Consider the following 56,961-nt stretch of genomic DNA (forward strand, 5'->3'; position numbering starts at 1 on the left):
TGCGGACAATGTTGCGATTGGCATCCAGACCAACAAAGTTGCCAGCAACTTTGAGGGCATCGAGATTATCGACGCCGGTGGTTACACCGGAGTCACCATCGTCGGCAGCGGCAGCGGCAACAGCGCCTATTGGGACCTCATGGACTTTAGCAACACGACACTGGTCGGCATCACGGCCATCGACGGTGGCGGCGGTAACGATACCATCATTGGATCGGCTGCTGACGACACCATCATTGGTGGGGACGGGTATGACGTTCTCAATGGAGGTGAAGGCGATGACATGCTAACGGGCGGTGCGCACGGGGATGCCTTTGTCTTCGATGTTGATTGGGGCAACGACACTATCGCAGACTTTACCGACGCTGATGTCTTGGATTTGTCGTCTCTAGGCATTAGCTATGACGACATTAACATCGTTCAAAGCGGCAGCGATGTTCTAATTTCTGACGTGAATGGAAATAGTATTGTGCTGCTGGGGATTGATGTTTCTACTATCGACAATACAGACTTCTCGTTCTAATTCACCAATCATTACGGGAGCATTGTCAGAATAGAATTGCTTGAACCTATAAGGCGCTAAAAAGCCCGAAGACATCATTACCTTCGGGCCTCTATTCACTGAAGTTTGGCAGAAAACTGAGATAATCCGTCATTTGCGGCACATAAAATGAGATTATCCGACAGGGCCGCTTTTGCACACGAGAGCAGACCTTCAAGTTTCGCTCTCAAACGTCCCAAATTCGCCAGTAGCGGACGTAAGCTCAGATTAACTTTTTTATATTATTCGTTTATATGGTTAGATAGCTCTATTGCTGCGACGCCAAGGACGATAGATGCAGGCCGACCAAACACAGATGTTGGAAATGATGGAATCCTGGATGGCAGATATGTGCCAGAGTCAGGAAACCTGGCTTGCGCAATCTGGGCAAGGCGGTGGCCGGATTTTGAAGGCTCCCTTGGATCCGGACCGGGGCACCGGCGACGTCAGTTTGGTGACATCCCAACAGGGTTTTCTGGTTGTTCGAATGGAAGGCACGGTTCGTGACGCGCTGCAGTATAATATGCGCGGCAACGGCTGGACCCGTTTTCATTTCCGGACTGACGCAGAAACCAGCCTGTCTTTTGACAGTCTTGGCAAAGTGAAACAGGCGGGTCCGCTGTGCCAGATTTTTCATCACCCAAGTGATCTGGAAAACGAAGAGTCAATCGAGGCAGGTTCTAAGCTCGACTGGATAACGGTCTTTATTCCGCCGGAAAAACTAGGCCTCGATTACGGGTTTGACGATGCTGCGGTGACAGAGCCTGTGCGCGAACTGGCGCGGGGGTGTGACGATCTTTTCCTGAAGAACTGGCGCTTAAGGCCCTCGATGCAGGCCATCTTCGATCAAATACACAATTTCCCTGTCACGCCGCAGATGGAACGCACCTTTACAGAAGCCAAGGCCATTGAGCTGATTTGCCGCATGGCCAAGCTGGTGACACAGCGTGATCTTTCCGACCTGCCACCAATGGTGAAGGAAAAGGATATTCCGCGGCTTGAGCTTGCCCGAGACATTCTGTTGGCCAATTATTGCAACCCACCCTCCGTGGAGGGGTTGGCTCGTGCCGTGGGCGTTAACCGCAATAAACTAAGCTACGGTTTCAAATACCTGTATGACGCTACCATTTCCGAGTTCTGCAACGAATTGAAGCTTCAGGCGGCATTGCAGATGCTGGAAGATGGAACCCAGTCCATCAGTGAGATTGCCTACACACTTGGATACGGTCAGGTGGCAGCGTTTTCCACAGCGTTTCGGCGTCGCTTCAATGCCAGTCCACGTGACGTTCGCACCTCTTTTATCGGCTAAAACATATGTTTGTGATGCGCGCGAAACTTTCTGTGACGCGCTCAAAAGACAACAGTCGCTGTTCGCCCATACCCTCAAAAGATGTTGGCCCATTGCGGGTGTCTTATGGAGGGTAATATGCTGGGAATTTCTCAAAAGAATGATGCTGGTGGCATCGCTTCCCAAATGAAATTCATGCTGATGGCGTCGGTTGCAGGTGCGGGTTTGATGCCTGGTGCAGCCGCGCAGGACGAGGCTGCCGCAGATGACAGTGACATGTGGGCGCTTGAAGAAATCGTGGTAACGGCGAGGCACCGCAAGGAAAGTTTGCAGAACCTGAGTGTTTCCATCTCTGCTGTAACCGGGGAGACCCTGGAGCGCTCAGGTGTTGGTAACGCCAGAGACATCGAGCATATGGTGCCGAACCTTGTATTCGGGAATACTGGTACGGACGGCGAGACATTTGTTGGTATGCGAGGCGTCGGAGATTTTTCCCGTAACATCGGCTTTGATACCCGCGTGGGTGTGTATCTGGACGGCGTGTATGTTGGCCAGTCGCTGGCGATCAACCAGGCGATGGCGGATGTCCAGCATGTGGAAGTGCTACGTGGCCCGCAAGGCACCTTGTTTGGCAAAAACACCTCAAGCGGTGTGATCAATGTGGTGTCGCGCGATCCGGGGTACGAGTTTGAAGGCAGCATCAAAGCCGAGACCGGGAACTTTGGTATGTACCAGGGCACGGCGATTTTGAATGTGCCGATCTCGGACGGCAAGGCGGCAGCACGGATCGTACTGACAGGTAAGCACCGTGACGGCTATGTGAAGAACCTTTACAATGATAAAGACCTACTGTCTGAAGACTATTATGGTGGCCGGGTAAAACTCCTTGTGGAACCGTCCGAAAAGCTGACGCTTAAGTTCTCCGGGGATTTCAACGCCAGCCGCCCCAACATCCTGTTTCTGGAACCCAGCGCACCTAACGGATTTGGCGGTTATGTGGGCGCACCAGAGGTGCGTGAAGTGACCCAGGATGTCGACCTGAAGGACGAATTGGACGGCTACGGCATGTCAATGCAGGCGGATTACCAATTCGATAGTGGCATGGTCCTGACATCGATCACAGGTTATCGCCATGCCGAGCGGTTGACAGTTTCGGATGAAGACGCATCACCGCTCGACTTCATCGATGCGGATCATTTCGAAGACAGCTTCAATCATTTCAGCCAGGAACTGCGCCTCGCATCCGCGCCCCATGAGAAGTTTGATTATGTGCTGGGTGCCTATTATTTCCATCAGGCGTCGGATTCACTCCGCAGTGTGGCATCAGGCACAGATTTCTTAGGCGAGATGAACATCGCGTCCACCACAACGGATGTGAATACGGATGTCTTTGCCTTGTTTGCGAACGGCAATATCTATCTGAACGAAGATTGGTCGATCAATGCCGGGCTGCGTTGGAACAGTGAAAAGAAAGACGTTGTCTTTGATCAGAACGCAACAGCGCTCTTCCCTGCTGTGGGCGTGATTGATGACCGTAAAGATGATGATATCAACTATACCATCAGCCTGAATTGGCAGGCGACCAACGATGTGAAGCTATATGCCACCCATGCCCATGGTACCAAAGGCGGCGGCTGGAACGTTGATTTTGTCGCGAGTGATGATATCGCCTTTGAGGGCGAAAAAGTAGACACCTTTGAGTTTGGCATGAAGTCTGAGCTGGCTGGCGGGCGGGTGCGCCTGAATGCAGCAGCGTTTGTGTCAAAGTTTGACAGCCTGCAGGTGTTCCAGTTTGTCTTCGATGAAGGCAGCGGCACCACGAACCTCAGCCTGACGAACGCAGGTAAAGCCACAGCCAAGGGTTTCGAATTTGATCTTCAAGCAATGCCTGCAGAGGGGCTGGAGATATTTGCGTCCGTTGGGTATGCCGATACCACATTTGATGAGTTCAAGAATGGTGGTGGCCTTGATGTCCACTATGACGGCAACCGCCTACCACGTGCGCCCAAATGGACCACCAGTGTCGCCGCCCAATATACCGGGCAGATCAACGAAGATCTCGACTGGATCATTCGGGCGGAACATACTTATCGTAGCGCTCAGTATTTCAACCCAAGTAACGATGCAACCACATTGGGTGACGGCTACGGCCTCCTGAATGCGCGCATCGGGGTTGTGTCTAATAGTGGCGGCTGGGAAATCTTCGCCTGGGGCAAGAACCTGACCAACGAGCTTTATGAAATGAACCGTGGGGTCAGCTTCCTGGGTATTCCTTTCGACCTGTATGGTGCGCCGCGCACCTATGGTGTGTCTCTCGGTTACCGCTTCTAGTCGGTTGGGGGAAAGACCATGGCGTATGCACATGAGCGTGACATGGTGGGGTATGGCGAAACGCCGCCCCACCCACAGTGGCCGAATGGCGCGAGGGTCGCTGTCAGTTTTGTCCTCAACTATGAAGAAGGTGGCGAGTATGCCTTCGACAACGGGGACAATATCTCCGAAACCTATCTGGCCGAAATTGTAGGCCTGCAGCCTCAGCCCGGATGTCGTTTTGTTGCCTCCGAATCCATTTATGACTTTGGTAGCCGTGTTGGCGGGTGGCGCATCAAGCGCCTGTTTGACGAACGAAAAATGCCGATGACCGTCTATGCCGTTGGTCAGGCCGTAGAGAAAAACCCGGACTTCATTAGGGCCATGCATGATAGTGGGCATGAAATTGCCTCCCACCACTATCGCTGGATCGACTATAGTGCCATGGCGATAGACGACGAGCGCGCCCACCTCAAAAAGGCTATTTCCGCCATCGAAAAGGTGACGGGTGAGCGCCCCGTGGGCATCTACGGCGGTCGCACCAGCCTGAATACCCGGCGCCTGGTGGCTGAAGACGGCGGGTTTCTCTATGAATCAGACGCCTATAATGACGAGCTGCCCTATTGGGAACATGTTGACGGGCATGATCAATTGATCGTTCCCTACATGCTCGACAACAATGATTTCAAATATGCCACGCTGCCAAGCTGGGGTGGGCCTGAAGCCTTTTTCGACCACAACAAAGCCACCTTCGACATGCTCTACCGAGAAGGGACAACAGCACCCAAGATGATGTCAGTGGGGCTCCACTGCCGATTGTCCGGGCGGCCAGGGCGGGCAGAGATATTGGCTCGTTTTCTCGATTATGTGGCCAGTCATGACAATGTGTGGGTTTGTACACGGCGTCAGATCGCAGAACACTGGCATCAGAATTTCCCCACCGTGTCCTCGTAAGACGCGGCTTGCCTCGCCCTTTTCCATCCCAGGGCGGGGCACTTTTTCAAGGAGGATGTCCATGAAAATTCATCCGGAAGCCAAGAAACAGGAAGCCAAATATACGGCAATCCGGCGTCATATTCATGCGCACCCAGAACTTGGTTTTGAAGAAGTCCGGACCTCTGAACTGGTGGCTGACGAATTGATGGCTCTTGGCTTGGATGTTGTGCGCGGCATCGGCAAGACCGGCGTGGTCGGAAGCCTGAAAAGAGGCACGTCGGATCGCGCCATCATGCTGCGGGCGGATATGGATGCCCTGCCGATCCAGGAGGCCAATTCATTCGAGCATCGGTCCAAAACAGATGGATGTTTTCATGGTTGTGGGCATGACGGCCATACCGCCACACTTCTTGCCGGAGCGGATTTGATCGCTAATCATACCGACTTTGACGGCACTGTTCACTTTGTATTCCAGCCTGCGGAAGAAGGGCTGGGGGGCGCGATGGCCATGATCGACGACGGCCTGTTTGGCCGGTTCGATGCGTCGGCTGTTTATGCCATGCATAACTGGCCCTTGATGCCGCTTGGGCAGTTTGCCACCAGGTCCGGGCCATTTCTGGCATCGTCCGACACCTTTGATATCCGTGTTCAGGGCAAAGGGGGGCACGCAGCCTTTCCCGAGCTGTGCAAAAACCCACTTTTGGCGGCGACTGCATTTGTGACAGCTGCAACAGAAACATTTGGCCTCGACACCGAAAATGCATTGCTTACTTTCACCAGCCTGAAAGTAGGCGGCGCCAACAATGTGATTGCAGATACAGCTCGGATTTTGGGCGGCGTTCGGTGCTTTGATGAAGAAATGCGACATCAGATTGAAGAAGGTCTGAAGCATAACGGGACATTCTGTGGCGATCGTTTCGGGCAAGCCATAGATGTTCACTATAACCGTATGTTTCCAGTGTTGGAGAATACAGCGTCTGAGACCGAACTCGCCTGTAAAGCGGCACGGCAGGTCGTCGGCAGTGCGTTGGTGAACAGCCATTTCGACAGGGTCCGCGGGTCAGAGGATTTCGCCTTCATGCTGAAGCATAAGCCAGGCTGTTACATTTTGCTCGGCGGTGGGCAGGGGGCGGATGCGCCCATGTGTCATCATCCTGAATATGACTTCAATGATGAGATGATCGCGATTGGCGCCAGTTATTGGGCTGCCCTTGTGGGGCTTTGTCTGTCGACCTGATAGCGGGTCAGGTTTCGAGGCATGGGGGAGCATGTTATTCACAAGAGGTGGAACCATGCGCAATATGATTAGTTGGTCGATACAGTATTTGCGGATCGCCGTCGCCGGGTTATTGATGTGTACGACTGCTCCAAGCGCTGCTTATGACCCAGTGCCGGATGTCTCAACTGAATGCGCTGCGGAATGTCTTCGCGTTGGGCTTGCAGACCGTGTCTGGCCTGAAAGCGAGACCCTGTCCAGGGAAATAGCCCGGATGTTCTTTGCAGATATCGGTGAACCATTTCAGGTTGTCCGTCAACCAACGCGCAGGGTGCAGCGTACCATGTTCGAAGGCGACCTGGATGTCCTGCTCTTTCATGAAGGCGAGGTTGACTATCCGCTTCTTCTTTCCCGCAATCGTGTGTTTGATGCCCATATGGCAGTCGTCGCTCAAAAAGGGGACAACCGGTTGTCGGGGCTTGGACATCACATCGCGGACATGACCGCAGTTGTTCTGTTTGGTGACCGGTTTATGGAGTTGCTTCCGGCCAGGCCCAGGGTCGTGGTGATGGTAGGGTCGCTTGAGCAGGCGTTTCAAATGCTCAACCACGGGCGTGTTGATATTCTTGTTGAATATGGTGTCGGAAGAAGAAACCAGCTGTCTATGCCGCACTACGACGCTAGGCTGCATGATATCGCAGGTCAGGGCGGTATCCTGTTTATTCGACCTGTTTTTAAGGCGACACCAAAGGGGCGCAAACTTCGAGACCAATTTGATCTGTGGCTATACGGAATGCATCGGTCAGGTAGCCTAAGACGCCTTTATGAGGCCAATGGTGCTGTTGCTGCTTACCCTGCTGAGTTTGCAAAGCCGAAGTGATAGCGTCAGCAAAGGGTCATAAGCCGATATTCAGAAGTTGAATGGACGGTGTCTGCTTTTGTCCCAAGAGCTGCCGAAATGCTCGATGGTGGAATTTCTCAAAATACGTGGGAATCTATCTCATTTTGTGTGAGAATAGATTTTGGAAATGGCGGGTTTCCGCGGTCGAATTTCTCATTTATTCTGAGAGCGGACACCTTTTGTGCATTCTCAGAGAAAGCTGGAAATTTCTCAGAAATAGCTGGAAATGGACCGGGCAGAGTTCACGAGAACTCGTCCGGTCTTTTCTGTATTGCGGACCTTGATAGGTTACATAACTAAGGCCAACTATTCGCCAGGAGCGGACTTCTTTGTTGTTTTGCTAGATGCGACATTGCAGGTATTTGCCGTGCCGGTCGTACCGCCTTTCCCAACAGCCAACTTTGACTTGAAGTGCAGTAGGTGTCCGTTAAGACATAACTAAAAATCATAAATTAATGAAAAATGATCATATCTTGTAATGATTTTTGAGTGCTGCCTATAATTTTCTCCGGAGAGACGCACTGAGACGCGGAAGGGCTCAGGCAAGGAGGAAAGCAAGTGACTAGGAAAGTGAAGTGGAAGCGAAACCCATGGGGGATTTCGCGTGCAATGAATAGTGTGTCAGCAGTGGCTGTTATGGCTGGGGTGGCCGCAGGCTCTGCGTATGCGCAGGACAACCAGGGTAACGATGAAGATGCGGATCAGTCGGCTTTTCAATTTGAAGAAATCGTAACGGTTGGTACCCGTTCGCAGGGGCGCTCGGCGCTCAGTTCGCCGGCGCCGATCGATGTAATTTCCGGCAGGGATTTCGAAAGCCAGGCCGACAATGACATCAGCAACCTGCTGAGGACGGTGGTGCCGTCGTATAATGTCAGCGCACAGCCGATCAGTGATGCATCGACTTTTGTGCGCCCGGCAAGTCTGCGGGGCCTGGCCGCAGACCATACGCTGGTGCTCTTGAACAACAAGCGTCGCCACCGGTCTGCCGTGATCAATTTTTATACGGCAGGCGAATCCAACGGTGCCCAAGGGCCGGATATTTCCGTATTTCCAACCATCGCCTTGAAACAGGTGGAAGTATTGCGCGACGGGGCCGCGGCACAATATGGCTCTGACGCAATCGCTGGCGTGATCAACTTCCGTCTCAAGGACGACAGCCAAGCGGGATCACTGGAGGCCAAATATGGTGGCACCTATGAAGGTGATGGCGAAAACTTCCTGGTTTCCGCAAACAAGGGGTTTGGTTTGGGCTCAGACGGCTTCATCAACATCAGCGCATCCTATGGTGAAAGCGATCCAACGGACCGGTCTGTCCAGACGGATGCCGCGGCTGAAGCTGCAGCGCTCGGCTTCCCCGGTGTACCGAACCCGGCACAGGTTTGGGGCACACCGCACGTCCACTATGATTTTAAATCTGTTGTGAATTTAGGCGTGAACATCAGCGACACCACACGCTTTTATGCCTTTGGCAATTATGCCAAGAAGAAAGCGACGAACGGCCTTTACCACCGTCCCGTGCTCAGCCGCGATGGCGTTTACACATTCGGTGCCAATGCAGCGATCATTGATCTTGACGGTGATGGCGGCGAAACATGCCCGACTGTGGCGGCCAATGACCTGGCTGGCCTGCAGGGCCTGTCTGCCAACTGCTGGTCCCTTTTCAAAGAGTATCCAGGCGGCTTCACACCGTCGCTTACCGGGACGGTCGTTGACTATTCTGCCGTGGCTGGTTTTGAGGGCGAGCTGGCAAGTGGGCTGACATACGACATCAGCGCAAGCTATGGCCGCAACAAGACAAGCTTTGTTGTCGATTCCTATAATGCGTCCTATGGCCCTGATTCCGCTACGGAAATGAGCGCAGGTGCTTTCATTCAAAACGAACAGAACCTGAATGCAGACTTCACATACCCTGTGGCTGTTGACGGGTTGGCCGATGATCTGTTGGTTGCCTTTGGTTTTGAGTATCGCCGTGAAGAGTTTGAATCCGTTGCCGGGCACCTGCATTCTTATTCGGTTGGCCCATACGGCGAACTTGGCTTTGGTGGTTCATCGCAGGGTTATGCAGGGGTGAACGCCGCGGCAGCCGGTAGCGCGTCACGGTCCAACATCGCGGCCTATGTTGACCTAGAAGCCGATATCACCGACAGCCTTCTGTTGACCGGTGCGTTGCGCTGGGAAGATTTTGACGGCTTCGGCTCGACAACAAATGCCAAGGTTTCGGCGCGCTGGGACATCACGGACAATGTTGGGCTGAGGGGCTCGTTTTCCACAGGCTTCCGGGCGCCGACACCGGGGCAATCGAATGTACGCAATATCAGTTCCCTTCTGGATGCGGGTAACATTACCCTCAGCGGCATTGTCCCGCCGACTGATCCTTTGGCGGTCAGCGTTGGCGGTTCTGAGCTTGAACCAGAGACATCAACCAGCTTTACCGTGGGGACTGTCATGTCCCTTGGGGAAATTGACCTGACAGTTGACTATTTCGACATCACGATTGAAGACCGTATCTCATTGTCGCCTTTCTTCGATGTCGATAGCCCGGATTTCGCGAACCTGCGGTACTATTTCAACGACTTCAAAACCAACACGAATGGGATTGATGTTGTTGCGACCTATTCGGTTGATATGGGCGAAGGCACGACGTCCTTCTCGCTCGCGGGCAACTGGACAAGCACCAAAGTGAAGGACTCTGCAAGCCTCGATCCACTGCGTATCCGGACAATCGAGGACGGCACACCAGCCATCCGTGGCAACTTTACGGTCAACCACGTGAACGACAAATGGCGTGCGCTTGCGCGGGCCAATCATTTTGGCTCCTATTATAACGGCCATATTTCCTTCACGGATATGGTGCCGGGTGCAGAGGTCACGTTTGACCTGGAGGTCGGGTATAACCTGACTGACAAGCTGGAGCTGGTTGTTGGTGCAAGCAATCTCTTCAACAACTTCCCGGACGAAGTACCGGACGAAGGCCTGCCGATGACAACGCTTCTGGGGACAGACGCGCTGTTTGACACAAAAGGCGCCTGGGGTGCCAAGTATCCGGAGTTTTCCCCGATGGGCATCAATGGCGGGACCTATTATGTCCGCTTGAGATATGTGTTTGAGTAAGGCGCATGGTGTGGGGTGAAAGGCCCGAACAGCTTTTTACCTCATGCAATAGTCCTCCCCGCAAATCCCCTGCCAGTGTTTCGGCAGGGGATTTTTCTGTCCGGTCAGTTGCGGGTAAAGTAGGCGCCTGGGGGGCGCGAAAGTCCCACCCGAAAAGCCTTGGGGTGCGGCAGTTAAAGTTGGTTTATGGTCTGGGCTACAGACTTTTCCAGCTTTTCAACCATTTCATCGATCTGGTTTTCTTCGATGATATAGGGCGGGGCCAGGATAACATGGTCGCCGTTCAGTCCGTCGATTGTGCCGCCGTTCGGGTAACACATCAGGCCGTGTGTCATGGCCGTTTTCTGAAGCTTTGCCCAAAGCTGTTTTTCTGCTGGGAAAGGCGATTTGGTTTCCCGGTCTGATACGAACTCCAGGGCCTGCATCAGGCCGCGCCCCCGGATGTCACCCACATGGGGGTGTTGGCTGAAACTGTCTTCAAGGCGGCTCTGTAGGTAGGCGCCTTGCTTGCGCACATTGGCGATCAGGTCTCTGTCCGAAATTTCTTGTTGCACTGCCAGACCTGCCGCGCAGTTGAGCGGATGGTTCATATAGGTATGACCGTTGGCAATGTAGCCGCGGCCCCCTTTGATGACATCAATAACCCTTTCTGAGATCAGCAGGGCGCTGATGGGCTGGTAGCCGCCGCCCAGTCCCTTGGCCATGACCAGCAGGTCGGGAACGACGCCGTCTTGTTCGCAGGCATGCCGTGTGCCCGTGCGGCCCATGCCGCAAAAGACCTCATCAAGGATCAGCAGTACATGATACTGGTCGCAAATCTCGCGGATACGCTTGAAATAGTCCTCATCCGCCGCGACGCAGCCATTGGTCGCGCCCACCACAGGTTCAGCGATAAAGGCCGCAACATTTTCCTGCCCAAGCTCAAGGATCTTGGTTTCAAGCTCGTTCGCGACACGCAGGCTGTAGGCCTCTGGCGTCTCATCGGCGTGGCGTTCCCGATAGGCATAATGCGGCGCGATCAGGTGGGTGGGGGCGAACATCGGATTATAGAGCTGCCGCCGTCCCGCATGCCCGCCAACATTCAGCGTGCCCAAGGTCATGCCGTGATAGCTTTGCCGGCGGGCGATCATGATCGAGCGTGAGGGTTCGCCCCGGTCTACATGATATTGCCGGGCAATCTTGAGCGCCCCTTCCACCTGCTCAGACCCGCCACACCCGAAAGTGGCGAACCTGAGGTCGCCCGGCGCGTCCTTCGCGAGCACGGCAGCGAGTTCCTCTGATGGGTCGTTTGTGTAGAAAACCGAACTGGCGAAACAGAGTTTTGACGCTTGTTCGCGGATCGCATCGATGACGCGGGCGTTACTATGCCCCAGGCACGACACGCCGGCACCGGACGACCCGTCCAGATATTTGTTGCCCTCAGTGTCATAAACATAAATGCCATCACCCCGTACCGCTTTGCGGTAGACGTCTTTCAAAGACCTGTGTGCTACATTGGTCATGCTTGTCTCTTCACTCGTTGCTGCAGGCGCGCATTGCGGGCCATGGTACTCAAAAAATCTTAATCGATCATCACCCTGCTCAGCGTGGGCGAATGCTGCACCAGCGGCTGATGAACAGCGCATATGTCCTGAGCGTCTGGCGGATGGATTCGATATCCACGCATTCATCAACGCCGTGGATGCGCTGGGCCACTGGCCCATAACAGGTGCCAGCCGTCTTGTTGTAGAAATGGAAGGCCCGCAAATCAGTGGTGCAGGTGGCGTAGAAACGCTCGGGTTCCGTGTTCGTCAGGGCGTGGTGGCAATGGGACAAAAGCTTGATGCCATCGTCCTTCAGGTCCACCAGATGTCCTTCCGACCGGAAACCGTGGAACCGGAGTTTGGGTTTCTTGTCCGCAAAAGCTGCAAGCTTGCGCGTGGCGCCTTCAACGCAGTCGCTGACCATTTGCATGATCTCCGACGCAGCCATGCCGGGCGGGAAGCCGATGCGGGCTTCCATTTCAGCATAGGACGGTACGCTAGAGGCCCAGTTGCCGCCGCTGAATTTGCCGATATTCAAGTTGAAAGGATGGTCAAACTGGTCATAGGGCGGCGTGCGGTATTTCTCATTCAGCTCGTCTTCAAGGTCCTGCAGGAAGGGGATCAGAAGCTGAAGTTTCCGAATGGCATTGTCGCCGACTGACGTGTCCAGGACATGCACGGGAGTGCCTTCAATCGCCAGCTTGAACCACAGCACGCCGACCTGCCCGGCGTAAATCTGGGGGCCGAATGGTTCGGGGATCAGGACAAAGTCGCCGTCATAGCCGCGCTCAAGACATGCCAGTGCGCCATTGCCGGTGCATTCTTCTTCCACCACAGCCTGAATGGTCAGCGGCGAGGTGATGTCCACACCGGCATGGTCAAGCGCATGCACAGCATAAATCATGGCGGCTACGCCAGACTGCATGTCGCCAGCCCCGCGGCCATATAACCAGCCGTCTTTTTCCCATGGTTCGTTCGGCGGGCGGGACCACATACCAAAAGGCGTTGCGTCCACCACATCCAGGTGGCCGTTCAGTACCAGTGTTTTGCCATCCGCGCCGGGGTTAATGGGGGAGACCAGATTATATTTCTTGTCGTAGCCCCATTCAACCGGCGCAAAAAGCGGGTGCTTGCCCAGCCGTTTTTCATCGATGGGGACGTGGTGCACCGGCAGATTGAGGTCTTTCATCTGGCGCTCTACAACGTCGAGCACCCCTTCTTCCTGATTGAGCACGCCATATTGCTTGACCATATCCTTGGTGAAATCAACCACGCGCGGGAAAATGGCGTCGCAGCTTTCAAGGATTTTTTTCTCAATCGGGTTGATCATCAGAATTCCCCTAGTGTTTCAGCCAGTATGAGGCTGGCGTCTGTGGCCTGAACCACTTCTTCGATGGTGAGCCCGGCGGCGATTTCCCGAAGGATCAAGCCGTCCGTTGTTACATCCATGACAGCCATGTCGGTGATAATGCGGGAGACGCATCTTTCCGCAGTCAGGGGCAGGGTGCATTCTTTCAGGATTTTGGAATTGCCGTATTTGTCCTGATGGGTACACAGGATCAGGATATTTCTGGTTTTCTGGGCCAGTTCCATGGCCCCCCCAATGCCGGGCGAAAACTTGCCAGGGATTTTCCAGTTGGCCAGATTGCCTTTCTGGTCCACTTCAAAAGCGCCCATGACCGACATGTCCAGCTTCGACCGGCGAACCATGGCAAATGATACGGCGCTATCGAAAAAGGCGCTGCCCGGCCGGGTGGTGATATAGGTGCCGCCGGCATCAATCAGCGCGGGACTGGCTGTTTCCAGTGTGGCCTTGGCACCAGCGCCCAGGATGCCGTTCTCGGAATGGATCATGACATCTCGTTCTGGCGGCAGGTAATTCACCAGCATGGTGGGCAGGCCGATACCCAGGTTGATGGTTTGGCCGTCGTGGATTTCCTGAGCGGCGCGCTTGAGGATGCGATCAAGACTCATAGCGTCCCTCCATCAGGCCATATTCCGTACCGTCGGCGTCAATCCGTACTACGGCTGTCAGAAAAGCTGACGGCGTATGGACGGTTTCGGGCACCAAGGTTCCGGGGGTAACAAGGTTGGGTGTTTCCGCGATTGTCTTTTCAGCGGCCATTGCCATCAGCGGACAGAAATTCATGGCGGTGGCACGGTACACCAGGTTGCCGAAATGGTCGGCCTGATGGGCGTGGACCAGTGCGAAGTCTGCATACAGGGCGCTTTCCACTTTGACCGTCCGGCACTGCCATTCGATCACATCCTCTGCATTGGTGATTTCACTGTGGAGGCCGATATCGGTAAGAAAGCCGAAGCTACCGGCGCCAGCGGTGCGGATTTTTTCAGCCAGGATGCCTTGCGGGAAAAAGCTGACCTGAAGCGAACCGTCATTCATCAGCTGAATGATCTTCTTGTTCAGTCCGATATGGGTGGTGATCAGCTTTTTTACCTGCCCGGCTTCAACCAGTTTGCTGATGCCAAGGCCTTGCTCGTTGGCGTCATTCTTGATCAGCGTCAGGCCTTTCTGGCCTTGCCGCAGCAGTTCCTCAATCAGGGTAAACGGGGTGCCGGGGGAGCCGAAGCCCCCAACCATGATACTGGCACCGTCCGGGATCATGGCGATCGCCTTCTCGAGTGTGGTTTCCTTGTGCATTCTTCAGAGAACTCTCGTGGTTTGTGCTTCCCAGCCTATTCGGCAGGGGCGGTTGAATAGGTGCGCTTGGACGCGATATCGCCTTCGCGGAACATGAATTTATTGCTGAACGCCAGCACAATGGTGACCGCGGGCACAATCAGGCCAAAGAAGGTGTAGGGCAGGTAATCAAGTGTGGCGACACCAAGGACCGAGGCATAATAGACCCCGCCCAGCCCCCACGGCACCAGCGGCGAGGTGGCTGTGGCCGAATCCTCGCTGACGCGCGAACACACCTGCGGCAGAAGTTTCTGAGCCTTGTAGACAGGCACCAGCATCCGTGCCGGGATAATCAGCGCCATATATTGGCTGGCAGCCAGAAGGTTCACCGCGAACGAGGACAGGACATGGGTGACAACAAGGCCACCGGTGTTGTGCACCAGGTGGCGAATTTTGGTCAGGATGACATCCAGCATCTTGGTCTTTTCCATCACGCCTCCCATGGAAAGCGCGATAAAGCCCAGCGAGATGGTCCACATCATATTCTGCAGTCCGCCGCCAGACAGGATCTTGTCCACGTCCGGCACACCCACATTGGATGTGAAGCCGAAGTTCATGAAGGTGATCATGTCATCAAGCGAAAAGCCTTGCAGCCCGATGGCCAGCATCATGCCCACAAGCGATGCGATAATCATGACCGCCAGGCCGCTCATGCGTTTCATGATTAGCACAACCACCAGAATGGGCGGCAGCAGCGTGATCGGGTTCAGCGAGAAAGCCCCCTCGATACCGTCAAGGATGGCCTGTACCTGCGCGTCATCAACGGCGCCGGCATGGTCGAACATGAAGCCCATGACAAAATAGATTGCAAGGGTGATAAGGATCGCCGGGCCGGTGCTGTAGATCATGCTTTTGATATGGTCGAAAAGCTCTGCCTGTGCCACCGCCGACGCCAGATTGGTGGAATCCGAAAGGGGCGACATTTTATCGCCGAAAATGGACCCGGAAATGACCGCACCAGCGGTGATCTCTGGCGGGATGCCAAGCCCCAGGCCGATCCCCATGAAGCCCACACCAAAGGTGGCAGCGGTAGTCCAGCTGCTGCCGGTGGATAGCGATCCGATCGAACAGATCAAACAGGCTGAGAAAAGGAAGTAATCCGGCGTTAGCAGCTTTATGCCGTAGTAAATCAGCGCAGGGATGGTACCTGCCGCGGTCCAGCTGGCAATCAGGACCCCAACCATCATCAGGATCATCATGGGCAACATGGCGATATTGCAGCCATACAGGATGGCCTCCTGCACATCATGCCATTTGTAACCGTTCAGCATCGCCACGATTGAGGCAAAGGCTGTGACGATGATCAGTGTGATCTGGGTTGAGCCGGTATTGCCCAGAATGAAGACCTGCGTGGAAATTGCGATCAACAGGAAAAGCATGACGCTGATAGCGCCTGTGATACCTACGCCTTTCTTCTTTTCAAAGTCAGTCATCTTGCCTCCCTGGCGCACCATGAATTGCCGCGCTGCCAGCATCAGTGGCTGGCGGCACAATTCCCTTCAGGATCAAATATACACTTGAGGCACGGTTTATAACAATATATGATCGGAATTTATCAAATTATGAGATTTAGTTATGGCTGATCTGAACCTCAGTTCGCTGAAATCCCTGACCATTTTCAAGACATTGTATGAGGCTGGCTCGGCCACCAAGGCGGCGAAGGTTCTTGGCATTACCCAGTCCGGCGTAAGCCGTTCGCTTGCGATGCTTGAAGAAAATCTGGGCCTTTCCCTTTTCATTCGTGACAAGAATCGGCTTGTTGCAAAGCCTGAAGCTGACGAGCTCTACCAAGCTATCCTGGGGCTGATGTTCAACCTTGACGAACTGAAGCATAGTATATTGGCGCTCAGGGAATTTGGTGTATCGCGTATACGGGTCGCTTCTATCCCTGGATTGGGTTTTGGTTTTGTCCCAAGGTTGATTGCGGCGATGCTGCGTGAAAACCCCAAGCTCAATGTTTATTTCGACATAATGTCAACGCAGGAGGTGGTGCGCGCCGTTGAGGCCGGACAATTTGATGTGGGGTTTGTGACCCTGCCGGTTTCCAGCGAACAACTGCAAACAGATGAGGTGGTACACATCGACGCCGTTTGTGTCATGCCGAAAGATCATCCGTTGGCGTCGCAAGACCATGTCAGGGTTGAAGACCTAAGTGGCCAACATATGATTTTTGCCAATCAACCCAATATCGCTGCCGATCAGGTATTGAAGCTTGTTGAAGAAAGGCAGGTTAAGCTGGCGGGCAAGACCGAGGCCAACATCGCCAGCATATGCGCCTTGGTTGAAAGCGGTGTTGGAATAAGCGTGCTGAATTCGATCACTGTATCCGACAGTATCAGGGAAGGCATGACAATGCGGCCATTCGTACCTCGTATAGGCTACTCGTTCGGTATGATCTATCAGAAACGCTGGAAAGACGGCAAGGTTGTCAGCCTGGTTCATGACAATCTGGAAACCTGAGCCTTGACATGTGTGGAATGTCCGCTTTGGGTCAGATTTGGTAGTTGGTTTCCCTACCTATTTAATGTCTGCAGCTGCCCGTTGGAGCGGATGTTGATGGCGGGAAGTGCTTGCTCGAAAGGTGGCCCCATATCCGGTAATAGGGTCGTTGGAATTCTGACCCGAGGCAAGGTGTCGGGAGTTTTCTAATACCCGGTCGGGGATTTCTCTACAAAACATGTCTGGATAGGTACCTCCAAAAGCAACAAAGGCAGCTAGCTCCTCGCTAACTGCCTTTTTCTGCGAAACTTTGTCTCACTTTATGTGTCACCCTACAACATGTAGGGTGACGCAATTAATGAGACTGGCTTCTGCGGATTTCTGCCTTTTTCAGAATCCGAATGACACATAAAGTGAGACTGAGTGACGCATAAACTGAGATAATCCGTCATTTGCGACACATAAAGTGAGATTATCCGACAGGGCCGCTTTTTTACCCGAGAGCAGACCTTAAGTTTTCCCGGTCATACGTCCCTAATTCGCCAAAAGCTGCCGCTATGATACTGCCATTCAGCAAGTGGTTTGCTGAATCCCGTGACAGCCCGTCGCCATTATGTTTTCTATATTCCAACTAATAATGCTGACCGAAAATCCGTCAACACACTGGAAAATTGTGGCACCGCTCAAGCAACTGACACTTATCATCGGCGTAATCTTCTGGGGACTGCCTGCGCAGGCAGCTTGCAGTGACGGCGCAACCCTGCGGTTGCAGCTGGAAGTGACAGGCGAGAAAAAATACAAGCCGATCGAAGCATTGCTCCGAGGCGTGTCCCGACTTGCCGAAAAAGCGGGAGACTGTTTTCGCTCATCCAGACGGTTGGACGGCACGCTGCGATCTGACATTGACCGTTTCCAGCGTGTGTTGCGCTCTGAAGGATTCTATGGCGCCAGGGTTGTGCACAGTTCGGCCTTGCAAGGTGACACGCTGCTGGTTTCCATATCTGTGGACCCCGGGTATCAATATGAATTTGGCGACGTGCAGGTTGTTAACTGGAATGATGACGGTGAGCGGTCCGACATGTCCGCGCTTGGCGTTACTTCCATCGAGCAGCGGATTGGTTCTGGCGAGCCTGCCCGAGCCAGCAAGGTTGTCGAGGCGGAAAAGCACTTGCTGGCTGAGCTGAGCAACAGCGGTTATCCGTATGCAAGGCTTCTGGAGCGCGACGTTGTGGTGGATCACGCCACGCGAATGGTTTCCGTTACCTTCAATATGGTCGCCGGCGAACAGCGTCAGCTTGCCTTGCCGTCGTTTAGCGGTCTGCAGGAGGTGCGGGAATCCTACCTTGAAAAACTTGTCCCATGGAAGAACGGGCAGCTATTCAAAGAGTCGTTGCTTGAAGACTATAGAAACAGGCTGTTGGCCACGGGACTGTTTCGCGCGGTTCACATATTGGTGCCGCAAAAAGGTGATGATGCCGAAGTGCGGCCGCTGGTGCAGGTCGAGGAAGCTTTGCACAGACGGATTGAACTGGCGGGAGGCTACGCCGCCGGGGAAGGCTTTGAGGCAGAGGCCAGTTGGACACACCGCAATTTTTGGGGCGCGGGTGAAAGCCTCAAACTTTCCCTGCTGGCGGGCGAGGCCGAACAGCAGCTTGGCGGGACCTTTCGCAAACCCAACTGGCGGCGATATGAGCAGTCGATGCTGCTTCGCGGCACGATTGGGCATGAAAACAAGCCAGCCTATAGTGCAGATACAATCGATGTGTATGCGGGGCTTGAACGCAGGCTTGGGCGATCTATCAGCGGATCGGTTGGCGCCGAGGTCGAACTGGCAAGGCTTGACAAGCCGCTGGGCAAGGTGACCGAGAGCATTTTTTCCGTGCCGGTCGGCCTGAAGTTCGACGGGTCGAATTCCATCCTGGACCCGACCCGAGGCTTTCGAGCGACTTTGACCGCACAGCCAACCCTGTCTTCGCGCGCAGAGGATACCTATTTCCTGGCAACGGAGCTTCGGGCCGCTGCCTACTGGCACTTGCCCGCCTTTGACCAAGTGACATGGGCGGCCAGGGTGCGGCTGGGCAGTATCTGGGGCGCGTCTCTCGACCGTGTACCCGACACAGAGCGCTTCTATGCGGGTGGCGGCGGATCGGTAAGGGGCTTCGGCTATCAGGCCCTCGGCCAGCTGGATAGCGAGGGCGCACCTGTTGGTGGGCTCTCGGTTGCTGAGGTGGGGCTGGAGGCGCGCGTGCGCCTGAGCGAGACCATCAGTGTGGTTCCCTTTCTGGATGGCGGTATGGTGTATGATGACAATACGCCCGCGTTCAATGGGTGGCGGTGGGGCGCAGGACTGGGCCTCAGGTACCACACGGCTGTTGCGCCCATCAGGGTAGACCTTGCCACTCCGCTTGATCGGCGCCCCGGTGAAAGCTCTGTCGCCGTCTATATCAGCATCGGACAAAGCTTTTGAACCAGTCAAAAAACATTGATGGCGTCGTGCAAAGGCGCAAGTGGACGCGCCGCCTGCTGCGGCTGGGCCGGTGGCTTGCTGTTCTTGCCGTGCTTTTGGTGTTGGCTGCGACCACCTTTGGCTTCTGGATGAGTGGCAACGCCGGAAAAGCGTGGCTGAAGGAAAAAGCCGAAGCGTCGCTGTCAACCCCTGACCGGTCGGTGTCCATAGGGCGCCTTTCGGGTGATGTTTTCTCTGAAATCGGGGTCCATGATATTGCCGTTGCAGACCGGCAAGGCCCGTGGCTGCGGCTGCGGCAAGTTGATGTCAAATGGAAGCCTGCCGACTTGCTCGGGGGACGTCTCACCATAGACAATGCCCGTGTGCAGGGCGGTAGTCTCATGCGCCTGCCTGCAGCAAACGAGAAACAAGGTGACGCCAGCTTGCCTGACTTGCCGGTTGCCCTGGCACTTGCCAGTTTTGAGGGCGATCTTGCATTTGATGGGCAGCAATATGACATCCGGGTCAAGGAGCTGCGGCTGAGCAGCGCCCTATTGCAAGGTGAACTGGAGGTCCGTACCAGTGCGGGGTCTGATTACTTGCAGTTGGCTGGCCAGTGGACCGGGCGCGACGGCCCATTTTCTTTTGAGGCGTCCCTATCGGCGGGCGCGAACGGTTTGATCCCGGCCCTTATTCCGCTGCACTATGCCGGGGCGACGGAGGCTTCACTTAAGGGGGAGGGCACGTTTGACGAGTGGGCCGCAAACCTGAACTTGACGGCGTCAGATCAGGTGCAGCTGCAGGCAGATGGTCGTGGCGAAAACGGGGTATGGACAGCGCGGCTGCGGCAAGACCGAAACCTGCTGCTGGACGGCGTTGCTGGATCGCTTCTTGGCGGCGACGTTGAGGCCAGTTTGACCATGACGCCTTTGGCAGGCCAGTCCTGGCCATTTCAGCTAAAGGTACAGGCGACAGACTTGGCCGCGGCACTGGACGGCCGGCTCGAGACGACAGACGGACTTGCCATTTTGGGAGGCCGCTTCGATGGACGCATAGCTCAGGTTGAGGCCGGAAGTGACCGGGCGAGCAACCTCACCGCAGAAGGCTCGCTTCAATATACCAAGGGAGCCTTTGAAGCGTCTTATGGCTTGGAAGTTGGTTCGGCCGCCTTTGACGACATGAAGGCCGAAAACCTGAGGGCCAAGGGGTCCGTTCAGGGAGTAGGGGGCAACTGGCGCGGCCGAGTGACCGCCTTGACCGGGCAATTGGGCTGGCGGAATCTTGAAGAAGAAATCGCGAGCGGGGCCGCAGACTGGGCCTTTGATAGCCAGTCCAGTCGATGGGCAGTGGATATTCCAGCCCTGACAACAAAGTCTGAAAATCGTCTCAGCGCAAATGCCGGGGGTGATGCCAGCGGCGTGGAAACAGCAAGTGTGACACTCAGTGCAGCGTCTGCAACGTTGGCGACTTGGGCGCCGATCAATCCCGACGGTGGGCGCCTTGATGCACGGGCTTCGCTGGTTCGGCGGGCAAATGGCCTTTACGACCTTGAGGGCGAGGCAAAGGGCGCGGAAATTGGCTTCACGGACACCTACACGGACAGACTTTTCGGCACAGCGCCAACGATCAGCCTTCAGGCCGGTGTGTCTGCCAACGGCACCACTGAAATTTCCCAGGCCGTCCTCAAAGGCCCAGGAATTGTCGCGCACACTGAAGGCCAGGTTTCATCGGCGGCCCTGGATATGTCCTATGATGCCGTCATAAGCGCGCTGCCCAGGCAGCTCACATCGGCGGTTGCAATGGACGGCACCGTCACCGTCAGGGGCACCGTTCAGGGCAGTCCCGGCATGCCACGCATTTCTTTCCGCACGGGGCTTGATGAACTCGCAGGATATGGCGTCGCGCTGAGCAATGTTGGTCTTGAAATGGCGCTCACCAAAAGTGCTAAAGACGATGAAGGATGGCTGGGAAATGGCGGTTTGGCCGGGCGGAGCAAGATGGGTATCGCTTCGGCAGATATCGACGTGTCGGTAGCGCCTGAAGGGCAGGTAGACCTTGACGCAATACTGAAACATCCGGGCCTCACAGGTGCTGTGTCGCTGAGCCGTACGCAGGCCGGAGATGTTCAGGCCAGCCTTGAGGCCAGGGCGGTGCCCGGTGAGTATGACGGCCTGCGTGTTGCGGGTCAGGCGTCTCTGGTTGCTCAATACCGGGCGACATCTGGCGCGGCTGACGCCGATATCCGGGTGAATGGACGCGACATCCTTGTGGCAGTAGGCGGCAGGCTGCCATTTGAGGCTGGCGCCGTGGACGCGTATATGCGGGTACCGCTTGCCGGCACGACAGCCAAGCCACTTCTGAATGCCGAGGTTACAGATGTACGGAGCGCTCAGTATCAGGTGAATTCCTTGTCTGTTACCGCTGACAACGAGAGTTTGGACCGTTTCCACCTGGAAGGGGTTGGCTGGGCGGTTCATCCTTTCTCTCTCGCCTTCGATATCTCAAGTGCTCCGGGCAGGATGGAACTGATCGGAAGCGCCGAGTATGGCGGCTACCAGATCGGCATACAGGAACCCGCGACACTCGAGTTTGGCAAGGCGACCAATTTGGCTGCGCCCAGCATTTCGGTAAACGAAGGCACTGTCTCGCTGACTGTGCAGCTGTCGGCCAACAGTTTGATCACCGATGCAACGCTGGAAAACCTGGATCTGGGGCTGGTGAACCTGATCCGGCCAGGCCTGTTGCAGGAAGGAACAGCATCCGGGCAATTGAAGGCGGGCTGGCAGCGCGGTCGCACGGAAAGCCTGAAGGCGTCACTCGACCTTCGGGATATGCTTTTCTTGCCCGAGGGGTTTGTAACGCTGCAGGAGAGCACGCGCTACGCCGCCCATGTGTTGGTGCAGACCAAAGCCTCCATTCTGGAAATGAAGGGTGAATTTTCTGACCCCAATGGGGCCATAGGCAGCATTACGGGGATGCTCCCATACCGGTTCGATGCCGACGCGCGGTCCTTCGAATTGCGCGAAAACGCACCATTGACTGCAGTGGTGACCTGGACAGGCGAAGTGGAGCCGCTTTGGCGACTGTCGGGACGGGGCGATCACCTTCTGGACGGTGAAGCGACCGGTGAGCTCAAGGTTGAAGGAACGCTGAATGAACCCGTATTTTCGGGTGGCCTTGAGCTTTCTGGCGGGCGCTATGAGTATCTGCCCATGGGGTTGGTGGCCTCGATTGATGAACTGTCCATCATTGGTTCGGGAGACCAGGTGAAGCTCGCATCTCTGCGCGCTTCAGACTTTGAGAATGGCCGATTATCAGCGCAGGGAGCCTTTGAGCTATCCTCCCGCCTGTCCTTTCCCGGCAGCTTGTCCCTGAAGATGGAAGACTTTCAGGTGGCCCGTCTGGACATGTTGCGCGGCAAGGTCTCTGCAGGGTGTTGTCAGATTAAAACTGCTTGAACAGAAATTCTGGCCACGATAGGCAGCGCGGCATGAAAAATCCTTTCCGCTATTTCAAATACTCGCCCGACGTCATTCGCCTCGCAGTCATGCTTTACGTCCGTTTTCCCCTGTCGCTCAGGCAAGTCGAAGATTTGCTTCATGAACGCGGCATTGATGTTAGCCATGAAACTATCCGCTATTGGTGGAACCGATTTGGGCCTCTGTTTGCTTCTGCCGTCAGGAAAAAGCGCCTGCAGTCACCAAACCATTCCAACTGGCGTTGGCATCTGGATGAGGTATTTGTGAAGGTGGACGGCGAGCGGCGGTATCTTTGGCGCGCAGTTGATCATGAGGGGGAAGTATTAGACGCAATTGTCACCCAAAAACGAGACAAGAAGGCCGCCTTAAAGCTTTTGAAGCGGTTGATGAAGCGTTTTGGTAAACCCAAGAAGATTGTGACGGATCGCCTACGATCATACTCGGCAGCCTTGAAAGCCGTGGGCTGTGAAGATCGTCAGGAGGTCGGCCGTTGGCGGAACAACAGAGCCGAAAACAGTCATCAGCCGTTCAGACGAAAAGAACGAAGCATGCAAGGTTTCAAGGACCCTGCCACGCTACAGAAGTTCACCGCCATTCACGGCCAAATTTATAATCACTTCAACGCACAAAGGCATCTCACATCACGACAGAACTTCAGAGATTTTCGTGCTGAAGCCCTGACCTCATGGAGGCAATTTGCCCTCTAGCGATCTGCCTGAAAGGGCCTCGTCTGTGCTGCAAAGTTACTCTGACAATGCCCATGAATTGCATGATTTAACCCTAAACTTGCCCCAGTGACCTGAAACGAAAGCGTTCTCTATACTGACTTGGTGTCATGCCGGTGTAGCGCTTAAAAATGGTGCGGAAGAAGATCGGATCTTCATATCCTACTTGTCTACCGATAGCCTCAATCTGTGTTGTGCCAGCTTCCAGAAGGCGTCTGGCTGCTGCAAGCCTTAGTTTCTGGAGGTAGGTTTTTGGGGTTTCTCCGAAAGTGCTCTGGAACCGGCGGTAAAAAGTGCGTTCAGACATACCAAATCGCTTGGCAACTTCATCAAAGACAACTGTATCTGTGAAATTGGTATGAAGCCACCCCTGTACGTCCTTCATTGCCTGGTCTGTTGTTTCGGGCATTGCAAAAATTGGTGGAGGGATTTCGTTGCGCATTCTTGGCGTTTCGGTGACGAACCATCGTGCGCACTCCAACATAATATTTTCGCCAAAAATTCGGTTCACAAGATAAAGTGACAAATCAAGAGAAGCCGTGCCGCCGCAGCAGGTGAAGATATTCTCCTGCTCCACCACCATATCATCTGCTCGCCAATTCACTTCCGGCCATTTTTTGCTATAGTGGTCGTAGAGGCTCCAATGGATGGCTGAGGTCTTGCCTTCCAGAAGACCTGATTGTGCAACAAGCCCCTGCGCTGGGCACACTGCGGCGACCATTGCGCCTGCTTTGTACCACCTGGTGAGGTGCGACCCGATGCACGCATGTGCTTCGAGTGACGTATCTACATCGATATCCATCCCGGTGAGGAAGACCATTCGGGGGGAATCAATCGAAGCAACTTTGTGGGTTGGTTGAGCACTGAAGACGCCAGTCTTAACCATTGGTCCATCATCTGGCGTGATAATGGCAAGGTCCATTTGGGGGACATTTTTTTGGGCCATAGCGGCCCGGCTTGCGGCGTAGGAAAAGACCTCAAACGGTAAAGTAAGCGTGGAACAACTTCCGCCATTGAAGCCTACAAAAACCAACTGTTCAGACATGTACTTTTCTCCATTTCATGGCAAAAATACACAAGATTGGCAGAAGTGTACATTAACAATGCCAGATTTGCCATCTGGGAATCAATGCCAAGTGATGACATCTTTCAGGCCATCGGGTCGTACGAGGAGCCCGCACAGCATAAAAAGGAAGAAAAATGTTGAAGAAATTCGTAATTGAACGTGACATCAAAGGCGTGGGATCTTTCCCGCAAAGTGAACTGGGTGGTGCATCGCGAACCTCTAACGAGGCCTTGGCAAAGCTGAAGGGCATTCAGTGGCAACACTCTTATCGCACTGCAGACAAAACCTTTTGTATCTATCTGGCAGAGAGCGAAGACCTGATCCGTCAGCATGCTGAAATCTCCGGTTTTCCGGCCAACCAAATCACGGAAGTGGTAGATGTGTTTGATCCGTCTACCGAGAAGCACTGTCCGCTCGTGGCCGCGAAAGCCAACAGCTAAGTAAACTGCACGCAATACTGTTTGTTCGGCGCTTCCAGCGCCCAACCTTGTAGGAAAGCCGCCAACTTCACGGCGATTTTACAGGGAACAGTACTGCTGTGCCTAAAAAAGAAGAAGACTATGAAAAAGCTAATCAATGCACTTGCTCTAGCGCTGATGACCGGCCCTATTGCACAGGCGACGGACGCTGAAGTAACCGCGTCCCGTCAGGCCTCAGCTCGCTTTGCCGACATCAATGTTGCTAAAGCTGAAGGATATACACAGCTGTTTGAGTGCACAGTGAATCCCAAGGCCCCTTCTAAAGGGACCATGGGGGTGCATTTCATCAACGGTGACTTTGCCAGCGACGGCGAGCTTGATATCTCCAAACCGGAAGTCCTGATGTATGAGCCACAGCCTGATGGTAGCATGCAGCTGGTAGCCCTCGAATATGTTGTTTTCGAGAACAAATGGAATGGGGCAGAAACGCCGACTTTCATGGGGCAGGAAATGAAGCGGAAAACCGCGGTTGGAACGCACCCGGTTGATCCCTTTTATGAAGTCCATGTTTGGCATTGGCGTCATAATCCGGATGGAATCTTTGCAGATTGGAACCGGCAGGTAAGCTGCGCGCACGATACAACTGCTCAGCAGTAGGAATTCCCGTTCATCTACTCCTAATTTAAGAACGGAATAAGGTGGGCCTCTCTGAGGTCCACCTACCCTGTAAAATGAACAAAAAAAATTTCCATAAATGGCTTAGCCGCACCCACAAATGGCTTGGTGTGCTCATTGGTTTGCAGGTGCTTATCTGGAGCGTCAGCGGGCTAGTGATCGCAATTACGCCTCGTAGCGTTGTTGAAGGGGCGCCTGTTTTACACAGAACTCACCCTGTCAGCGCTGTGTCTCCTGCTGTCTTAAGTGAGGTTGTTTCTCAGTACCGGCCGATATTCCTGCAGCTTCGTCAGCTCGGGAAAAGGACCATTTTGAGCGCTGTTTTTAGCGATGGCCATAGGGAAAGGTATGATGCTTCCACAGGTGCGCAGCTCGGTCCAGTTTCAGAACCATATGTGCGGACCGTGGCTGCAGATTATCTAGCAGATGATGCAACCATTACAGCTGTCCGATTCAGGAATGATCGCCCTTTTGGGTATCCTGGTCCATTACCTGTTTGGGAAGTATGGAGCAGCAGCGAGTCAACGCCCACGCTCTACGCCAATGCAGAAACTGGCGAGATCCTATTTTATGCAACGGCGCGTACTCAAATCTACGAATTTTTTAAGCGCCTGCACATGATGGACTACACGGATCGGCAAATGAATAATCGCCTGGTCGTTATTTGCAGTGCGGTCGCCTCACTGTTCTGTGTCACTGGCTTGGCACTTCTGCCGTACCGCATTAGGCGAGGGAAAGGCAGGAAGCTTCGTCGAGCTAAACAAGCCACCACGCTGGCAGGCGGTGTCAGAATAAAACAACTTGCGCTGAAATTCTGGCCACGATAGCTAGCGCGGCATGAAAAATCCGTTCCGCTATTTCAAATACTCACCCGATGTCATTCGCCTTGCCGTGATGCTTTATGTCCGCTTTATGTGTCGCTCAGTCTCACTTTATGCGTCAATTGTCTCACTTTATGTGTCAGCCGACACTTAGGGCTTCACTCAGTTGGAATTGCAGAGATCGACACTGACGACCCAGAGAAGTTCCGCATTCATCAAAAGCCGGAGCTTGCTGCCCAGCCAGACCGCCAGGCGCATACTGTCAAAGAAATAATGAGGCAAGGCATCCCGGATCTGGTGGAATTCTGACCTGCGGGAAGGTGTCGGGAGTTTTCTAATGCCTGGTTGGGAATTTCTCCAGAAATCATGTTCGGGTAAGCACCTCCAGAAACACAAAAGGCAGCTAGCTCCTCGCTAACTGCCTTTTTTCTGCGAAACCTTGTCTCACTTTATGTGTCACTCAGTCTCACTTTATGCGTCAATTGTCTCACTTTATGTGTCAGCCGACAAGCGCGCTAGATATCCAGGTTTGCGACGGAGAGGGCATTGTCCTGGATGAAGTTGCGGCGTTCCTCGACCACGTCGCCCATCAGCTTGGAGAAGATCTCGTCTGCTGTGTCGGCTTGGCTGACCTTCACCTGCAATAGCGAGCGCACGTCCGGGTCGAGCGTGGTTTCCCACAGCTGTTCTGGGTTCATCTCCCCCAGGCCCTTATAGCGCTGGATCGACAGGCCCTTACGGCCATAGGCGATGATCATGGCCAGCATCTCAAGCGGCGTGCCCACGCTCTGGCTTTCTTCCTTGCGCGTGACTGTGATCGGCTGCTGGAACAGGTCCCGCACCTCGCCCATGCGCTTGTGAAGGCTGCGCGCTTCCTGGCTTTCGATAAAGTGGGCGTCGATCTTGTGCGTGTCGATCACGCCGCGCACCTCGTGGGCGAAGCTGTAGCCACCGTCGTCTGCTGCGGTGCCGGACCAGCCGTTTTCCTCTTCGGTGGTCGCCAGCACATTCAGGCGCTCAGCGATCCGGTCGGCCATGGCTTGCCGCGCGGGCTGGTCTTCCAGCAGTTTCTCATCAAAACCACCCAGAAGGCCCATGGTTTCAATCAGCGTCGCGTTATAGCGCTGCGGCACGTTGGACATGATGGTCTTGATGGCGCGTGCCTCATTGGCCAGATGCTCGATCTCGCCACCAGCATGCTGGGTGCCATTGGAATCAATGATCATCACATCGGATTTGCCTTGGCCGATCAGATAGTCATCCAGCGCCCGGTCATCCTTCAGATAGACCTCTGACCTGCCGCGGCCAACTTTATAGAGCGGTGGCTGCGCGATATAGAGGTGCCCGCGTTCCACCACTTCCGGCATCTGACGGTAGAAGAAGGTCAGGAGCAGTGTCCGGATGTGGGCGCCGTCGACGTCGGCATCGGTCATGATGATGATTTTATGGTACCGAAGCTTGTCGGCGTTGAAGTCCTCGCGGCCGATACCGGTGCCAAGCGCGGTGATCAGCGTGCCGATCTCGTTCGACGCCAGCATGCGGTCAAACCGCGCGCGCTCCACATTGAGGATTTTACCACGCAAGGGGAGAATCGCCTGATTCTTCCGATTCCGTCCCTGCTTCGCCGAACCACCTGCCGAATCGCCCTCCACGATGAAGAGTTCGGAAAGGGCCGGGTCGCGTTCCTGACAGTCGGCCAGCTTGCCGGGCAGACTGGCGATATCGAGCGCGCCCTTGCGGCGTGTCAGCTCGCGCGCCTTCCGTGCCGCTTCGCGCGCGGTGGCGGCGTCGATGATCTTCTGGACAACGGCGCGGGCTTCATTGGGGTGCTCGCCGAACCATTCGGTCAGCTTGTCGTTCACCAGGCCCTCAACGGCAGGGCGAACCTCGGATGACACCAGTTTATCCTTGGTTTGGCTGGAAAATTTCGGGTCCGGAACTTTTACCGACACCACGGCCGTCAGGCCTTCGCGGCTGTCGTCGCCCGCGAGGGAGACCTTGGCTTTCTTGGCCAGGCCGCTGTCGTTGACATAGTTGTTGATCGTGCGGGTCAGCGACGCACGGAAGGCCGCCAGGTGGGTGCCGCCATCGCGCTGCGGGATGTTGTTGGTGAAGCACAGCACATTTTCATGATAGCTGTCGTTCCACTGCAGCGAAATCTCCGCCGTGATGCCGTCCTTCTCGCCCATGATGGTGATGGGCTCGCCAATCTGGCTGGATTTGTTGCGGTCCAGATACTTTACGAACGCAGTGATGCCGCCTTCATAGAACAGATCCACTTCCTTGACGTCCGCATGGCGGTTGTCGCGAATGAGGATATGCACGCCCGAGTTCAGGAACGCCAGCTCGCGGTAGCGGTGCTCAAGGCGCTCGAAATCGAACTCGATGAATTTGAAGGTGTCCAGCGACGGCATGAAGGTCACGCTGGTGCCTTTCTTGCCGCCGGCATCGCCCACTACCACCAGGTCGTCGATCGGCTCGCCTTTTTCAAAGCGCATGGAATGTTCCTTGCCGTTGCGCCAGATGCGAAGCTCAAGCCAGTCGGACAGCGCGTTCACAACAGACACGCCCACACCGTGCAGGCCGCCCGATACCTTGTAGCTGTTCTGGTCGAACTTTCCGCCCGCGTGCAGCTGGGTCATGATCACCTGGGCGGCCGACACACCTTCTTCCTCGTGGATGTCAGTGGGGATGCCGCGGCCGTTGTCGGTGACGGTGCAGCTGCCGTCCGGGTTGAGCGTCATGGTCACCAGGTCACAGTGGCCCGCGAGCGCCTCATCGATGGCGTTATCGGAAACCTCGAACACCATGTGGTGGAGGCCGGAGCCGTCCTCGGTGTCGCCGATATACATGCCCGGGCGCTTCCGCACGGCATCCAAGCCCTTCAGGACCTTAATGGAATCCGCGCCATATTCAGCTGCTGCAGCGTTTTCAGCCATTGCTTCTGGTGTATCGGTCATGTCTTCACTCATACCCTCAGATCCGGTTATCCTTGTGTGTGCAGCGGCTGGATCTTACCGTCCCGCACATCGAAAAATTCTGCCCGGCCTTCAAGCCCGATGAAGAGCTCCCGGTCGGTGCCTGTCAGCCAGCATTGGCTGCCAAGGCTTGAAAGCGCACTAAAAAGCGCTTCTCGGCGGTCCTCGTCCAGGTGCGCAGCCACTTCATCGAGCAGCATCAACGGCGCCTGGCCCTTCTGGGCCGCCTGCAGTCTTGCGTTGGCCAGCACGAGCGCAATCAAAAGCGCCTTCTGCTCGCCAGTGGAACACAGTTCGCCGCGCATGCCTTTGGGCGCATGGGTGACGATCAGGTCCGTCTTGTGTACCCCTTCCGACGCGCGGCCGCTTCTGGCGTCGCGTGCCCTCAGGCTCACCAATTTGTCGCGGTAGGCGCTCTCTGCCTCTACCGCAGCCATCCCGTCAGCGATCTGCTCCTCCAGCCATCCATCGATGGCGAGAAGCGCCTTGGGGAAGGGGCTTTCGTCTGCCGCCTCCAGCTGGCCTGCCAGCTGCCCGGCGAAATCCAGCCTTGCAATGGCCACCGCAACTGCGTGTTCGGCCATTCTGGTCTCCAGCGCCGAGATCCAGGCCATGTCTGCGCCCATGCCCTTCTCACCCAGCAGGCGGTTGCGCTCGCGCATCACCCGCTCATAGGCGCCGACCTGACGGCTGTGGTCCGGGTACAGCCCCAGGACCATACGGTCGAGAAACCGGCGCCGCGCCGATGGGCCTTCAATGAAAAGGCGGTCCATCTGTGGCGTCAGCCAGGTGACCGACCAGCGGTCGCCCAGCGTGTTGGTGCTGGAGATCGCTTCCCCGTCAATCTTCACCAGGCGGCGGGTCGCCCCTTCGCCCTTTGTGCCTTCAAGCCCCGTGCCGACGCGGATATCCTCGCCGTCCAGCATCAGGGTCGCAGCCACTGCCCAGGGGCCTGTGGCTTCCTGTCTGGCGACCTCTTCAAGCGGCGCACGCCTGAGGCCCCGACCAGGCGCCAGATAGCTCAGGGCCTCCAGCACATTTGTTTTGCCGGCCCCGTTGGGGCCCGCCAGCACCACCAGGGGATGGTCCCCCGTGGGCGTGATCTTGGTGCGGCTATAGGACCGGAAGTCCGTCAGCGTCAGGGAGGAGACATAGACACCATGGCTTTGGGGCGCGGGGCTCATGCCGCCTGCGCCCGCTGCCTGGGCTGGTTCAGCCATGGCTGAACCCCGCCGATTTATAGTGTGCCCTAATGGCTATCATGTCTTCAACCAATCCCAAGCTTTCCCGGCACCAATCCGACCGCAAGCCGCCTTGCCAACCAGGTCTAGACCCGCATCGGCATCAGGACATAAAGCGCGCCTTCGTCGATCATGTCCTTGAGCACCGTTGGCGCCGATGGGTCCGCCAGGAACACCTGTACGGTATCGCCTTCGATCTGTGCCAGGATGTCCAAGAGGTAGCGGCTGTTGAAGCCGATCTCGAGCGCGTCGGAACCGTAGGAGGCCGCCAGCTCTTCCGTCGCTGTGCCGCTGTCCGGGCTGTTGACCGACAGCGTCAGCTGGTCAGGTGCGATGGAGAGCTTCACCGAGCGCGTCTTGTCGGAGCTGATGGTGGATACCCGGTCAGTCGCTTCCGCGAACAGGCGGCAATCCATCTCGAGCATCTTGTCGTTGCCTTCGGGGATCACGCGGCTGTAGTCCGGGAAGGTGCCATCGATCAGCTTCGAGGTGATCACGGCGCCATCAAAGGCGAAGCGGATCTTGGTGTCCGACAGGGACACATTCACGTTGCCCTCGAATTCGTCGATCAGCTTCCTTACTTCACCAACCGTCTTGCGCGGGATGATGATGCCCGGCATGCCGGCTGCGCCCTCTGGCACGTCCTGCTCAACCTGTGCCAGGCGGTGACCGTCTGTGGCGACTGCACGCAGGCGCTGGCCGTCTTCACTGTTGGCAACATGCAGGTAAATACCATTGAGGTAATAGCGGGTTTCTTCGGTCGAGATGGCGAAGCGGGCCTTGTCAATGAGGCGCTTCAGCTCTTCGGCCGCCAGATCGAAACGATGCGGCATGTCGCCGTCGTTCATGACCGGGAAATCTTCCTTGTCGAGGCACGCCAGCGTGAAGCGGGACCGGCCGGCTTTGACCACCAGGCGCTCGCCTTCTTCCAGTGTCAGCTCAACCTCACTGCCGTCCGGCAGCTTGCGCACGATGTCGAACAGCGTGTGGGCCGGGATCGTGGTGGAGCCAGGTTGCTGAACGCTCGCGGATACGCGCTCAATGATCGCGATATCCAGGTCGGTCGCTGTCATTGAGACCATGTCGCCTTCAGCTTCGACCATCACGTTCGACAGGATAGGGATCGTGTTGCGGCGCTCTACCACCGACTGTACGTGCCCCAGCGTTTTCAAAAGTGAATTCCGTTCGATGGTGACTTTCATGGAAATATTCTTCTTGCCTAACATTATTAGCCCCACCTTGCGGCTGGGGCGCCCCCTCTCATCCGGGTCTGGCTGGTGAAATCGAGTCGGTGCCCCCGTGCCGGAATTTAGCGATTAAAATCCGGGTCAGGGACGGGTGATTTCAACACCCTGCTGGATGAGGATTTGTGTCTAAGGGAACAATAGCGATTTTCGCCCTTAAACCAAACGAAAAAGCGCCAAAAAGGCGCTTTTTTTTGTGGTTTGGAATCGAAGGAAAACTGCCGAGTCGCAGCCACCAGAATCGGACCTGATTTGAGCGCCTGAAACAGGCCCCGGAATCAGCCTTCAAGAAGCCGGGTCAGACGCGAAATATCGTCGTCCAGCTGGCTGTCGTCGCGGCGCAGGTCTTCGATCTTCCTTACAGCGTGCATCACCGTTGTGTGGTCGCGCCCGCCGAAGCGTCGGCCGATCTCCGGCAAGCTGCGGCTGGTCAGCTGTTTCGACAGATACATGGCCACCTGGCGCGGGCGCGCAATGTTGCGGGCGCGGCGCTCGGACAGCATCTCAGCGAGGCGGAGATTGAAATAGTCAGCCACAGCACGCTGGATCTCGTCGATCGTCAGCTTGCGGTCATTGGCGCGGATCAGGTCCTGCAGCACGTCGCGGGTCATGTCCATGGTGATGGGGCGGCCCACAAGGGTGGCATAAGCCATCACGCGGTTGAGCGCACCCTCAAGCTCGCGCACGTTCGATGTGATGCGGCGGGCGAGGAATTCGAGAACCTCGGCGGGCACGATAACACTCTCTGCCTGCTCGGCCTTCGACTGCAGGATGCCCAGGCGCAGTTCATAGTCGGTCGGGTGGATGTCGGCCACCAGGCCCCATCCCAGCCGGCTGATAATGCGTTCCTGGATGCCTTCAAGGTCGGTCGGGGACCGGTCGGCGGTGATCACCACCTGACAGCGATTGTCGACGAGCGCGTTGAAGGTATGGAAAAATTCTTCCTGGGTGCTTTCCTTGTTGGCGATGAACTGAACGTCGTCCACCATCAGAAGGTCCAGGGCGCGGAATTTCTGCTTGAAGGCGTGGGTGTCCTTGAAGCGGAGCGCAGCGATAAATTCGAACATGAATTTCTCAGCTGAGATATAGGCCACACGCTTTGTCGGTTTCTGGCGCTTCATTTCCCAGGCGATGGCATGCATCAGGTGGGTTTTACCCAGGCCTACGCCGCCATGCAGAAACAGCGGGTTGAAGGTAACCTCATCGGTTTCGGCAATGCGTTTGGCGGCGGCGTACGCCAGCTCGTTCGATTTGCCGACAACGAAGCTGTCGAAAGTGTATTTCGGATCAAGAGCCGCGCTCTCGTCGGCGCCAGTGGACGGGTCCACCTCAATGGGACTTGCCGGCGCTCGCTCAACAGGTTTGGCGTTCGCGGCGGCCTGGCGTGCGGCCAGGCGGATTGACAGACCCTTGATGCGCGGGTCCTCGGCGAGGAAGAAATCCTTCAGCCGCGGCGCATAGTGACGTGTGATCCAGTCGCGGACGAATTTGGTCGGCGCCGTCAGCTCAACGGTGCCGCTGTCGACACCCTGATAGCCCAGCTGCCCTAGCCAGGTGGTGTAGGCGTGTTGACCGAACTCATGCTTGAATTTGTCGCAAACCTTTGGCCATGGCGACGCGTCAAAGTTTGCGTCCATAGCGGATGCAGCCCCCCTTGAAGCCCCCATTTTATTACTCTCCCTTTCAGCCATTGGGCGACCTAACCCCTTACAAACTTCGGCACTATGCCCAACGCCTGGACCTTCTTAGTGATAATTTTCACAATAAACCTGTCGCTGACACAACTGCTCCTGCCTCTCCAGCAAAGCGCCAGTCAGGTCCATGGTCCCGATCTGTTATTTTCAAATGCGACGACGTGATCCCAGCCCCCGTTGAGATCCCTGGCAGGTCTCTCCGGTTATAGGGCCTGAACCACATTCGGGCGGTTCCCAAAAATGGGATGGTTGGTCGCCCGGCTGGCCCGCCGCGTAAGACTGGAAGATACATCTGGGGGGTAGCCCCAGCAACTGAATCTATCGCTTGACACAAAGATTCTTCACAGCCCTATGGCGTGAATCAGAGCCGCATACAATATCTTGATTTCGGTAAAAATGGGCTGAATGGTGTGCCCTTTTTGTTCCCGCCCGGCTCTGCAAAAATGAAAAAAGCCACGCCGGAATGGCATGGCTTAGATCGGTATCTTGTCCCGGCAGGCAGCGAATCGGGTTCGCGCCAGCGGCGTCTTGCTTACGCGAGTGCTTTAACGCGAGCGGACAGACGGGAAACTTTGCGGGAAGCCGTTTTCTTGTGGATAACGCCTTTCGTCACACCGCGCATGATTTCTGGCTGAGCGGCCTTCAGGGCCTCACCAGCAGCAGACTTGTCGCCGGAAGCAATTGCTTCTTCAACCTTACGTACGAACGTACGGATACGGCTTACGCGGGATTTGTTGATCAAGCGACGACGCTCGTTCTGACGAATGCGTTTCTTGGCTTGTGCAGAATTTGCCATTTCTTCTACCTTTTTCGGACCGCGCTTCAATAACCGTCCAGCGCTTCAGTCCTTGCTTTCTTTGTTCAATCGGGGCCGCCCGCCTTCATGGCTGCGTCCACCAGTTAATTCGAGGTCGGGTCTATATACCCGATATTGGCCCCAGTCAATAGGCTAGGCCCAGTTTTCTCGCTGATTTCCGCCTTAGCAGTTTTTAAACTGCGGCTGGCGTTTCTCGATGAAGGCACTCATGCCCTCTTTCTGGTCTTCCGTCGCAAACAGCGAATGGAAGGCCCGGCGTTCAAACAGAAGCCCTTCCGCAAGCGTTGTCTCCAGCGCCCGGTTGGTGGCTTCCTTGGCCAGTGCCACGCTTGGCGCGGACAGGTCGGCAATGCTGGATGCCACTTCCATGGCGCCGTCCAGCATGTCTTCGGTTGGCAGCACGCGGCTCACGAGGCCGGAACGCTCCGCTTCAGCCGAATCCATCATGCGGCCAGTCAGCATCATGTCCATGGCCTTGGATTTGCCGACAAGACGCGTCAGGCGCTGGGAACCACCGATTCCCGGAATAACGCCCAGCTTGATTTCAGGTTGGCCGAACTTGGCGCTTTCGGCGGCAATGATGAAATCGCACGCCATGGCAATTTCACAGCCGCCACCAAGGGCATAACCGCTTACCGCTGCGATCACAGGTTTGCGCACACGGGCAAACACGCTGTTGATCTCAGCGAACATATCTTTCTTGAGAACGTCAGCGAACGAGAGGCCGGACATCTCTTTGATGTCGGCGCCTGCCGCGAACGCTTTTTCACTGCCGGTGACAACAATGGCGCCTATGTCGGCGTCCGCGTCCAACGCGAGCAGTGCCTCACCCAGTTCCTCAAGCAGTTTGCTGTTCAGTGCATTGAGGGCATCAGGACGATTGAGTGTAATCAGTCCCACGCCTTCTTGCTTGTCCAGCAGAATGGTTTCGAAAGTCATCTTTCAGCCTTCTATTGCTCTGATCTGTGGCTGAGACTCCTAATGCCCTGAGCTTCATTTGAAAAGCCCTTTGTGGCCAGTGGGCCGGGGCGCCCCGGTTTGCGTCAGCTTTGTGGCTCCAGGCGCAGCACCAGACGGGGGGTATCGTCTTCGCCGTCAGTTCCTTTGAAGGTAAGGCGATTCTCCTCGCGCCAACAGTGCATTGCGGTGGTTGGGCTGTCGCAGGCCCAGCCAAGGGCCATCAGCGATTCCCTATAGGAATCCATGGCTTTGGCGGCGGTGTCGTTCAAAAGGAACGTGGCTTCCGCAACAGTGCCGCCCGGCGTGTCAAACACCACCGGTTCGCCCTCAAGGGCGCGAATCACCGAAAGAAACGGCACATCCGGGAAGCCGTCGATGAAGTTTTCTTCGGCACGCGCGCCAAGGCCCACAAACAGGATCATAATCGGAAGCAATAAACGCATGGTCTGGCGGTTTCCCTTCATCGCTGGCAACTCGGGCAATAGAATGTGGAACGATTCGATTGCACGATCCGGGCGACCGTACCACCACATCCGGGCTTTGAACACTCTTCTCCTTCCCGGCCATAGGCCTGGAAGCTGTGCTGGAAATAGCCAAGCTCGCCGTCTACCTGGGCATAGTCCTTCAGGGTTGATCCCCCTGCTTCAATCGCCGCCGTCAGCACCTCGCGGATGATTGGGAACAGGCGTTCGGCGCGCTTGCCCGCGACACTGTCGGCGGTGCGCTTGGGGCTGATGCCCGCGCGCCAAAGCGCCTCGCACACATAGATGTTTCCCAGCCCTGCCACCAGCTTCTGGTCCAGAAGCGCGGCCTTGATGCTGCTTTTCCGACCCTTGAGGCCGGCATTCAGCACATCCAGGTTGAACTGGTTCCCCAGCGGTTCCGGCCCGATGGATTTCAACAGCGGATGTTCGTCCATATCGTCAAGGCTGGTGAAGGTGATGATGCCGAAGCGTCGGGTGTCGTTATATATAATATGGTCGCCGCGGTCGGTGACGATCACCACATGGTCGTGCTTGCCCACCGTGGGTGCAGGCGCGCCTGCTTGGGTGATGGTCACACGACCCGACATCCCCAGGTGCAGGATCACCACAAGGCCGTCGGCGCATTCCATCAGGATATATTTGGACCGTCGTGTGAGCCGCTCGATCCGGTTGCCCGTAAGACGCACTGCGAAATCAACCGGGATCGGCAGGCGGAGGTCCGGCCTGTTGGCCACAGCACTTTTGATGACGGCGCCTTCCAGAACCGGCACAAGGCCGCGCCTGACGGTTTCAACTTCGGGAAGTTCGGGCATTTATTTTCCTACAGGCAAAATCTGATAAAGAAACCCGGCATATACGATGGGCGCACCAATGACACAGGCCCACTGGAAGGCCATTGACATAACCCGACTGCGGATGATTGCAGAATTCATAATGTGAAGGTCGGCAGCGGCTGTTTCTGCGGTAGCACACAGATCATCCTCGATCGCATGAATCTCGTTCTTTAACTGAGTGCAATAAAAGCCCGTAGCTAAGGACAGGCCACCATAGAACACGACAAGAAGGCCAGCGCCCAAAAGCGAAATATCGTCTCTGATGAAGTTCACTGCACCGAAAACAGCGAAAGTTACCGTCAGCCAAAATTTCATGGTCGACATATAGGCGTCACTTGTCTGGTTTCGAATGTCCAACAGTTCGTATGCGGTCATTCGGGGCCTCCTTTAAATTTCTAATGGAGCTCTCTTTTACTATCGCAGGGCATATTGTCGCGTTTGTCCTTATACTCTAAACGAGGCTGGCGCATGGCCGCCGCGTGGGCTATGGTCCGCCAAAATGACAGGGCAAGCCACCATAATGTCAAGCAGCAAAGACGATAAGATGAGCGAAACACACACCCAGGCGCCGACCGAGAGCGAGGCCACCACCCATTTCGGCTTCCAGACCGTGGCGGAAGACAAGAAGGCCGATATGGTCAAGGGCGTGTTCAATTCCGTGGCCAAGCGCTATGACATCATGAATGACGTGATGAGCATGGGCATCCACCGGCTGTGGAAAGATTCGCTTATCAATACCGTCAATCCACGGCCCGGCATGCACCTTCTGGACCTTGCGGGCGGCACCGGCGATATCGCTTTCCGATTCCTTGAGGCGTCCAGGGGCGGCACCGTAACCGTGTGCGATATCAATGCCGAAATGCTGGCGGTGGGCAAGGAACGCGCTGAAAAGGCGGGATACGCGGGCCGCGCGGAATTCGTCTGCGGTGACGCCATGAAGCTGCCGTTCGCCAGCCGGTCGGTCGATGCCTACACCATCTCCTTCGGTATCCGGAATGTCACACGCATCCATGAAGCGCTTGAGGAAGCCTACCGCGTGCTGAAGCCCGGCGGCACCTTCTATTGCCTTGAGTTTAGTCCCGAGGTCGTGCCCGTGCTGCAAGAGGCCTACGACACATACAGCTTCAATGTCATCCCGACGATGGGTGAGTTCATCACCAAAGACCGGGACAGCTACCAATATTTTGTGGAATCCATTCGCCGGTTCCCCACGCCCCAGAAGTTTGAAGGAATGATCAGGGAAGCAGGCTTTGCGCGCGTGAAATATCGCACCATGTCGGCTGGCATCGTGGCGATCCACCAGGGCACCCGGATTTAAGCGGCAAACAAAGGGCAGGCGCGTGCGCACAATCGGATATCTTTTCCAGCTTTATATGTTGGCCGTGGGGCTTCGCCGCTTCGGGGCCATCCGGGCGCTGGCGAACATTGACCTTGTGCCCGCGTGGGCGCCGCGTCTGCTGCGTCTGTTCACCTTTTATGTGCCGCACAAATTTGGCCTGCCAGCGTCTGACGGCGAACGGCTTGCGCTTGCGCTTGCCAGTATGGGCCCGGCCTATATCAAGCTTGGCCAGACACTGGCAACCCGGCCTGACCTTGTAGGTCGACCTCTCGCCGAGGGCCTGACCACATTGCAGGACCGCCTGCCGCCTTTCAAGTTCGCCAAGGCCCGCGCCACCATTGAGGCCGAGTTTGGCGGGGTGCTTGAGGATCATTTTCAGGCGTTCGAGGAAGTGCCGGTCGCGGCGGCATCCATCGCGCAGGTCCATAAGGCTGTCACGGAAAAGGGTGTGCCGGTGGCGGTGAAGGTCCTCAGGCCCGATATCGAATCGCGCTTTGTCCGTGACCTGAAGCTGTTTGACTGGCTGGCCGCCCTTGCCGAACGCAATGTCAAGGAAGCCCGGCGCCTGCGCCTTTCGAAGATCGTCGACAAGGTCAAGGAAACGTCCCTGCGCGAGATGGACCTCAGGCTTGAGGCGGCAGCCGCGGCAGAGCTCGCAGAAAACATGCGCGGTGAAAGCGGCTACCGCCTGCCGCGCATTGAGTGGGACCATACGGCCCGGCGCGTGATGACGCTGGAGTGGGTGGACGGCATCCGCCTTGCCGACCGTGCAGCGCTTGAAGCCGCGGGGCATGACCTTGAGGCCCTGGGCCAGAAGGTTGTGCAGGTGTTCCTGACGCAAGCGCTTCGGGACGGCTTCTTCCACGCGGACCTCCATCAGGGCAACCTGATCGTCGAGCCCTCGGGCACCATCGCCGCCATCGATTTCGGCATCATGGGGCGTCTGTCGAAGCGCGAGCGCCAGTTCCTTGCGGAAATCCTCTATGGTTTCATCCGGCGGGATTATATCCGCGTGGCGCAGGTGCATTTTGACGCGGGCTATGTGCCGAAGAACCAGAGCCTTGAAGAGTTCGCGCAGGCCCTGAGGGCCATTGCAGATCCAATCATGGACCTGCCGGTGGAAGAGATTTCCGCCGGGCAATTGCTGGCGCAGCTGTTCGCCACCACCGAGCGTTTCGCCATGCAGACACAGCCGCAGCTTCTTCTCCTGCAGCGCACCATGGTGATGGCTGAAGGCATGGCGCTGCATCTCTATCCAACCGCCAATATGTGGCAGATTTCAGAGCCCGTGATCGAGGCCTGGATCCGGGCCAACCTGTCGCCCGAGGCACGCCTCGCGGACATGGTGGCTAACCTGCCGCGTTTCCTTGAGCGCCTGCCTTACCGCATTGAAAAGTGGCTGTCGGAGGAAAACGAGGAACCGGTTGCGGACGATGACTGGGAAGCCGCGCCTGCGCCCGCGCCAAAAGTCGGCCTGTGGCCTTTCGCGCTCGGCCTCATAACCGGCGCCGCCATTATCAAAATTTTGATGCTATAAATACTAATTTCAGGGCAGGCTCTTCTCACATTTCGGACACTCCTTAGGTGCCCAAAACATGTTGGAGTAGGGTATATTTTTTTCGAACAGGACTATAGTTCTGATGATCAGGTTCTTGCTGCAGAACGGGCACCTGAACAATGTGAGCGACCAGATGAACAGGCTTGCCTCGACTATGAGCAGCCCGAAAATCAGATAGGTTTGGGTCTCGTCACTCAGGTCAAATATATACCCTAGAGAAATGAGTATAAGCCCGCCTGCTAAAAGCATGCAGACAACGGCTCCCAGCCTGATCCAATGGTTTTTGTTTGTTTCACTAGCCATGAAGCGGCCTTCCTACCGAGAAGTTGTTTTGGTGCTTGGTGTATGAAGTAGGCCTGAACTTTCTTCCGGATCAACCGCGATCATGCGGCGCTTGCGCCAATCCTCAAATTGGCGGACACTGTCCCTTCCATAACAGGGGAGGGATTTATGGATAACCTGCTTTCGAAGTTTGACCCGTTCGCGGCCCCCTTGGGCCGCCTGTTCCTGTCTATCATTTTTATTGGTGCCGGTTTTGCCAAAGTCGCCAGCGGCGGCGCTGGCATGGTGGAATATATGGAAGCGGCTGGTGTGCCGGGCTTCCTGTTCTGGCCTGCGGCTATCTTTGAGCTGCTTGCCGGTATCGCCATTCTGGTGGGTTTCAAGACGCGCCTTGTGGCGTTCCTGCTGGCGGGCTTCTGCCTCATCACCGCGGTGATGTTCCACGCCGATTTCGCTGACCAGATGCAGCAGACCATGTTCCTGAAGAATCTGGCCATGGCGGGCGCGTTCCTTATCCTCATGCGCTTCGGTGGCGGGGAATTCGCGCTCGACAATCGCGCAGCATCCGGCGACAGCTAATTAAGTGTAGGGCAACTCACCCTTTTGGGCTGCCCTATAAATTCTTTAACGCTTTCGGTCTATCATTCCTCAGAAGGGGTAAGGGATAGTTGATTGCATGATTTTCGCACGGCTTTTTGCCATTTGTTTCTTCATTCTGGCGTTGCCATCAAAAGCTGCTCTCAGTTCTGACCGAGAGTTCCAGTTTCTGGCGGAAGCATTGCCGCCCTATTCTTTTCGGGATGGCCCGGAGATCAGAGGCATCTCGGTTGACATTCTGGTGGAAATGTTTGCGCGTGCAGACATGCCCTACAGGCGACGCGACATCGCTATTGTGCCTTGGGCACGGGGATATGCCCAGGCCCAGGCCCGCCCCAACACCGTCCTTTTTTCGACTGTCAGGACACCGGAACGGGAAAAGCATTTTCTTTGGGTTGGGCCCATTGCGGCCACACAAACCGTTATATGGGCGCGCCGGGAAGATAATATTACGATAGACAACCCATCAGACCTGAACCGGTACCACATTGGTGTTTCCCAGGACACGGTTGGCCATGAATGGCTTAAGGAAAAGGGTGTCTCGCCGGGCTCTATGACATCGATCGTGCATGAAAACAGGGGGGCTCTGTTGCTGTCGCGCGGGAGAATTCATCTTTGGGTCGCTGATGCGACCATGGCCCGGTGGGAAATCCGGAAGCAGAAGCTCGCGGCGTCCAAGTTCGAGATCGTACATGTTCTGCTGGAAGACAGCCTCTATTATGCCTTTCATCCAGAAAGCGACAATCAGGTGATCCATGATTTGCAGGCTGCGCTGGACAGCATGAAAGCAGACGGCACCTATAGCGGAATTATGTCGCGTTACCTCCATGCAGGGATCCTGCCCTGATCACCGGTTTTACACTCTCTCCTTGAGGCCCGCCCTGTTCCCGCCTATATGTCGGGGACCGGTTTTTTGAAAGGGTCCTGCATGCTCAAGGGCAAACGCATACTTCTGATCATCGGCGGCGGGGTCGCGGCCTATAAGGCGCTTGATCTGGCGCGCCGCCTGATGGAACGCGGCGCCTCCGTGCGCGGGGTGCTGACGTCGGGCGGGCAGGAGTTTATCACGCCGCTCAGTGTCGCAAGCCTCACCGGCGACGAATGCTATACGGACCTCTTCTCCCTCAAGGACGAAGCGGAGATGGGCCATATCCGCCTCAGTCGCGAGGCAGATCTGATTTTGATCGCGCCTGCGACCGCAGACCTGATGAGCAAGATGGCCAACGGCATCGCCAATGACCTGGCGTCGACCATCTTACTCGCGACCGACAAGCCTGTGATGATTGCACCCGCCATGAATGCCCAGATGTGGGACCACCCAGCCACAAAACGGAACCTTGAGACCCTGCGGGGCGACGGAGTCCATATCGTGCAGCCGGGCGACGGCATGCTGGCCTGCGGCGAAGTGGGGCCGGGGCGGCTTGCTGAAGTCATGGATATGGTGGCTGCGGTCGAGGACTTCTTCGGCGGCGACAACCTGCTGCTGTCGGGCAAGCGCGCGGTGGTGACCGCTGGGCCAACCCATGAGCCCATCGATCCCGTGCGCTATATTGCCAACCGGTCCAGTGGCCGACAGGGCTTTGAAGTGGCGGCGGCGCTTTCGCGTCTGGGTGCTGATGTGACGCTGGTGGCCGGACCTTGTGCGCAGGAAACACCGGCCGGCGTGACCCGAGTGGATGTGGAGACTGCGCGTGAGATGCAGGCCGCGGTGGACGCCGCGCTGCCCGCAGACATCGCCGTATGTGTGGCTGCGGTCGCGGACTGGCATGTGAAGAACGGCGGCGCCCAGAAGCTGAAGAAATCGAAGGACGGCACGCCCACGTTTGAGTTTGGCGAAAACCCGGACATCCTGAAGGGGCTTTCCGGCCTGAAAAAGGGCCGCCCAGCGCTGGTGGTGGGCTTCGCGGCAGAAACCGAGAATGTGGTTCAGCACGCAACAGAGAAACGCGCGCGCAAGGGCTGCGACTTGATCGTGGCCAATGACGTGTCGGCCCAGACCGGCATCATGGGCGGCGACTATAACGAAATTCATCTGATCAGCGCCGCGGGCGCGGAGAGCTGGCCGAAAATGGAAAAAAGCGCGGTGGCGGACAAGCTCGCGCTCAAGATTGCAGAAGTGTTGAAGGGATAAAGCGTGATGCGCGACAATAAAGTGGTGATCGAGGTCAAACGGCTTGAGCACGGCGCAGGCCTCAACCTGCCAAAGTATGAGACAGAGCAATCCGCCGGGATGGACCTGTATGCAGCCCTTGGCGAGGGCGAAAGCATCACCCTGGGCGCGCTGGACCGCGCCATGATCCCGACCGGCCTTGCCATGGCGCTGCCCGCGGGTTTTGAAGCGCAGGTGCGCCCGCGCTCCGGCCTCGCCGCCAAGAACGGGGTGACGGTCCTCAACACGCCCGGCACCATCGACGCCGACTATCGCGGCGAAGTGAAGGTGATTTTGGTGAATCTCTCGAACGAGCCTTTCACCGTTGAGCGCGGCATGCGCATCGCCCAGATGATCATCAGTCCCGTCACCCAGGGCACCTGGGCCGAAGTTGAAGAGCTGGATGAGACCGCGCGCGGCGCTGGCGGTTTTGGCTCCACTGGCGTGAAGTAACTGGTGGCACGGTTCCTTAAATGGTTCTGTGCTGCGGTTGGGCTGAATCTCGTTTTAGCCGCTGTGGCAATGATGGTTGTCAAGTTGATAGGTCAATCAGCAGCAGGTTGGGGCTTTGTAGTCTTAATGCTGGTACCTCCAGCCTTGTCAGTTGTCATCATTGGCCAGAAGCATCAGGCTGCAGCCTTCAGTAGCGTGTTGGTGGCCTTTCCTCTGAACATCTATGCCACCTTCGTAGCGAATTGCGCGATCTTTGGTCGATGTTTGTGATGAATGGAAATGCGGAGTCATATGATGTTCGTCATCTTTGATCTGGACGGCACGCTGGCGGATGTGGATCACCGCCGCCATCTGGTGAATGGGCCGAAGCCCGACTGGCCGTCCTTTTACCGGTCGTGCGTTTCTGACACCCCCAAGCATGAGGTGATTGGCGCCTTGAAAGCGCACCTGAAAGCAGGGCACCGGGTCGAGATATGGTCCGGCCGGTCTGATGAGGTGCGGGCCCACACCCACGACTGGCTCGAGGAGCACGGCATCGACCCCCGCCTGCTCACCCGCATGCGTGACGCGCGGGATTTCACGCCGGATCATATCCTGAAGCGCAATTGGCTCATGGCATGTGACGCGCGCCCGGATGCGGTGTATGATGACCGCAACAAGGTGGTGGACATGTGGCGTGCGGAAGGCATTCCGTGTTTCCAGGTGGCGCCGGGCGATTTTTAGGCCGGTCTCAAGAGGGGGTCTTCATGAAAGCAGGTGTGATTATTCTGATTGTGCTCGCTGCGCTGATCGGCGTGGGCATCTACACTGTGACGAACCAGCAGGAACCGGCGGCGTCCGAACGCCTGCCTGACAATCTGCGCAGCTTGCTGCAGGAAGAAATGCGCCTGCTGAATACGGGCGTACAGTCGATCGACGCAGCCCTCAAAGCGGGTGATGAGGCGACGGTGGCCTCTGTCGCTAGACAGATGCACGACAGTTTCATCCTCAGGCAAAAGCTGACACCCGGCGATATCCGGCGGCTGAAATTTGTGATGGGAGCAGATTTTGTCCTGACCGATAAGGCGTTCCATGGCACAGCACTTGAGCTTTCCCAGGCCGCACAAGCAGGCGACGCTGAGCGCCAGACAGCGATATTCCAATCCTTGAAGGCGGCGTGTGTGAGCTGTCATGAGCGCTACGCGCCAGCGAGCGTCGCAGAACTTGTGACACCCTGACGCAGCGCGCGGAAAAAGCAATTTTTGCCATCGTTGCGGCACGATCTGGTGCTATAGCAGGATGGCAATCAAGTTGAAGCGGAAATGAGGCACTCTATGAAACGCAAAATTGCGGCACTGATTTTCCTGGGGGCGGGCTTGGCAGTTACCGGCGGGGCCGTCTTGTCAAATAGTGGGCCAGAGGACGCGCCAGCGCTTGAACTGTCTGACCATATGCGCGGGTTCCTGAAGGATGAGATGCTTCAGCTGGCAGTCGCTGGACGAGGCATCGAGAAGGCCTTGGCCGCTGAAGACCATGCCAGCGTCCAGGAATTTGCGTCCCACATGGACAAGGCCTTCATCATGCAGCAGGAAGTCACCACCATGGACCTGCGCGAGCTTGAGCTGGTGCTGGGCGAGGAATTTGTCGAACGCGACAAGGAATTTCACGCCATGGCCCGCGCGCTTGAGGCGGCGGCCAAAGCCGAGGATATTGTGGGCGAACGCAAGATTTTCGGTGACATGCTGCGCGCCTGCGCCGCCTGCCACCAGGATTATGCCCCCGAAGCGCCGGTGTTAGAGTAGACCTTTATGGATTTCACAGACGACCAGCTGGAGCGCTATGCGCGCCATATCATTCTGCAGGATGTCGGCGGCGCCGGGCAGATTGCACTTCTGAACGCCAAGGTTCTTGTGGTGGGTGCGGGCGGCCTTGGGGCGCCGGTGCTCCTGTATCTCGCGGCGGCGGGCGTTGGCACGATCGGTATCGTGGATGACGACGCTGTTGAGCTTTCGAACCTGCAACGCCAGGTGATCCACACCACGCCTGACGTGGGCAAACCCAAGGTGGAAAGCGCGGCAGAAAAGATCGCGGCGCTTAACCCGGACGTGACGGTGAATGTTATCCCAGAACGACTGACGATGGCCAACGCGGCGACCATCATCACGGACTATGACATCGTCGCTGACGGCACGGACAATTTCAAAACCCGGCATCTGATCAGCGACACCTGCGTGGCGCTGGAGAAGACGCTGGTGTCGGGCGCACTGTCTTCCTATGAGGGGCAGATCGCCACTTTCAAGCCGCACGCGGGCAAGGGCCTGCCGTGTTACCGCTGTTTCCTGCCGCACACACCGCCCGCCAATGAAGCGCGCACCTGCGCGGACTTCGGCATTCTGGGCGCGGTGGCGGGTATGGTGGGCACCATGCAGGCGCTGGAGGTGTTGAAGGAAATCACCGGTGTGGGTGACAGCCTGGCGGGCAAGATGCTGATGATGGATGCGCGCGACATGGCCGTGCGCAAGATCAACCTGCCGCAAGACCCGAACTGTCCGGCATGCGCGAGAGGGAAAAACTGATGGCGAAGGCGCAGGCAACACGAAAACCCATGACACTGATGGTGATCAGCCCTGACGCCGAGCGCATCCATATGGCGCTGATGATGGGCGCGACCGCCAGCGCCATGGGACGGCCTGTAACCTTCTTTTTCTCCAAATCAGCGACGCCGTTCCTGACCGAAGGTGGTTGGGCGCAGCTGAAGACGCAGGCTGGTGTGTCGGGGCCGGCGATGGACACAGCGCTTGAAGACAAGGGCGTGGCCGACAGCGGCATCCTGATGGACGGCCTCGCGGCACTTGATGCCCGCTTCCTGGTGTGCGAAGCCGCCTTGCGCGAACACGACCTTGATGTGACGTCGCTTATCACCCGTCCAGCGGTGGAGATCGCAGGCCTCGCCGAGATTATTGAAAAAGGCCAGGGTGGCGACTGGCTGACCTTCTAATTCCCTGACATCTATAGTGGCCAGTTTGTAGGCCCTATTGTCTTTTGTTTGTTACCATGGTACATAGATAACATTATTGAGCGAGGAAATGGCAATGACAACCAAGATTGAGCGTGTGCAAACTGGCGTGCGCATGGAAAAGCGGCTGGTCAAGGTGCTGAAAGGCACAGCGGAATATCTGGATCTGTCGCTGGGGGATCTTCTCGAGGGCATCGTATTGCATGCCTTTGACGGCAAGACGCCACCGTTTTCCGAAGAAACACGCGCCAAGATTGCCACCCTTATGAAGGTCTATGACTGTGACCTGAATGCCAGCCACAGCCATAGACTGACGGAATAAGCCTGAGCCCCGACAGAAAGGACGACATCATGACCGACCAAGATTTCATGGCTGCGTTCGAGGACACGAGCCTGAACGCAAACCTGTTTAACCATGAAGCGCACATCCGAATGGGCTGGATATATGCGACACGCTATCCGCTCGCGGATGCCATCGACCGATTCGCGCGTGCCCTGAAGGCCTACACAGAGGCGCTGGGCTGCGCCGACAAATATCATGAAACCATCACCTGGTTTTACATGCTGCTGATCGCGGAGCGGCAGGCGGAAACGCAGGCAACCAGCTTCGATGCATTCCTTGCCGCCAATCCTGACTTGGTGGCAACGCCGTCCATCCTGACGCGCTATTATTCCCAGGATACCCTTGCGAGCGCCCGCGCGCGCCAGCATTATATCCTGCCGGACCGGGGGACACGCCAGGAGGCTGCATGACCGATGATGAGCTGATTGAGGCTTTTGAAAGCCACCGGCTGACGCGCGAAGCTTTCACCCATGAAGCCCATCTACGAGTCGGCTGGATTTACTTGCAGCGCCTGCCGCTTGGCGAAGCGTGCGATACCATGGCGCGGGAGCTGCTGGCATGGGATATCGCCCATGGGCTTGGGGATCGCTATCACGAGACAGTCACCTGGGCTTTCATGTTTATCATCCATGAAAAACAGCTGGCGTGCGGCGCCAAAACCTTCGACGCGTTTCTGGAAGCCAACCCCGACCTGATGCGCAAAAGCCCGCCTTTTCTGGCGGGCTATTACAAGGATGCGACGCTCGAAAGCGAGTTGGCGCGCAAGAACTTCCTGCTGCCGGATGTGGGGCGTTAGGCCAGCGCAGCCTTCACCGCTGCGGCGCAGTGCACCTCAGTGGTGTCGATAAGCGGTACCGCCGTATGCCCGGGTTTCACCAGAAGGCCGATCTCCGTACAGCCAAGGATGACAGCATCGGCGCCGCCTTTGTGCAGGGCTTCAATGATTCGAACATATTCTGCCCGCGAGGCCTCGGAAATCACGCCTTTGCACAGTTCATCAAAAATCACGTCATGGATAATGGTGCGGTCGGCCTCATCAGGGATGACAACTTCAATGCCGAACTTCTCGGCGATTCGGCCTTTGTAGAAATCCTGTTCCATGGTGAAGCTTGAACCCAGAAGCGCCAGCGTCTGGTAGCCGTGCTCAAGGGCTGCTTCAGCTGTGGCGTCGGCGATGTGCAGAAGGGGCACGGATGTGCGTGTGCGGATGGCGTCTTCGACCAGATGCATGGTGTTGGTGCAGATCAGCGTCATGTCGGCGCCAGCGGCCTCAAGCCCCGCGGCAGCATTACCCAGCATCTCACCAGCCGCGTCCCATGCGCCCTCGCGCTGCATCTGTGCGATCTCATCAAAGTTCACGCTGTGCAGCAGAATTTTGGCACTGTGCAGGCCGCCAAGCGCGTCCTTGATGCTTTCATTCAAGAGCCGGTAATAGGTGGCTGTCGATTCCCAGCTCATGCCGCCAAGCAGGCCAATCGTCTTCATGGGGTCATCCCTTCTTCATCCAAACAACATTGGCAGCAGGTTAGAGGGCGCGCAACAGTGAAGGCTTTCAAAAAAGTGACCCCAAATCGCCTGCGGCTTTTTGTTTCGTCGACAAGGCTGGGCGGTGGCGGCTATCCTGCGGTTATGAATTGCAAGGCGACACATAGGAAAGTGACGGCGGGCGCCATCAGCGCCGAGCTGTTGCCGCGCGCGCCCTACGATGTGGCCTACACGCCGGACCGGGTGGTTGCCGGATTTGCGTTCGATATCCAGACCGGCCTGCACGCCTTTGCAACCGACCGGGCATCGCCTTTCCTGACCATGCCGGACAGTATGGCGCTGACGCCCGCAGGTTGCGATATTCGGTCCCGGTCGGATGTCGGGGGTGAATATCTCACGGTTACCATCACGCCGGGGCATGAACACCATTATGCTGACGCCTTTGATGGGGCGGCCATCTACCAATATAGCAATGCAGCCTTCAAGGGCGCGGGCACTGCCGCCCGGGCGCTCAGGCAGCTTCTGATCCTGAACCCCGAGGAAGAAACGGTGGCCGAAGGCCTTGCGGCGGTCCTCTTTGAGGCAGCCCTCAAAGCCAAGCCCGCCACAGCCAAGCCCGCCAGCAGCCTGACACGCACCCGTATGCGGCGCCTGCATGACCTGATCGAGGCCCGCTTCGGGGACAAATTGACAGTTCTTGAGATGGCAATGGAAGTGGGCTTGTCCGTTGGCTTCTTCATTCGGGCGTTTGCCGCGGCCACGGGCACCACGCCGCACGCCTACCTGCTGGAACGCAGGCTCAGCGAAGCCCGCCGGAGCCTGACACGGCCGGAAGCATCCATCGCAGACATCGCCCACGCTTGCGGGTTTGCCAGCCAGGCGCACCTGACCAGCAGCTTCAGAAGTCAATTCGGGATCACGCCTGCGGCTTACCGGGTGCGTGTGGCTTAGGGCTCAGGCCTGAAGGTCAGCGCCCGCGCTGGCGTTCCTGTTCATAGGTTCCCAGCACATTCACATGCTTGGTGTGGAAGCGAAGTTCTTCCATCGCGCGGTGGACATTTTCCATGCCCTCATGGCCTTCGATGTCGGCGTAAAATTCGGTCGCGGTGAAGCTGTCCGATTCGTAATAGCTTTCAAGCTTGGTCATGTTGACGCTGTTTGTGGCGAACCCGCCCAGCGCCTTATATAGCGCTGCCGGAATGTTCCTGACCTCGAAGGTGAAGCTGGTCATCACCGGGCCGGCCAGGTCCGCCGCCGCGACGGGCTCGCGTGACAGCACCACGAACCGGGTAGTGTTATGGCCTTCGTCCTGGAAATCCTTGCGGATGATATCAAGGCCATACACGTCCGCGGCCAGCTCGCTGGCGATGGCGCCAACGGAAGGGTCGCCCAGTTCGGCGACATGCTTGGCAGAGCCGGCGGTATCGGCAAACGGCAGGCGCTCAATCCCGAGCGCACGCAGGTTCTTGCGGCATTGCCCCAAGGCCTGGACATGGCTCTTCACAGTCTTGAGCGTGCTCTCATTCGCGCCTTTGACGCCCAGAAGGCAGTGGCGGATGGTCTCGAAATGCTCACCGATAATATAAAGCCCGCTGCCCGGCAGCAGGATATGGATATCTGCCACACGGCCCGCAGTCGAATTCTCGATCGGAATCATGGCAAGGCGTGCGCGTCCCTGTTGGACAGCGGCCAGCGCGTCCTCGAAGCTCGGGGTCGACAGCGGCTCCATATCCGGAAACTTGGCCTGGCACGCCATGTGGGAATAGGCACCAAGCTCGCCCTGGAAGGCGATCAGCTTGTCTGTTTCCTGGGTGGTCGGGCTTGCCATGACGGAGGTTTCTTTCTGGACTGTTGAAAAAATCGCGGTTGAGATTAGTGCCAAGGCCACCCGGCCAAGTCAATGCAGGAAGCGCACGGTCCTGCCGATTCTGCAGGGTGATTTTGGCGGTGCGCTGCTTTGTCGCATAAAAAAGGCGCCAAAAAACCCGATTTTTTGGCCTAAGGTGGCAAAATCGTGCAAATGACGACTTGAATAAAGGGCCCATCAGCGGCTATTGTCGCGCGCGAATTAGCCGGTCATATATCTGTCAGGGGTAAGGGATCGGCTGGGAGAGAATTTAGCTTGCTCGCCTGCAAGGAGAAGAGCCTGTGTCATTAGAATCAAACAAAGTCTTTGCGGCTGTCCTGTCTGCGGCGCTGCTGATCATGGTGATCACGACTGTTTCTGAAAGCGTGTTCCACGAAGAAGAAGCCAAGCCAGCCTTCACGATTGAAGTGGCATCCGAAGAAGCAACTGATGCCGTTGTTGAAGAAGGTCCATCGCTTGCTGAGCTTCTGGCTTCTGCAGACGCCGGTAAGGGCGAGCGTCAGTTCGCGAAATGTAAAGCCTGCCATACCATTGGCAAGGACGAAGGTAATCGTACCGGGCCGAACCTCTATGGTGTAATGGGTCGTCAGATCGGAAGCCATGCCGGTTTCAACTATTCTGGTGCACTGTCTGGCCAGGACGGCAACTGGACATGGGAAATCATGGACCAGTGGCTCAAGAGCCCGAAAAACACGTTCGACGGTACCAGCATGGCATTCGCCGGCATCCGCAAGGAAGAGCAGCGTGCAGACCTGATGGCGTACCTCAACAGCTTCTCTGACAGCCCGCTCGAGTTGCCAGCCGCAGAAGCAGTTGAAGAAGCAGCTGAAGAAGCTGCCCCAGAAGCGACTGAAGAGGAAGCCGCTGGCGAATAAGTCAGGGTTTGCTGAATAGATTTCTGAAAGCGGCGATCCATCCGGGTCGCCGTTTTTGATTATGCAGGATGAAGTCTTTTAAAGCCTTCTGAAGCCCAGGAAGGCGGGGCCGGTGCGGCCCTTGTCGGCCATTTCCTTCGCCACCCAGCCCTTGACGTCCTCTAGCGGGTCAATCGTGACCATCATATGGGTGGCGTTGGCGTGGAGGAGGTGCACGCCGTCGATCATGAAGCCCACGTGGCCGGGGAAGAACGCCAGGTCACCGCGCACGGGCGTCTCGCCCATCTCCAGCGCGCGACCGAGGCTGTCATATTGCGCACCACTGTCCCGGTGCACCCGGTGACCGGCTGCCGCAAGTGCCATCTGCACCAGCCCGCTACAGTCGATGCCCAGTTTGGACCTGCCGCCCCACAGGTAGGGCGAGCCGATAAAGCTTTCGGCGGTATCCACGGGGTCGGCCTTGCCGCAGCCCACAGGAGTGACGTGTTTTTCATAAATCCAGCCGCCGACATGCAGTTCCGAAAAGCCGTTTTCCGACACGCCGGGCAGGGTGATGAAGGCGCCCATGGGCAACACCACTTCGGGCGCGGACTTGAGGTCCGGCTCGCGGTAGACATGAGAGAGCGGCGCGGAGATGCGGTGGCTGGGGAGCACGTCATATTCATCGACAGCACTGTCGGTCACCCAGCCCATATAGCCGTCGATCAGGCTGATGATGAACCACCAGCCGGGCACTTCGGCCAGAATCTGCACAGGTTCGCTGTAGAGAAGCTCGGTGACGGTCTCGGCGTCGGGCTCGGGCTCGGCCTTGACGGCAGCGATGGGGCGGGCGCCCAGCCCGTCAATGGTGCTACCCCCAAGGAGGCTCTTGCTGCTTTTCAGAAGGCTGTTGGGGTCATAGAGCGGCGGCAGGCCAAAGCCGTGCAGCAGGTCACTCATAGCCGCCTTCCCCTGCATCCACGAGCCTTTCTGCCGCCACGATGCGGTCCGACAATTCGCTCAGGTAAACGGCGCCCTTGACGGTGCGTTGCACCAGGACGTTGCGGCGATCGTTCTCATCGCGCTTGCGCTTGAGGTAGCCAAGCTGCCCTAGGGTATCAAGCGCGCGGGTGATCACCGGCTTGGTCACATTCATTTTGGCGGCAAGGCCCCGGACGGTGTGCGGGTCTGATGTCATATAGACGGTCAGCAGGACGGTCATCTGCCTGAGGGTCAGGTCAGGGACGTCCGCGCGCACGACATCCAGATTGGCTGTGTGCCAAATCTTAAGCATCCGGGGATTTGTTTTTTCGGTCACAGGCTCGTTCCTCAGCCGGAATGATCAAAGGTGACACAGAACTTCAGCCCCTAAGGTGACCCGATTTTGTGCTAGCCGTCAAGCGACAAGAAGTCTTTCATGGCCGTATGCATGGCACGGATGGCCTGCGCGTCCCCACCTTTCGGGCGGCCCGGCTTGGGTTTTGGTACCCAGGCGAAAACATCCAGATGGACCCACGGCGTGCCTTCTTCAACGAAGCGCTGCAGATAGAGAGCCGCTGTGATGGAGCCCGCGAATCCGCCGCTGTCGGAGATATTGCTCATGTCCGCCACATCGCTTCTGAGCGTCTCGTCATAGGGCGCCCACAAAGGCATGCGCCATACCGGGTCGGTCTCTGCCGTCGCGGCCTTGTCGATCGCCGCCCAAAGGGTTTCATCATTGGCGTAGGTGGCTGGCAGGTCCGGGCCCAGCGCCACGCGCGCCGCACCCGTGAGGGTCGCGAAATCAACCAAAAGGTCGGGTGTGTCCTCGCAGGCAAGCGTCAGCGCGTCACACAGGACCAGGCGGCCTTCAGCGTCCGTGTTGCCCACCTCAACTGAAATGCCCTTGCGGGTTGCTAGCACGTCACCGGGGCGGAAGGCATTGCCGTCCACCGCATTCTCGACCGCCGGGATCAGTACCCGCAGCTGTACTTTGGTTTCCATGGACATGATCAGCCGCGCCAGCGCCAGCACGTGGGCCGCGCCGCCCATGTCTTTTTTCATCAAAAGCATGCCGGCTGCGGGCTTGAGGTCCAGCCCGCCGGTATCGAAACAGACGCCCTTGCCCACCAGCGTGACCTTCGGGCCACTTTCGCCCCAGTTGAGGTCAATCAGGCGGGGCTCCCGGCCTTCGCCTGCTGCGCGGCCAACCGCATGGATCACGGGGAAGTTTTCGTCCAGCAGGTCCTCACCCACGATGGTCGCACAGGTAGCGCCGAATTCTTCCGCCAGCGCTTCGGCAACATCCTGCAGGTGGGCAGGTCCCATGTCTTCGGTGGGGGTGTTCACAAGGTCACGCGCCAGGCAGACGGCGTCAACTTGTTTTTCTACCGCTTCGAGGTCAGTGCCCGCCGGCAGCGCAAGAATGCGGCCGCCCTCAGGCTTTTCGCTCAGGTAACGATCGAACTTATATTGCGCCAGCGCCCAACCCAGAGCCACCTTGGCGGCGTCTTCCGGTTCCACACCGTCCAGCCGGTATGTGCCTTTGGGCAACAGGGTCGCGGCCGAGGCCAGCGACCAGACGTCAGCGTTACCGTCAGCTACGCCCGCCAGCGCCAAATCACCCTCTTCGCCGGGCAGCAGCACACTGGTGCCCGCCTCGCCTGAAAACTCCACCTTTTCGGCCCAGGCCAGTTGGTCCTTCGTGAGGCCAGCTTGCCAATCATCCGTGCACACGAGGCGCAGCGGTGTGGCGTCTGGGCTTGTTTTGGCGGTCAGGAATGCGGTGGTCATTTGGGCGTCCTTTTTGGGCTTTCAGCTGTGTGAATCTTGGGACTAAAGCTACCGACTATTAAGCTTCAGGCGCGATGGTGACCTTCAGGCCGTCCATGGAGCCATCGACTTCGATCTGGCAGGACAGGCGGGACGCGCCTTCCTTGAAATGCTCGCTGTCCTCGAGAAGATAATGCTCATCATCTTCCATCGCGGGCAGTTTGCCAAAGTCGCCGCCGTCTACATATACGTGACAGGTGCAGCAGCTGCAGCAGCCGCCGCAAATGGCGGCCAGATCGTCGAAATCGTTGTTGCGGATGTTTTCCATCAGCGACAGGCCTTCTTCGGCATCGATATCGCGGGTTTGGCCAGCCAGGTTGGTCACAGAAACTTTTACCATCAGATCTTCCTATATTGTTCCGGTTTGCTCCGGTGCCTGAGCGCAGGGCGCAGGCAAAGCGTTCGCCTTCATATAGCATTTTCCTGAGCGGATAAAAGAGATGATCTCTCGTGGTCTTCCTAATGGAAGATACGGCATTTGATCTGGACTTGCGCAGGGAACGTAAATTTCACGCGTATCACTGGTGATACCACGTCGGGGGAAATCCTTTCGCTTGACGCAGCAGCATCCTTGGTGTGGTATCCCATCAATTGATGGACGCATGCGTCTAATAATTCGATTCCGTTACGGCACGGGCGTGTCGGGCGCGCCAGAGAGGTTTTTATGAAGCGGGTTGTTGAGGCTTTCCATGTCGCCAAGGGCAGTGAAAAGGCCATAGGTCTGGTCCAGGTTGCCCTGGTGATTGCCGTGGTGGTAGGCACCATTGCCATTACCAAGATCATCCGCCTGACCGGCGATAATGGTCCGGGTTATTCATCCACACAGGCAGGGCTGGTGGTGGATGTTTTCCTGCCCAAGGCAGCAAGCCACACCCCGACGCTGGAGATCACTGGCGAAGTGTCCGCCCGCGCTGGCGTGGCTCTCACTCCGCAGGTGGGCGGCAGGGTTGTCAGCGTGAGCCCGAAGCTGGAACCTGGCGCGCTGGTGGAGGCAGGTGAAGTGCTGTTCACCATCGAACCCCGCGATTACGAGTTGGCGCTTGAACAGGCTGAAGCAGAAGTGGCAGCGGCGGAATCCGACCTGCTGCAGACCCGCGCCAACGCCGATAACTTCATCCGTGACTGGAAGCGGGTTTTCCCCGACAAGCCAGCCCCTGCGCTGGTCGCCAAGGAACCGCAGGTGCAGGCCCTGGAAGCCCGGCTGAAGGCGGCCAAAGCGGTCGCTGAAAGGGCAAAGCTGGACCTGGCGCGGACGCGCTTCAGCGTGGACTATCCAGCACGTATTGTTGCCTCCAGTGTCGAACGTGGCCAGCTTGCGGCCGCGGGCGTCAGCTATGGCAGCCTCTATGCCACAGACAGCCTGCGCATCACTGCAGGTATTGCGCCAAAAGACCTTGCGCGGCTGCAGCTTGACGTGGGTGACCAGGTCCGTATCAGCGACGAGTTCGGTGCGAGTGACGATGCCGTTGCGCCGATCACCCAGCTGGGCGGCGTGCTGGACAGCCGCACCCGCCTGCAGGATGTAATCATTGCCTTGCCAGAGGGTCACACGCTGGTGCCGGGCACCTTTGCGACCGTGAAGCTGTCGGGCCATGCGCAGGACAATATCTATAAGTTGCCAATCAGCGCCCTGGCGACTGCAACCAGCGTGTGGCGTGTCAAGAATACCAAGCTTGAAGACATCGCGGTCGATGTTGTCGATATCGATAACGACCATGTCTATGTCCGCGCATTCGACGTGGCGGACGGTGTGGTGATTTCCGAGGTGCCGACCAGCTTCGTCGCTCGGTCAGTCACAATCCGTAAAGCCATCCGCGCTGAAGGTGCATCCGGGGAGGCGTCATGAGCGACGAGCGCATTGAGGCCAGCGGCGTAATGGGCCTCGTGGCCCGTTTTCTTGAAAACCCGGTGATGACCAATCTTCTGATGGTGTTTTTCATTGTCGGGGGCCTGATGACAGCCATCACCATGCGCTCTGAAGTATTTCCCACGGTGGACGTGGGCACCATTTCGGTGTCGGTGCAGTATCCCGGTGCGACCCCCCTTGAGGTGGAAGACAGCATTACCCGCCGGATCGAAGAGGCCGTACTGGGCGTCAACGGCGTTGAGCGCGTGCGGTCCTACGCCTATGAAAATAGGGGTGCCCTGACGCTGGAGCTTGAAGACTTCGTCGATGCCTACCGGGTGAAGGATGAGGTTGAAGCCGCGATTGACAGCCTTGTGGATTTTCCGCCCGGCAATGCCGAAAAGCCGATTGTGACCGTGACCCAGTCGTTGTCGAACGTGCTGACGCTGGTGCTGGTGGGCCAGGTGGGCGAAGGCGAGATGCGCGAAACCGCGGAACTGTTGGAGCGCGACCTGCTGGCGCTTGATGCTGTGTCGGCCATTACCATCCGCGGGGCGCGGGCCAAGGAAATCTCGATTGAGCTATCCGAAGATACGCTGAGGAAATACGACCTGACGTTCAAGCAGGTGGCCGACGCCATTCGCAATTCTTCCATTGAGCTTTCGGGCGGGGCGATCAAGTCCGGCGACGGCGAGATCCTGCTCAGGACCGATGCCAAGGCGCGGGTGGGCGATGAATTCGAGCGTATCATGATCCGTTCCACCAGCACGGGTGATATTGTACGCCTGAGCGATGTGGCGACGGTCACTGACGGTTTCGCCGATGAGCCGCTGATCAACGAATATAATGGCTCCCCCGCCATCTTCCTCGATATCCTAAGGAACGAAAGCGCCGACATCCTGGATGTGAAGCGCAAGGTGGTTGATTATGTGAACACCGTGCCGCTGCAGGAAGGTATCGAGGTGCTGGTCTTCCGGGACCAGACAGAAATCCTGGCCGACCGCATCAGCCTGCTGACCAGCAATGCGCTTCTCGGCTTTGCGCTGGTATTCCTGCTGTTGGTTGCCACGCTTGATTTCAAGCTGGCCTTCTGGGTGGCCATGGGCATTCCCATCAGCTTCCTGGGCGGCTTCCTTATTTTCGGCAGCATGGGCATCACGCTCAATATGGTCACGCTGTTTGCCCTGATTGTGGTGATCGGCATCGTGGTGGATGACGCCATCGTGGTGGGCGAAAACATCTATGCCGAACAGCAGCACGGCTTCCATGAAAGCCGCGCGGCGTTCGAGGGTGTGAAAAATATCTATGCGCCGGTGCTGGTGGGCGTGCTGACGACCATGGCGGCCTTCGCACCGCTTCTGTTCCAGACCGGCACCTTCGCCAAGATCACCCGGCCGATCCCAGTGGCCGTGATCGCGATCCTGGCTGTGTCGCTGATTGAAGCCTTCTTCATCCTGCCTATGCACCTTCGGCATGAAAACCGCTGGTCCAAGGGGCTCCTGCGCACCATTCAGCAGAAGGTGGCACGGGGGCTGG

54 protein-coding genes and 1 pseudogene (1 of these 55 running past the window's edge) are annotated in these 56,961 nt (G+C 56.9%); 33 read left to right on the top strand and 22 right to left on the bottom strand.

What is annotated here, in order from left to right; genetic code table 11:
* The 7 genes from B3Z17_RS11500 to B3Z17_RS11530 form a co-directional block, all read left to right on the top strand.
* A partial coding sequence (locus B3Z17_RS11500; protein WP_414672774.1) for a calcium-binding protein occupies positions 1-523 on the top strand: 523 nt, incomplete at its 5' end.
* 541 nt (positions 524-1,064) lie between these two features.
* A complete protein-coding gene (locus B3Z17_RS11505; protein ID WP_286829911.1) occupies positions 1,065-1,850 on the top strand; it encodes a helix-turn-helix domain-containing protein in 786 nt (261 codons plus the stop codon).
* 117 nt (positions 1,851-1,967) lie between these two features.
* Positions 1,968-4,160, top strand: coding sequence for a TonB-dependent receptor (locus B3Z17_RS11510; protein ID WP_286829912.1), 2,193 nt, complete (start codon positions 1,968-1,970; stop codon positions 4,158-4,160).
* Between the two features lie 18 nt (positions 4,161-4,178).
* Positions 4,179-5,093 carry an allantoinase PuuE gene (puuE, locus tag B3Z17_RS11515; RefSeq protein WP_286829913.1) on the top strand — a complete coding sequence of 305 codons (915 nt, stop codon included), beginning with the start codon at positions 4,179-4,181 and terminating at the stop codon, positions 5,091-5,093.
* A gap of 61 nt (positions 5,094-5,154) precedes the next feature.
* Positions 5,155-6,312 (top strand): amidohydrolase, encoded by a 1,158-nt coding sequence (locus B3Z17_RS11520; protein WP_286829914.1) that lies wholly within the window; start codon positions 5,155-5,157, stop codon positions 6,310-6,312.
* Between the two features lie 55 nt (positions 6,313-6,367).
* The gene (locus B3Z17_RS11525) at positions 6,368-7,171 is read left to right on the top strand and encodes a hypothetical protein (RefSeq protein ID WP_286829915.1); all 804 of its coding nucleotides are present in this window, start codon (positions 6,368-6,370) and stop codon (positions 7,169-7,171) included.
* 630 nt (positions 7,172-7,801) lie between these two features.
* Positions 7,802-10,303, top strand: a complete 2,502-nt coding sequence (locus B3Z17_RS11530) for a TonB-dependent receptor plug domain-containing protein (protein ID WP_286829916.1) — start codon at positions 7,802-7,804, stop codon at positions 10,301-10,303.
* A gap of 173 nt (positions 10,304-10,476) precedes the next feature.
* Here B3Z17_RS11530 and B3Z17_RS11535 read toward each other — a convergent pair whose 3' ends face one another.
* The 5 genes from B3Z17_RS11535 to nhaC form a co-directional block, all read right to left on the bottom strand.
* Positions 10,477-11,805 (bottom strand): aspartate aminotransferase family protein, encoded by a 1,329-nt coding sequence (locus B3Z17_RS11535; RefSeq protein WP_286829917.1) that lies wholly within the window; start codon positions 11,803-11,805, stop codon positions 10,477-10,479.
* Positions 11,806-11,884: 79 nt separating this feature from the next.
* A complete protein-coding gene (locus tag B3Z17_RS11540) occupies positions 11,885-13,156 on the bottom strand; it encodes an ArgE/DapE family deacylase (protein ID WP_286829918.1) in 1,272 nt (423 codons plus the stop codon).
* Complete coding sequence (locus B3Z17_RS11545) at positions 13,156-13,800, bottom strand: 3-oxoacid CoA-transferase subunit B (RefSeq protein ID WP_286829919.1); 645 nt, start codon at positions 13,798-13,800, stop codon at positions 13,156-13,158. The genes B3Z17_RS11540 and B3Z17_RS11545 overlap by 1 nt, the downstream gene beginning before the upstream one ends.
* Positions 13,790-14,485: a CoA transferase subunit A gene (locus B3Z17_RS11550; RefSeq protein ID WP_286829920.1), complete on the bottom strand. Its 696-nt coding sequence runs from the start codon at positions 14,483-14,485 to the stop codon at positions 13,790-13,792. Before B3Z17_RS11550 ends, B3Z17_RS11545 begins: the two co-directional genes overlap by 11 nt.
* Positions 14,486-14,520: 35 nt before the next feature.
* Entirely contained in the window at positions 14,521-15,957 is a 1,437-nt protein-coding gene (gene nhaC / locus B3Z17_RS11555; RefSeq protein WP_286829921.1) for a Na+/H+ antiporter NhaC, read from the bottom strand.
* Positions 15,958-16,099: 142 nt separating this feature from the next.
* Between nhaC and B3Z17_RS11560 the strand changes: the two genes are divergently transcribed.
* The 4 genes from B3Z17_RS11560 (at position 16,100) to B3Z17_RS11575 (ending at position 23,595) form a co-directional block, all read left to right on the top strand.
* Positions 16,100-16,984 carry a LysR family transcriptional regulator gene (locus tag B3Z17_RS11560; protein WP_286829922.1) on the top strand — a complete coding sequence of 295 codons (885 nt, stop codon included), beginning with the start codon at positions 16,100-16,102 and terminating at the stop codon, positions 16,982-16,984.
* Positions 16,985-17,600: 616 nt separating this feature from the next.
* Positions 17,601-19,430, top strand: a complete 1,830-nt coding sequence (locus B3Z17_RS11565; RefSeq protein WP_286829923.1) for an autotransporter assembly complex protein TamA — start codon at positions 17,601-17,603, stop codon at positions 19,428-19,430.
* A complete protein-coding gene (locus tag B3Z17_RS11570; protein ID WP_286829924.1) occupies positions 19,427-22,867 on the top strand; it encodes a hypothetical protein in 3,441 nt (1,146 codons plus the stop codon). Before B3Z17_RS11565 ends, B3Z17_RS11570 begins: the two co-directional genes overlap by 4 nt.
* Before the next feature lie 32 nt (positions 22,868-22,899).
* Positions 22,900-23,595, top strand: coding sequence for an IS6 family transposase (locus B3Z17_RS11575; RefSeq protein WP_286829925.1), 696 nt, complete (start codon positions 22,900-22,902; stop codon positions 23,593-23,595).
* 73 nt (positions 23,596-23,668) lie between these two features.
* Here the strand turns inward: B3Z17_RS11575 and B3Z17_RS11580 are convergent, their stop codons facing one another.
* Positions 23,669-24,658, bottom strand: a complete 990-nt coding sequence (locus B3Z17_RS11580) for a GlxA family transcriptional regulator (RefSeq protein WP_286829926.1) — start codon at positions 24,656-24,658, stop codon at positions 23,669-23,671.
* 155 nt (positions 24,659-24,813) lie between these two features.
* On the opposite strand from B3Z17_RS11580, the gene B3Z17_RS11585 reads away from it, so the two are divergent.
* From B3Z17_RS11585 to B3Z17_RS19685, 4 genes and pseudogenes are all read left to right on the top strand, one after another.
* Positions 24,814-25,119 (top strand): DUF4242 domain-containing protein, encoded by a 306-nt coding sequence (locus B3Z17_RS11585; protein ID WP_286829927.1) that lies wholly within the window; start codon positions 24,814-24,816, stop codon positions 25,117-25,119.
* A 120-nt stretch (positions 25,120-25,239) separates the two neighbouring features.
* Entirely contained in the window at positions 25,240-25,755 is a 516-nt protein-coding gene (locus B3Z17_RS11590) for a hypothetical protein (RefSeq protein WP_286829928.1), read from the top strand.
* 74 nt (positions 25,756-25,829) lie between these two features.
* Positions 25,830-26,600, top strand: a complete 771-nt coding sequence (locus B3Z17_RS11595; protein WP_286829929.1) for a PepSY domain-containing protein — start codon at positions 25,830-25,832, stop codon at positions 26,598-26,600.
* Between the two features lie 10 nt (positions 26,601-26,610).
* A pseudogene (locus B3Z17_RS19685) lies at positions 26,611-26,685 on the top strand (IS6 family transposase); the annotation flags it as partial.
* A gap of 424 nt (positions 26,686-27,109) precedes the next feature.
* Here B3Z17_RS19685 and gyrB read toward each other — a convergent pair.
* From gyrB to B3Z17_RS11640, 9 genes are all read right to left on the bottom strand, one after another.
* Positions 27,110-29,554, bottom strand: a complete 2,445-nt coding sequence (gene gyrB / locus B3Z17_RS11600; RefSeq protein WP_286829930.1) for a DNA topoisomerase (ATP-hydrolyzing) subunit B — start codon at positions 29,552-29,554, stop codon at positions 27,110-27,112.
* 26 nt (positions 29,555-29,580) lie between these two features.
* Positions 29,581-30,792: a DNA replication/repair protein RecF gene (recF, locus tag B3Z17_RS11605; protein ID WP_286829931.1), complete on the bottom strand. Its 1,212-nt coding sequence runs from the start codon at positions 30,790-30,792 to the stop codon at positions 29,581-29,583.
* A gap of 107 nt (positions 30,793-30,899) precedes the next feature.
* A complete protein-coding gene (gene dnaN / locus B3Z17_RS11610) occupies positions 30,900-32,039 on the bottom strand; it encodes a DNA polymerase III subunit beta (RefSeq protein WP_241493451.1) in 1,140 nt (379 codons plus the stop codon).
* A 296-nt stretch (positions 32,040-32,335) separates the two neighbouring features.
* Positions 32,336-33,694, bottom strand: a complete 1,359-nt coding sequence (dnaA, locus tag B3Z17_RS11615; RefSeq protein ID WP_068309236.1) for a chromosomal replication initiator protein DnaA — start codon at positions 33,692-33,694, stop codon at positions 32,336-32,338.
* Positions 33,695-34,283: 589 nt separating this feature from the next.
* Positions 34,284-34,547: a 30S ribosomal protein S20 gene (rpsT, locus tag B3Z17_RS11620; protein ID WP_068309238.1), complete on the bottom strand. Its 264-nt coding sequence runs from the start codon at positions 34,545-34,547 to the stop codon at positions 34,284-34,286.
* 183 nt (positions 34,548-34,730) lie between these two features.
* Positions 34,731-35,507, bottom strand: a complete 777-nt coding sequence (locus B3Z17_RS11625) for an enoyl-CoA hydratase (protein ID WP_068309239.1) — start codon at positions 35,505-35,507, stop codon at positions 34,731-34,733.
* A gap of 104 nt (positions 35,508-35,611) precedes the next feature.
* A complete protein-coding gene (locus B3Z17_RS11630; RefSeq protein ID WP_139167680.1) occupies positions 35,612-35,971 on the bottom strand; it encodes a hypothetical protein in 360 nt (119 codons plus the stop codon).
* 17 nt (positions 35,972-35,988) lie between these two features.
* Positions 35,989-36,825, bottom strand: coding sequence for a bifunctional DNA-formamidopyrimidine glycosylase/DNA-(apurinic or apyrimidinic site) lyase (gene mutM / locus B3Z17_RS11635; protein ID WP_286829932.1), 837 nt, complete (start codon positions 36,823-36,825; stop codon positions 35,989-35,991).
* Positions 36,826-37,221: a hypothetical protein gene (locus B3Z17_RS11640; RefSeq protein WP_286829933.1), complete on the bottom strand. Its 396-nt coding sequence runs from the start codon at positions 37,219-37,221 to the stop codon at positions 36,826-36,828. It lies immediately after the preceding gene.
* 169 nt (positions 37,222-37,390) lie between these two features.
* Here B3Z17_RS11640 and ubiE point away from each other — a divergent pair, with 169 nt between their 5' ends.
* Positions 37,391-38,164, top strand: coding sequence for a bifunctional demethylmenaquinone methyltransferase/2-methoxy-6-polyprenyl-1,4-benzoquinol methylase UbiE (gene ubiE / locus B3Z17_RS11645; protein ID WP_286829934.1), 774 nt, complete (start codon positions 37,391-37,393; stop codon positions 38,162-38,164).
* Positions 38,165-38,186: 22 nt separating this feature from the next.
* The gene (gene ubiB, locus B3Z17_RS11650) at positions 38,187-39,722 is read left to right on the top strand and encodes a 2-polyprenylphenol 6-hydroxylase (protein WP_286829935.1); all 1,536 of its coding nucleotides are present in this window, start codon (positions 38,187-38,189) and stop codon (positions 39,720-39,722) included.
* A 9-nt stretch (positions 39,723-39,731) separates the two neighbouring features.
* Here the strand turns inward: ubiB and B3Z17_RS11655 are convergent, their stop codons facing one another.
* Positions 39,732-40,046 carry a hypothetical protein gene (locus B3Z17_RS11655; protein ID WP_286829936.1) on the bottom strand — a complete coding sequence of 105 codons (315 nt, stop codon included), beginning with the start codon at positions 40,044-40,046 and terminating at the stop codon, positions 39,732-39,734.
* A gap of 147 nt (positions 40,047-40,193) precedes the next feature.
* Here B3Z17_RS11655 and B3Z17_RS11660 point away from each other — a divergent pair, with 147 nt between their 5' ends.
* The 12 genes from B3Z17_RS11660 (at position 40,194) to B3Z17_RS11715 (ending at position 47,358) form a co-directional block, all read left to right on the top strand.
* Positions 40,194-40,604: a DoxX family protein gene (locus tag B3Z17_RS11660; protein WP_286829937.1), complete on the top strand. Its 411-nt coding sequence runs from the start codon at positions 40,194-40,196 to the stop codon at positions 40,602-40,604.
* A 97-nt stretch (positions 40,605-40,701) separates the two neighbouring features.
* Positions 40,702-41,469: a substrate-binding periplasmic protein gene (locus tag B3Z17_RS11665; protein WP_286829938.1), complete on the top strand. Its 768-nt coding sequence runs from the start codon at positions 40,702-40,704 to the stop codon at positions 41,467-41,469.
* An 81-nt stretch (positions 41,470-41,550) separates the two neighbouring features.
* On the top strand, positions 41,551-42,753 hold the full coding sequence (gene coaBC / locus B3Z17_RS11670) for a bifunctional phosphopantothenoylcysteine decarboxylase/phosphopantothenate--cysteine ligase CoaBC (RefSeq protein WP_286829939.1): 1,203 nt from the start codon (positions 41,551-41,553) through the stop codon (positions 42,751-42,753).
* 6 nt (positions 42,754-42,759) lie between these two features.
* Entirely contained in the window at positions 42,760-43,224 is a 465-nt protein-coding gene (gene dut, locus B3Z17_RS11675) for a dUTP diphosphatase (RefSeq protein ID WP_286829940.1), read from the top strand.
* Between the two features lie 291 nt (positions 43,225-43,515).
* Complete coding sequence (locus B3Z17_RS11680; protein ID WP_286829941.1) at positions 43,516-43,947, top strand: hypothetical protein; 432 nt, start codon at positions 43,516-43,518, stop codon at positions 43,945-43,947.
* Positions 43,948-43,970: 23 nt separating this feature from the next.
* Positions 43,971-44,441 carry a cytochrome c gene (locus tag B3Z17_RS11685; RefSeq protein WP_286829942.1) on the top strand — a complete coding sequence of 157 codons (471 nt, stop codon included), beginning with the start codon at positions 43,971-43,973 and terminating at the stop codon, positions 44,439-44,441.
* Between the two features lie 96 nt (positions 44,442-44,537).
* Complete coding sequence (locus B3Z17_RS11690; protein ID WP_286829943.1) at positions 44,538-45,005, top strand: cytochrome c; 468 nt, start codon at positions 44,538-44,540, stop codon at positions 45,003-45,005.
* A gap of 6 nt (positions 45,006-45,011) precedes the next feature.
* The gene (locus tag B3Z17_RS11695; protein WP_286829944.1) at positions 45,012-45,779 is read left to right on the top strand and encodes a HesA/MoeB/ThiF family protein; all 768 of its coding nucleotides are present in this window, start codon (positions 45,012-45,014) and stop codon (positions 45,777-45,779) included.
* Positions 45,779-46,201 carry a DsrE family protein gene (locus B3Z17_RS11700; protein ID WP_286829945.1) on the top strand — a complete coding sequence of 141 codons (423 nt, stop codon included), beginning with the start codon at positions 45,779-45,781 and terminating at the stop codon, positions 46,199-46,201. Before B3Z17_RS11695 ends, B3Z17_RS11700 begins: the two co-directional genes overlap by 1 nt.
* 94 nt (positions 46,202-46,295) lie before the next feature.
* A complete protein-coding gene (locus tag B3Z17_RS11705) occupies positions 46,296-46,541 on the top strand; it encodes a hypothetical protein (protein WP_139167679.1) in 246 nt (81 codons plus the stop codon).
* Between the two features lie 29 nt (positions 46,542-46,570).
* The gene (locus B3Z17_RS11710; protein WP_286829946.1) at positions 46,571-46,972 is read left to right on the top strand and encodes a hypothetical protein; all 402 of its coding nucleotides are present in this window, start codon (positions 46,571-46,573) and stop codon (positions 46,970-46,972) included.
* Positions 46,969-47,358, top strand: a complete 390-nt coding sequence (locus B3Z17_RS11715) for a hypothetical protein (protein ID WP_286829947.1) — start codon at positions 46,969-46,971, stop codon at positions 47,356-47,358. Before B3Z17_RS11710 ends, B3Z17_RS11715 begins: the two co-directional genes overlap by 4 nt.
* On the opposite strand, the gene B3Z17_RS11720 is transcribed toward B3Z17_RS11715, so the two are convergent.
* The gene (locus B3Z17_RS11720; protein WP_286829948.1) at positions 47,355-48,047 is read right to left on the bottom strand and encodes an aspartate/glutamate racemase family protein; all 693 of its coding nucleotides are present in this window, start codon (positions 48,045-48,047) and stop codon (positions 47,355-47,357) included. The two genes, B3Z17_RS11715 and B3Z17_RS11720, sit on opposite strands and share 4 nt — an antisense overlap.
* A 171-nt stretch (positions 48,048-48,218) precedes the next feature.
* Between B3Z17_RS11720 and B3Z17_RS11725 the strand changes: the two genes are divergently transcribed.
* Positions 48,219-48,998, top strand: coding sequence for a helix-turn-helix domain-containing protein (locus tag B3Z17_RS11725; protein ID WP_286829949.1), 780 nt, complete (start codon positions 48,219-48,221; stop codon positions 48,996-48,998).
* 16 nt (positions 48,999-49,014) lie between these two features.
* Here the strand turns inward: B3Z17_RS11725 and B3Z17_RS11730 are convergent, their stop codons facing one another.
* Positions 49,015-49,875, bottom strand: coding sequence for a prephenate dehydratase (locus B3Z17_RS11730; protein WP_068309278.1), 861 nt, complete (start codon positions 49,873-49,875; stop codon positions 49,015-49,017).
* A 320-nt stretch (positions 49,876-50,195) separates the two neighbouring features.
* Between B3Z17_RS11730 and B3Z17_RS11735 the strand changes: the two genes are divergently transcribed.
* Positions 50,196-50,789 carry a c-type cytochrome gene (locus B3Z17_RS11735; protein WP_286829950.1) on the top strand — a complete coding sequence of 198 codons (594 nt, stop codon included), beginning with the start codon at positions 50,196-50,198 and terminating at the stop codon, positions 50,787-50,789.
* 78 nt (positions 50,790-50,867) lie between these two features.
* Here the strand turns inward: B3Z17_RS11735 and B3Z17_RS11740 are convergent, their stop codons facing one another.
* The 4 genes from B3Z17_RS11740 to B3Z17_RS11755 all read right to left on the bottom strand — a co-directional run bounded on the left by B3Z17_RS11740 (position 50,868) and on the right by B3Z17_RS11755 (position 53,919).
* Positions 50,868-51,728: an NlpC/P60 family protein gene (locus B3Z17_RS11740; protein ID WP_068309282.1), complete on the bottom strand. Its 861-nt coding sequence runs from the start codon at positions 51,726-51,728 to the stop codon at positions 50,868-50,870.
* A complete protein-coding gene (locus B3Z17_RS11745; protein ID WP_349680326.1) occupies positions 51,721-52,062 on the bottom strand; it encodes a MarR family transcriptional regulator in 342 nt (113 codons plus the stop codon). The genes B3Z17_RS11740 and B3Z17_RS11745 overlap by 8 nt, the downstream gene beginning before the upstream one ends.
* 95 nt (positions 52,063-52,157) lie before the next feature.
* Entirely contained in the window at positions 52,158-53,540 is a 1,383-nt protein-coding gene (locus tag B3Z17_RS11750) for a leucyl aminopeptidase family protein (protein WP_286829952.1), read from the bottom strand.
* A gap of 58 nt (positions 53,541-53,598) precedes the next feature.
* A complete protein-coding gene (locus tag B3Z17_RS11755) occupies positions 53,599-53,919 on the bottom strand; it encodes a 2Fe-2S iron-sulfur cluster-binding protein (protein ID WP_286829953.1) in 321 nt (106 codons plus the stop codon).
* Positions 53,920-54,243: 324 nt separating this feature from the next.
* Between B3Z17_RS11755 and B3Z17_RS11760 the strand changes: the two genes are divergently transcribed.
* The gene (locus B3Z17_RS11760; RefSeq protein WP_286829954.1) at positions 54,244-55,425 is read left to right on the top strand and encodes an efflux RND transporter periplasmic adaptor subunit; all 1,182 of its coding nucleotides are present in this window, start codon (positions 54,244-54,246) and stop codon (positions 55,423-55,425) included.
* Positions 55,422-56,961, top strand: the 5' portion of a protein-coding gene (locus tag B3Z17_RS11765) for an efflux RND transporter permease subunit (RefSeq protein WP_286829955.1). Its footprint extends 1,691 nt past the window's final position; only the first 1,540 of its 3,231 coding nucleotides appear in the window; it begins with the start codon at positions 55,422-55,424; the stop codon falls past the right edge of the window. Before B3Z17_RS11760 ends, B3Z17_RS11765 begins: the two co-directional genes overlap by 4 nt.

It is taken from the genome of Kordiimonas sp. UBA4487, assembly GCF_002389025.1.
In the GTDB taxonomy this organism is placed as follows: Bacteria; Pseudomonadota; Alphaproteobacteria; order Sphingomonadales; family Kordiimonadaceae; genus Kordiimonas; species Kordiimonas lacus.

Excerpts from the sequence above, each read along its gene's own strand:
- B3Z17_RS11505 (WP_286829911.1), top strand. The coding sequence starts at position 1,065 with ATGCGCGGCAACGGCTGGACCCGTTTTCATTTCCGGACTGACGCAGAA.
- B3Z17_RS11510 (WP_286829912.1), top strand. The coding sequence starts at position 1,968 with ATGCTGGGAATTTCTCAAAAGAATGATGCTGGTGGCATCGCTTCCCAA.
- puuE (WP_286829913.1), top strand. The coding sequence starts at position 4,179 with ATGGCGTATGCACATGAGCGTGACATGGTGGGGTATGGCGAAACGCCG.
- B3Z17_RS11520 (WP_286829914.1), top strand. The coding sequence starts at position 5,155 with ATGAAAATTCATCCGGAAGCCAAGAAACAGGAAGCCAAATATACGGCA.
- B3Z17_RS11525 (WP_286829915.1), top strand. The coding sequence starts at position 6,368 with ATGCGCAATATGATTAGTTGGTCGATACAGTATTTGCGGATCGCCGTC.
- B3Z17_RS11530 (WP_286829916.1), top strand. The coding sequence starts at position 7,802 with ATGAATAGTGTGTCAGCAGTGGCTGTTATGGCTGGGGTGGCCGCAGGC.
- B3Z17_RS11535 (WP_286829917.1), bottom strand. The coding sequence starts at position 11,805 with ATGACCAATGTAGCACACAGGTCTTTGAAAGACGTCTACCGCAAAGCG.
- B3Z17_RS11540 (WP_286829918.1), bottom strand. The coding sequence starts at position 13,156 with ATGATCAACCCGATTGAGAAAAAAATCCTTGAAAGCTGCGACGCCATT.
- B3Z17_RS11545 (WP_286829919.1), bottom strand. The coding sequence starts at position 13,800 with ATGAGTCTTGATCGCATCCTCAAGCGCGCCGCTCAGGAAATCCACGAC.
- B3Z17_RS11550 (WP_286829920.1), bottom strand. The coding sequence starts at position 14,485 with ATGCACAAGGAAACCACACTCGAGAAGGCGATCGCCATGATCCCGGAC.
- nhaC (WP_286829921.1), bottom strand. The coding sequence starts at position 15,957 with ATGACTGACTTTGAAAAGAAGAAAGGCGTAGGTATCACAGGCGCTATC.
- B3Z17_RS11560 (WP_286829922.1), top strand. The coding sequence starts at position 16,100 with ATGGCTGATCTGAACCTCAGTTCGCTGAAATCCCTGACCATTTTCAAG.
- B3Z17_RS11565 (WP_286829923.1), top strand. The coding sequence starts at position 17,601 with ATGCTGACCGAAAATCCGTCAACACACTGGAAAATTGTGGCACCGCTC.
- B3Z17_RS11575 (WP_286829925.1), top strand. The coding sequence starts at position 22,900 with ATGAAAAATCCTTTCCGCTATTTCAAATACTCGCCCGACGTCATTCGC.
- B3Z17_RS11580 (WP_286829926.1), bottom strand. The coding sequence starts at position 24,658 with ATGTCTGAACAGTTGGTTTTTGTAGGCTTCAATGGCGGAAGTTGTTCC.
- B3Z17_RS11585 (WP_286829927.1), top strand. The coding sequence starts at position 24,814 with ATGTTGAAGAAATTCGTAATTGAACGTGACATCAAAGGCGTGGGATCT.
- B3Z17_RS11590 (WP_286829928.1), top strand. The coding sequence starts at position 25,240 with ATGAAAAAGCTAATCAATGCACTTGCTCTAGCGCTGATGACCGGCCCT.
- B3Z17_RS11595 (WP_286829929.1), top strand. The coding sequence starts at position 25,830 with ATGAACAAAAAAAATTTCCATAAATGGCTTAGCCGCACCCACAAATGG.
- gyrB (WP_286829930.1), bottom strand. The coding sequence starts at position 29,554 with ATGACCGATACACCAGAAGCAATGGCTGAAAACGCTGCAGCAGCTGAA.
- recF (WP_286829931.1), bottom strand. The coding sequence starts at position 30,792 with ATGGCTGAACCAGCCCAGGCAGCGGGCGCAGGCGGCATGAGCCCCGCG.
- dnaN (WP_241493451.1), bottom strand. The coding sequence starts at position 32,039 with ATGTTAGGCAAGAAGAATATTTCCATGAAAGTCACCATCGAACGGAAT.
- dnaA (WP_068309236.1), bottom strand. The coding sequence starts at position 33,694 with ATGGACGCAAACTTTGACGCGTCGCCATGGCCAAAGGTTTGCGACAAA.
- rpsT (WP_068309238.1), bottom strand. The coding sequence starts at position 34,547 with ATGGCAAATTCTGCACAAGCCAAGAAACGCATTCGTCAGAACGAGCGT.
- B3Z17_RS11625 (WP_068309239.1), bottom strand. The coding sequence starts at position 35,507 with ATGACTTTCGAAACCATTCTGCTGGACAAGCAAGAAGGCGTGGGACTG.
- B3Z17_RS11630 (WP_139167680.1), bottom strand. The coding sequence starts at position 35,971 with ATGCGTTTATTGCTTCCGATTATGATCCTGTTTGTGGGCCTTGGCGCG.
- mutM (WP_286829932.1), bottom strand. The coding sequence starts at position 36,825 with ATGCCCGAACTTCCCGAAGTTGAAACCGTCAGGCGCGGCCTTGTGCCG.
- B3Z17_RS11640 (WP_286829933.1), bottom strand. The coding sequence starts at position 37,221 with ATGACCGCATACGAACTGTTGGACATTCGAAACCAGACAAGTGACGCC.
- ubiE (WP_286829934.1), top strand. The coding sequence starts at position 37,391 with ATGAGCGAAACACACACCCAGGCGCCGACCGAGAGCGAGGCCACCACC.
- B3Z17_RS11655 (WP_286829936.1), bottom strand. The coding sequence starts at position 40,046 with ATGGCTAGTGAAACAAACAAAAACCATTGGATCAGGCTGGGAGCCGTT.
- B3Z17_RS11660 (WP_286829937.1), top strand. The coding sequence starts at position 40,194 with ATGGATAACCTGCTTTCGAAGTTTGACCCGTTCGCGGCCCCCTTGGGC.
- B3Z17_RS11665 (WP_286829938.1), top strand. The coding sequence starts at position 40,702 with ATGATTTTCGCACGGCTTTTTGCCATTTGTTTCTTCATTCTGGCGTTG.
- coaBC (WP_286829939.1), top strand. The coding sequence starts at position 41,551 with ATGCTCAAGGGCAAACGCATACTTCTGATCATCGGCGGCGGGGTCGCG.
- dut (WP_286829940.1), top strand. The coding sequence starts at position 42,760 with ATGCGCGACAATAAAGTGGTGATCGAGGTCAAACGGCTTGAGCACGGC.
- B3Z17_RS11680 (WP_286829941.1), top strand. The coding sequence starts at position 43,516 with ATGATGTTCGTCATCTTTGATCTGGACGGCACGCTGGCGGATGTGGAT.
- B3Z17_RS11685 (WP_286829942.1), top strand. The coding sequence starts at position 43,971 with ATGAAAGCAGGTGTGATTATTCTGATTGTGCTCGCTGCGCTGATCGGC.
- B3Z17_RS11690 (WP_286829943.1), top strand. The coding sequence starts at position 44,538 with ATGAAACGCAAAATTGCGGCACTGATTTTCCTGGGGGCGGGCTTGGCA.
- B3Z17_RS11695 (WP_286829944.1), top strand. The coding sequence starts at position 45,012 with ATGGATTTCACAGACGACCAGCTGGAGCGCTATGCGCGCCATATCATT.
- B3Z17_RS11700 (WP_286829945.1), top strand. The coding sequence starts at position 45,779 with ATGGCGAAGGCGCAGGCAACACGAAAACCCATGACACTGATGGTGATC.
- B3Z17_RS11705 (WP_139167679.1), top strand. The coding sequence starts at position 46,296 with ATGACAACCAAGATTGAGCGTGTGCAAACTGGCGTGCGCATGGAAAAG.
- B3Z17_RS11710 (WP_286829946.1), top strand. The coding sequence starts at position 46,571 with ATGACCGACCAAGATTTCATGGCTGCGTTCGAGGACACGAGCCTGAAC.
- B3Z17_RS11715 (WP_286829947.1), top strand. The coding sequence starts at position 46,969 with ATGACCGATGATGAGCTGATTGAGGCTTTTGAAAGCCACCGGCTGACG.
- B3Z17_RS11720 (WP_286829948.1), bottom strand. The coding sequence starts at position 48,047 with ATGAAGACGATTGGCCTGCTTGGCGGCATGAGCTGGGAATCGACAGCC.
- B3Z17_RS11730 (WP_068309278.1), bottom strand. The coding sequence starts at position 49,875 with ATGGCAAGCCCGACCACCCAGGAAACAGACAAGCTGATCGCCTTCCAG.
- B3Z17_RS11740 (WP_068309282.1), bottom strand. The coding sequence starts at position 51,728 with ATGAGTGACCTGCTGCACGGCTTTGGCCTGCCGCCGCTCTATGACCCC.
- B3Z17_RS11745 (WP_349680326.1), bottom strand. The coding sequence starts at position 52,062 with ATGCTTAAGATTTGGCACACAGCCAATCTGGATGTCGTGCGCGCGGAC.
- B3Z17_RS11750 (WP_286829952.1), bottom strand. The coding sequence starts at position 53,540 with ATGACCACCGCATTCCTGACCGCCAAAACAAGCCCAGACGCCACACCG.
- B3Z17_RS11755 (WP_286829953.1), bottom strand. The coding sequence starts at position 53,919 with ATGGTAAAAGTTTCTGTGACCAACCTGGCTGGCCAAACCCGCGATATC.
- B3Z17_RS11760 (WP_286829954.1), top strand. The coding sequence starts at position 54,244 with ATGAAGCGGGTTGTTGAGGCTTTCCATGTCGCCAAGGGCAGTGAAAAG.